We start from the raw sequence: 57,671 nt of genomic DNA, 5'->3' as shown, positions 1-57,671 counted from the left end.
ATCAGGAATTTCTTTCTGTTTAGAAATAGAATCCAACAGGTTGATTACCGCTTCCGGTCGATTATAGGTACAGATAATTAGACTGGTGTACATATATAGAAGGTCGATTAATTTTACCTGTACCTCTCACCTCTCTTCAGGAGGTTTTGAGCGTACATCATTGACAAATTAAACTGCTTTATTTTATAAGGCAATTTTAAGACCCGAAATAAAAATTTTCTTCTGGGCCGCTGCCATAAATAAAGAAAAAAATACCTGGACCTGTATTCTTCGATCTGATCCTTCTTAAATCTCTTGATAATTCCGTACATAATTGTAGGGCTGGGAACAGGTTTAATTAATCCGACAGGATTATCCAGTTCCCAGGCCTGTTTTTTCCTTTTCTTTCCCAAAATGGCAGACTGACTGGCCCAATGTCTGTAGCCTCCCGCTTTAGGCTTCAGATGAAGATTGACAGAAAAAGGATTATGTATCACAATACTTCCTTCTTCAAGAAGGGAAAAACCGAAATCGCTGTCTTCTCCATATCCCCCATCAAAATTTATATCGTTCCCTATGAGCTTGTACACCAGAGTTCTTTTAACACAGGAATTGGCATTACTAAAAGTCTGGGCCGCTCCGGCTTTCCACCGGGACAATCCCATTTCTTCAAGGGTCCTTTTCAGATCATTCAGATCCTGAGAGGAATTATCTGCCATAACGTCCAATCCGTTACAAGCATCAACCTTATAGGTGTGAAGGAGTCTTAAATGATTTTCCACAAAATCTTTAGGTATCCTGGTATCATCATCTGCAAAAATAATATAGTCCCCTGTACACTCCTCGATTGCTTCATTTCTTGCCCTACAACTTCCTTTCGTCTTTTGCCATAATACTCTTAAATCAAATGGATAGACTGCGGATTTATAAATACCTTCATTTCTTTCTCCCGGTGGCGTAGCATCCACTACTACCACTTCTTTGACAGGATAAGTCTGGAGAGCGTAATCCTTTAAAAGCTGAACGGTGTATTCCTGACGGAACATAGTGGGAATGATCACACTTACTCCGGGAGCATCTGGCACTTCTTTAAGCTCTCTTGGGGGAATGAGAGGGAAATCATTCTTCTGATAAGAGATGAAAACAGCTTTTCTGTATGCTTTCAACTCCTGAAGTGGACTTAAACTCCCTTTTTTCAGGAGCATGTTTATTGCGTGTTCCTTTTTAAAGTTCTTGAGGAAAAATAAATATCTGTCCGAAGCGGGAATGTTTACCTGCTGCCTGTCCTCAGGATAAAGATCGTTTATGTGCATAGGTACTCCCCCACAATACCTCAACATCCGGAATCCCAAATCCAAAGCTCTCATGATGTCAGATTCATAATCTTCCGGAAATCCTTTCATGATTTCCCATACCTTTTTCCTTACTACAAAAGCATAGGGATTGATCCTCCAGCAAACTGACTGATCAAGATGTTCAAAATCGTTAAGGAACCACCAGAAAACAGCTATCTGATATTTCAGTTCGGGAAAAATCCCTGTAAATCCCTGGTCAAGCGAACTGTGCCAAAGATCCCCTGGTCCTTCAGCAAGAGTTTCCAGTTTATCTAATGCAGGTTCGCCCAGATACCAAAGAATTTCACCTTTGGAGGTTTCGTATTCCTTAAATTTCTCTTCCGGTGACATATTTATAATATTCAATATTCTTTTTCGCTATTACCTCTGCAGAGAAATGTTTACATATTCTGTTTCTTGAGCTTTTTCCAATATTAAGTCTAAGCTTGGGATCGTTCAGCAATTTGAGAATTTTATCTGCAAATTGAGAATGATCTTTGGGGTCTACCATAAATCCGGTTTTCCCGCTGATCATAATCTCGCCGGCCCAGCCTATATTAGAAGTTACCAATGCTTTTTCCATCGCCATTGCCTCCAGCCAGGTCATGGGAAAAGCTTCAGCAAAACTAGGGAATACAACCACAGCGTGTGATTTAATAATACTACTTATTTTATCATAAGGCACTTCAGGAATGTGTTCGAATTGTGCATTAGCCTCTTCTGATAGCCTTTCCCTTATGATCTCTAAAGTCGAACGTTTTTCTAAAACATCCACAACATCCTTTCCTACCATTCTCAAATAAGTATCCGGTTGAACCTCAGTGATTTTATTGAAAATCTGAGCCAGTTCAAGAACCCCCTTTTTCCTGATCAGACTTCCAAAGTAAAGAATTGATTTCTCTTTTTCTTCATTTCTGCCGGGTACAAATTGATCAATATCCACTCCATTTGGAAGTATGGTAATTCCCTTCTCCAAACTAAAGATCTTCCTTGTTTTATCTGCCGTAAACTGACTAACAGAAAGAAGATGTTCGGCAGCTTTTAAGGCGGTTTTTTCTAACCAAAAATTTTTCCATTTTTGTTTACGGCTCTCGAGATCGCAAAAATAAGCATCACTGCCGTGCATCCTGATGACCAGAGGACAACGAAGTTTCATAAATGCAGTAATACCCGTCCAGTCAGGAGCCTCTATTAAATCAATCTTATTTTCCTTTATTTTCCTGTTCAGATATTTTTCAAGAAATTTCCTGTAAAGCAACCATCCAAAAAAAGGATAACTTTTTTGTTCTATTAAAATCAACTTCAGACCTTCATCTTCCAATTCTTTGCTTCTGTTTTGGCCGTAAATAAAAACACTAACCTCCACGCCTTCTTTTCTCAGGGAAGTCGCAAGTGTTTTAATACTGCTGCCAAGACCGGCAGATTTTCCTGTTTCGGGATGTGGGAATTCGGGAGTGAGGAATCCTATATGCATGGTAATAAACTTAAATGTTCCTTTACCATCTTTTTAAGATTATAGTCCTTTTCTATTTCCAGACTTACATCTCCTCTAATGGAAGCCTTGTGATTAAGTACTTCACTCAATAAATTTCTTAGAGCTGTAATATCTCCGGGAGGAAATAGAAATCCGTTTTTTCCGTTCCCGATTATTTCAATGTTTCCTCCTACCGGAGTGGTGATTACAGGCACGTTAGCGGCCAGACTTTCTAAAATTGAAAGGCTGAAACATTCCATATAAGTGGGCTGTAGCAGAAATGAATAATTCTGAAAAAGCTCCGGCAGTTTTGAAGAACTGCCTTGAAATTCTATTTGCTGCCCCAGTTCATATTCCATCACTTTATTTTTCAAAATTCTTTCCTGAGGGCCTTCTCCAAAAATGTCAATTTTTAGTAAGTTTCTATATTCTTGAGGAAGTAAGTTTACCGCCTCAATTAAATCCTGGATCCCTTTTGATTCTCTTAAATGTGAGGCCACAATAAATTTTCCCCGGTTTTCTTCTGTTCGCTTCTCATATACAGAAGTGTCAATCCCATTATAAACTACTGTGGTCTTCCTCTTAAGACCCTTCCCGTAATCCTTGAGAATATGATTTGCTGTGTATTCAGAAACTCCTACAAAACAGTCAATATACCCGGAATATAATCTGCCTTTGATTCTGTTCTTGATCCTTTTCTTCAAAGGAAAATCTTTTAGCGGTCGCGGATTATGATCCACGGCAATTATAAATGGTTTATTATTTTCTTTTAATTTTTTGAAAAAGGGCGTACATAGTGGCAGAAAATGAGTGACAATAGAATCAAACGGGTTGTTCTTCTTCAAATGATCTAAAACAAGATCCTCTAAAGTTTGTCCCTTTGCCGCCAGGACTAATTCAAAACCAGAGTAAAATTCAAATTTTTCTCCGGCAGAAAAAAACCAGATCAATTTATGCCCTTTTTGAAGAAACTCTTCGTTATAGGCTCTAAAAAATCTATCCATTCCACCTATGCGGTGTGGATCTAACCTGTAATTACATACTACTGCTATTTTTTTCTGTCTATTCAAATCGCTTTACTTCAGCAAGGGCCAGTGCAATTCTTCTACTCGTATCCTTTAAAGGTTCTCCAATCTGTAGATCAAGTAATTCTTTTCTGTTTCTACTATCTTGTTCTGGATTTTGTAAATAGTAGTTAATAGCCTCAAGAAGTTCCTCCTCATTTGTGGATATTTTGACCGCTCCGCTTTCTACCACTTTTTCATAATGTCCAAACTTTAGAAAACGTTGATCATTGTATAGCCCGTTTTCTTCATTTCCGAAAACCGGATTAATTACAGGTTTGTCAAAAATCATAAAATCCAAACTCATTGTAGAGCACATATTTATTCCCAAATCTGAATGTTCCAATATTGCTCTCAAATCCTTCAGGTCCTTTGCTGTAGGCACTCTCTGACTCCATGCCTCGGGATGATCTTCCCTCACATTCTTCCACAAAGGAAAATTCCACCTGATAAAAGGAAACTTCTCCTTTAAACCAACAAAACGATGCGGTTCCTCTGCAGGGGAAGTCCGAACTATAAAATTGACCTCTTCATCTAATTTTCCCTCCTCAATAAATGTAGCAATCGTCTTAATATATAATTCATCATTCTGGCTGGTTGAAATATCCCCACAACTATAGCAAATCGTTTTCTTAGACGGGTCCAAATCAAAATTATTATAGAACTGCTCTCCTGTAGTTTCCAACTTGGGGGTAACGTAGGGCTCAAATTGCGGGGTGCCAACGATCCTCACATCCTCTTCCTGCCTGGACGGATAAAAATAAAGTAGCTCCTTTTTCATTAACTTACTCCAGACCAAAAAGCTATCAAAATTGGCTGCCATACGACCTTTTGACGACAAGTTATCCCAACTAAAAATAAAGGATATGGTATTAATGTTTAGCTTTTTTGCAGTCACAAAAATTGGAAGAACGTATGGAGGTCTTTGATGAGTAAAAAATAGTATATCCGGCTTGTCAACTTTTAAATAATCCAGGCAAGCCCGAGTGACCGCATGATTCTTTAGTGTTTTCTGCTGCTTGTTTTCCAGATATTGAATAAAACTTTCGGAATGGAAGTAATGGGTTATCCTGTAAATAAAACGTGTCACTTTGCCTCTATTGGAGTTACTCTGCGATCTGTTTGCCTTTAGGTTATCTTTTATTCCAAAATAGTCAGCATGCAACTGCAAATGTGCTACTTCTTTAAATTTCCTCCAGAACCAGGATCTGAAGGATTCATTATAAACCAGCACTTCACGTATTTCGACCTTACTCTTGATTATTCCCTCATAAATTTCAACAGGCAACCCCGAATAGATCACCACTCTATCAAACTGTATCTCCGCCTCAACCAGGAAATCACTAAGAATAAAATTTCTAAAACCTACGCCGTCGGTAATGACAATTCCTAAAGTGCTTTTTTGAGCATCAGTTTCCTGAGTCATCTTTTAGTAGTTAATTGTTTTAGAAAAGCTCAATTCCACGCTCGTAAGAATATCTGCTATTCGTGATCCGGCATTTCCGTTACCATAGAGATCTGAAGAAGGATAATGCTTTTCTTCAATAACAGTTTTCATGGCTTCTAATATTTTCCCCTGTTGATATTCTACATCTAAAACATTTTCTGCCCGGCTTCTTCTATGCTGCCTGTTGCCAATGTTTACTACAGGAATTCCGAGATAGGAACATTCCCGAATACCTGCACTTGAATTTCCTACCAGCGCTTTAGAATTTTTTAGCAACCTTAAAAAATCTGTAGGCTCCATATTTTTGAAGAAATGTATATTTTGTGGCTTTTCCAATTCACGAAACGAGCGAATACCATTGGACGTTCCGTCTGATCCCGCATCTACGTTTGGCCAGAACCAGAAAGCAGGATAATTCAATTCTTTTACCGCTCTCAAGGTTTCGAGAATATGATTTTTTGCCATTTTATACTCGGTGGTAACGGGATGCTGCATCACTACAATGTAACCATCTTTCCAGTTAAGCTCCACTCCCACTCCTCCGTACTTTCGTATTGGATCGAAATTAAGTCCGGGATGTTCTGCTATCTCCTTTGCCAGGTCTATCGAAGGGCAACCTGTATTAATGACCTTATCAGGGTCTTCACCTAATCTGATCACCCGCTTCCTGGCATCTTCCGTACATACCAAATGTAGGTCTGCAAGTTTTGTGTTCGCGTGCCGCACCTTTTCATCAATGCTCCCGGTCACTTCCCCCCCCTGTAGATGTACCAGGGGAATGTTCTGGTATGCAGCCGCAATGGAAGTGGCAATGGTCTCAAATCTATCTGCGATCGTAATGACGGCATCGGGCTGCAGATTATAAAATACGTTAGTTAACTCCATCACACCAATTCCCGTGGTTTTGGCCATGGTGGTGGGGTTCTCCCCCTCAAGAACCATAAACACCTTGGCTGCAATGGAAAAACCATCCTTCTCTATAAAATCCACCGCATTCCCGTACCTGTCCAGAAGCGCCGAACCTGCGATTACCAATTGCAGCTCAAGATCAGGATGAGCCTGAATTGCTGTCAAAGCAGTTTTCACCCTGCTGTAGGAGGGTCGGGCAGTAACGACTACACAAATCTTTCTTTTGGGCATTTACTAATTTTTATACTAAGGACCAAAGTAAAAAAAATTGATGCTGGAATAGTCATTAGTATGAAGCTTTTTCAACTAAACCTCCACCTTACCAGATTATAACCGACGGCAAAATTAAATAGAGATAGAAAAGAAAACTTCGGTAAGGTACTTCACGATGATTAAAGTAAATGATCCTCCTTCAAAAAATCCCACTGGTTCAAGTCTTGTGTTAATTCACTTCCAATCACCTCTTCAAAGCGAGAGGCATCCACTCCATGACCTTTGGGTTTTTTAGCTTCTAAGTCCTCAAATTTCAACTTATATCCTTTCGAAAGCGATTTGTTTACCGCCAGGGATTTTTCGAAAATATTCTTTAAATCTGTAAAACCGGTATTGTCATTTTTGTTTACCGGGTGATCCAGGGCAATTCTAATATTTTGTACTGCGTTTACAAGGTATTTTATTTCTTCTATCTCCAGGGAAGAAGCCGCATCAGGACCAAAACTGCGTCGATCAAAAACCGCATGGAACTCCAAGATCTCTGCACCCAAAGCCGCCGCCGCGATACAAGCCTCTGTTTTCGCTGAATGATCTGAATAACCTACCGGTATTTTATACCGCTCTTTTAATTTTGCCAATACATTTAAGCCGTAATTTTCCGGTGTAGTGGGATATGAGGTTGTGCATTGTAATACCGTCACCTCAACTTTCCGCTTTTTTAAGAAATCCACTGCTGCGTCTAATTCCTGGAAAGAACTCATACCCGATGAAAGAATAACCGGTTTCCCGGTACGGGCTATTTTTTCCAGTAACAGGAAGTTTGTCACTTCCCCCGAACCGATTTTGTATCTCTGAACATCCAGTTCTTCCAGCAAGTCGACGGCCGCATTACTGAAAGGTGAAGCCAAAAATTCCACCCCTCTTTCCTTGCATCTAAATTTCAACAACTTCCACTCTTCCGGTGAGAATTCCATTCGTTTCCAATAGTCGAACCGTGTTTTATCCTGTTCTGAAAATTTTACTCTAAAGGGTTCGTGGATGCTGCTTTCGGCCTCTGCCAGATGTACCTGAAATTTCACAGCGTCTACCCCTGTCTGGGCCAGAGCGTCAATATAAGAAAACGCCATTCCGAGGCTACCTTCATGTGCCTGCCCTATTTCAGCGATCAACTGCATATTGTATTGTTAATAGTTTGGATTTTTTAATTTATTAAACCTGTCTAGAGTCTCTTTGGATACAGGGTCCCGATACCGAAAAACCGAAGGAAGCTCACGAAAATTTAAATGCATGGCTGTAAACCAGCCTTTTAAATATTTCTTATCCTTGAGCGCATATTTTTTAAAATTCATAAAATACAGCCTTCCGATTTTTATCCAGGCCAATGGAAAAGGATAATATACCCAATAAAAATAAGTAGTATTTTTTAACTGTTTCTCAAACCGGTAATAATTTGCTCCACTTCTTTTCCTTAAATCCCTATCCACCCGGTGATTTACCGAGATCCTGTAGGTGTACAGCAGGTCATAACCCAACTCCATAACCTCCAACGCTACACAAGCTTCCTCTCCATAAATATCGATCCATACGGGAAACCCCCTGGTCCGGTCATAAACCTCTTTTTTGATGGCGAAGCCACAACCCATGAAATCCTTAGTCGGATAATCTTTCTTTTCTGCCAACAGCTCCTTTGGGATCTGCTCGTCATATTGATATATACCCTTGATCTCCCTAAAGGCAATAATTCCCAAGTTCTCATTACTTTTAAAAAGAGAAAATGTTTTTTCAACGAAATCCTGTTGCAAAGGATGAGAATCATCATCGAATCCGAAAAGAATTTCCCCTGTAGCTTTTTTGTACAATAAATTTCTGGCTCTCGAAGCCCCTATGCCTTTTTTTGAAACCTGCCACCTGACCTGGGGAAACTCCTCCTGCAGCTCTTCAGAGCCATCGCTGGAGCCATCAAGAAAAACTAATATTTCATTATTGTCTTTCCCGGTACATTTTTCCAGGATCAGAAGGGTCCTACGAAGATCTTCCTTTCTGTTTTTTGAAACTATGAGAATTGAAGCTTTCAATATTCTTTAAGAATTTGATCCAGTTCCTTTTTCAGATAATCTTTGGAAAGGTAGACTTTTAAGTCCTCCCGGTACAGGTAGAAATTTTCAGGATCCTTTCTCCAGCTGTGGTACAACTTTTCTATAAGCCCTGCGATGCACTCCACGTCATTCAGCTCAGACCAATAAAGATAGTCGCTTCCCAGTAATCGCCTGGTTTCACTTTTCTTTGGCCCGAGCAACAGGATCTGTTTCCCGGCAGCTAGGCAGTGCGGAAATTTTCCAGGAAGGAACGGACTTTCAGCAGCTCTGGATTCCAGGATAATATTGACGGAAGCCTGATTCTGCATTTCCTGCACTTCAGTATACGCAACATATCCTTTACTAACATATAATTGCAGGATCTCTTCCTCATATTTTTTCAGCGTCTTAGAATGGCAGGAGGCATTCCCCAACAGTAAGAGCCGACTTTTTTTACGAGCTTCCGGATTTCCTGCGAGGAATTTTTGAAAAGCTTCTATTAGATAGAACGGTGGGCGTTGCTTCATCAGGTTGCCTGCATGTAAAAGGTTGAACATTTCCGGTTCGAAATACTCCGGAAGTTCAAGCTCTCTTTTCTCCGGGTCCCTCAGTTGGTGTGGGATCACCACGCCCTTTTCTTTGAAAGCGACATAATGCTTTTGCATCCATTCCTTCAAAAGCAGGCTGGGAAAGGCGGCCCAGCGACATTTCTCTGCTACCTCCCTAAAAAATTCCATTCGCTGTTTATAACCAGGTTCAGACCAGGTATAGGGCTCGGGATAAATATGAAAAGGATAAGGATCATGTACATAAGCCATCCATTTTTTATGCAGCCGCGGCACTTTCAGCAATGCGAAATGTGGTCTGAAACTGGTCCCTTTGCTGAGGGTCAGGACCAGATTAGGTTTAAAATCCTTCTCAGCTTCAATGGCTTCGGCTATACTTTTGGTATCATTAAAAAAAGTAAAAGAAAATCCAAAAACCGGCTCTAAATGTTTCGCCAGGTTGAGATGGAATCGGTGTTGTATCTTCCGCTGTGCCCGACTTAACAGGAAAAGGAGGTTGAACTTCTTTTCCTTTATCGCGACACACCTTATATCTGGCAGCTGAATTTCCTTTCGGGTGTAGTGATATACCAGTATCTCATATCCAGCATCCTTGAGGTTCAGGATCAACGCCACGTTGGCCTTTGAACCGCTGCTATCCTCCACGTCAATAGATTCAGCAACAACCAGTATTTTCTTTTGTTCAGATGCTTTCAAAGGCGTGACAGATTTGCTGTTAAGCGAAAATAAAGATTAAAAGTGAGATTTTGAGACGTTAAATAGGGCAGGTTAAACAGCCAAAAGTCCAATAATGCACCTTGAACATTAAACGGGGAACGTTGAACGTTCATAGGCCTCCAAGACATCAACGATCCTCTCTGCCGCCTTTCCATCTCCATAAGGATTATCCAGCTGATTTAGATCGGGAGAATTTTCAATTAACCTTACTGCCTCAGCAACTATCTTTGCAGTATCTGTTCCAACCAAAATGGAGAACCCGGCTTCCACCCCTTCCATTCGTTCAGACACTTCCCTGGTAACCAGGACCGGCTTTTTAAAGGCAGGTGCTTCTTCCTGTATCCCGCCGGAATCGGAAATTATAAAAGTAGATTCCTGCATCAACCACAGCATGGTAGGGTAAGCCACCGGATCTATCAAATGGATGTTGCTGTTTTTTTTAAGCAGGTCATACACAGGCTTCCTCACCTTTGGGTTTAAATGTACGGGGTATATGATCTCCACGTCCTCACGTTCTGCAAGTAACAGTAGCGCTCTACAAATATCCTCCAGGCCTTTTCCGAAAGATTCCCTCCTGTGACCGGTGACCAGGATCACTTTTTTTTGGGGATCAAGCTGACGTTTGACATTTCCCCCTTCTTCTTGTAAAGGAATTGCACTAATCTTTTGATGTCCCCACTGGAGGGCATCCACCACCGTATTCCCGGTTTGGTAGATCTGCTCCTCCGGGATCTGTTCTTTTAAAAGATTTGATTTTGACTTTTCTGTTGGTGCAAAGTGCAGGTCGGCAATCCTGGCGGTAAGCTGCCGGTTGATCTCCTCGGGAAAAGGAGCTTTTTTGTTGTAGGTCCTGAGCCCTGCCTCAACATGACCTACTTTTATCCCCCTGTGGAAGGCTGCCATGGCAATGATTGAGGAGGTGGTTGTGTCCCCGTGCACCAGAACCATTTCTGGATCCTCCTTATCAAACACCTTATCTATTGCAGAAAAGATCCTGCTGCTCAGCAAATTAAGAGATTGTTCCGGAAGCATAAGATCCAGATCATACTTGGGTTCCAATTCAAAAAAGATAAGCACCTGGTCCAGCATCTCCCGGTGCTGTGCAGTCACACAGATGTTATGAGAAATATCACGTTTTTTAAGCTCATGAGCAATAGGAGCCATTTTAATGGCTTCTGGACGGGTGCCAAAACAGAGGAGGATTTTCAAACTTACTTATTTAAAAGAATCTTTTTTGTCCGGTGGCCAATAACTATTAATGGATACAGCTCATACAAAATATAATATTTTAACTTCTCAAAGGAACTAACAGGTGCCTTTTTTAGAACATATTGAACTATGGATTTTTCTTTTAGAAAAATTCCCAATTGAACAAAATAGCGAATCAACCGGGGTGTCAATAATTTTTTTTCTGCCAAATTATCCACAACCATTTTTGTAGCGCCTACTTTTGATTCCCTTCGCACAGGATCATTTGCCCAAAACTCCCCGGTATTTGATCGCGGGTGTTTTCTTCCAAAAAACAGGACTTTATCCACTGTTACACCCTTAAAGCCATCACTGAGAATCCTTAAATAACACTCCCACTCTTCAGCATACATCAATTTCTCATTGAATTTATGCTCCTCAAAGCACTCCCTTCTCCACATTACCTGACAAGAATTCAAAGGGATGCGTCCTGTCACAAATTCCTCCAGCTGAGATTCTTCCAGACGCTCCGACACATAATTCCTATCCATATCAAATCGCACATTGAAGTTGCCTGTAAAGACTTCTCTTTCGTATCTGCAAAAATCAATATTTGCCTTAGAGAACTCAGAAACGCAAATTTCAAGGTTCATTGGATGTACAATATCATCATCATCAAAGAAGATCACATAATTACCTTGTGCCCTATTTAGGCCGTCATTTCTACATCCCGGCAAACCTTTTAAATGATCATTCCCTCTTCTGAAGTATTTAAAGCGAGAATCTAAATTTGAAAATGTTTTAACTACTGTCGCAGTATCATCGGTTGAACCGTCATCAATGATCAGGCATTCCCAATTTTTGTAAGTCTGCTGCTGAATACTTTCAAGAGTCTCAGCTATTAAGTGGGCCCGATTAAAAGTGGCTGTTATTATAGAAACTACAGAATCAATCATTAAAAGGTTTTAAACATTTCCATAAAATATTAATGCTGTTTCTTTTATCGTAGCTCAGTAATAACTTTGGCCGATTTGCACAAATAGATAAGAAAGTTTGATAAGTTTGATTTTCAGGATATAAATTAATGTTGGCCCTTGCTCTAATATCAAAATCCTCAACCATTCTTTTAAAGGACAGAAATTCAATTTTGGCTGAAAGAATATGCAATAAATTCTGAAGTTTATGATATTTACTTAATATTCTAGAAACATCTATTTGCTTATATTGATGGATTCGACAAAAAACATCTGCCAAATCATCACAATTATTTATTTCTAGAGAATGGAAAAAATCTGAATACACATTCTTTAACTTATCATTAAAAGCTCTATTCTCCGGAGAGTTAATTCTTTGCAGATTAGAGGACAAGCTTTTCTCATGACTTCTGAAATTATATAAATAATGATCTATATGATGAAATTTACTATGAACACTCGCCCTTAACCAAAAGTCATAATCTTCAACGCTGTGAAAATCTTCATTGTAACCATTGTTCCTTACAAAGACGTCTTTCCTGTATAGAAAAGAAGCACCAATAGAATTTCCAAACACCAAGGATGGGCTGGTGTTTAGATCAAATTTTTTTCTAAACTTCCCGCCTGCTTCAATAATGGTAAAATTACTGTAGACGATATCTGCACGTGAATCAACTAATTCCTTTAACAGAACTTCAACTGCTTTTTCTTCAAAAATATTGTCATGAGAGGTCCAGGTAAGAAATTCTCCTTTGGCAAGCAAATGACCAGCATTTAGACTGGCCGGCAGTTTAATATTCTGAGCATTAGTAATTAATTTAATCCTGCTGTCTTCTTTTCCGAATTTTTCGGCAATAGACAGAGTTTTATCTGAAGAGCCATCATTTACAATAATTAATTCAAGGTTTTTATGACTTTGGCGAAGACAACTCTTTATTGATTTGGCAAGGAATTGCTCCCCATTAAAAACCGGAAGTACAATTGAAACTAGAGGTGCAAAGCTTTCTGACTCAATTTCCATAAATCTTTCTCCACTTTACAGCTATAACTTCGGTAGAAAAATGTTCCTCTACAAAGGATCGAGCTTCAGTTCCCATACGTTTTCTTGCCTTTGTATCTAATAATTTGCTCAGGCTTTTACTCATGCAATCTAAATCAAATTCTGGACAAAGATAACCTGTTTGACCTTCTTTTATAGTGTATTTCACACCTCCGGAATCAAAGGCCAACACTGGCAAACCACAAGCTTGAGCCTCTAAGGTTGCCAAACCTTGTGTCTCTCTTCTACCTTGTTTCACAGGGACTCCTGTAAATATATAGATGTCACTTGCCTGTAGCAGGGCTTTTATTTCTTCCTGATTTTTCCTTCCTACCAGATCTACTACTTCCTCTAGCTGGAGATCTTTAATCATATTCGTTAAACTATTATGTTCTTCTCCTTCTCCCACTATTGTGAAATGGGCATTAATATTTCCATCTATTAATATTTTCACAAACTCTATTCCCAGCCTATGTCCCTTAATTGGATCGAGTCGTCCAACAGTTATTAATTTCAGTGGATTTTTTTTACTCGTAACGTCAATTGGCTGAAAGAAGTTGACATCAACTGGCACAGGTATAATTTTTATATTTTTTCTTCTACATCCCAACGTCTCAATTTTTTCGGCAAGATATGGGGTGTTAGCTACTATTAGATTATTCCCGCGGAACAAATGGTCGTAATATCCATTATTTTCAATAAAACCATTAATAGGAAAAAAAGCATCGTGACCATGAAAAGAAACTATTAATCTTCCTGATATTAGACCAACCCTTTTAATTAAATCTACAGGGTGCACATTGGTTCCATACTGAACATGTATAATATCAAAATGCTGGAATTGCTTATAGAAATCAAATTCATAAATCCAGGTCAGACTAAATTTGGACTTTAACCTAATATATTTCAACCATTTTCCCAGGTCTTTAAAATTCCTTAAAAGTATTTTTAAGGCTTTAAAGAGTCTTGGAATTTTGTTCTTTGGTATATCATATTTGTCAATGATGATTTTTTCATTAATCTTGTATTTCTCCAGCAATTTAGCGTGTGTGCTCTTTTCGAAATCCAAGAGGTCTTGAAGCAAAATGTTTACCTGATGACCTTCCTCTATAGCCAATATAATTTGAGAAAGCACAAAAGTTTCGGTTAAATGAGGAAATTGTTGTGTTTTAAAAAGAATTTGTGCCATAAATCAAAGCTAAGGAATAACCGAGTTCTGAAACAGACCTTTAAACTGAAATGATTCCTTTAAATTTGAGAACTGAATATACTTCAGGAAGTAAATATAGGAGAATCTTTTTTTTTACTAGTTAATGCATCTTAATTACATTCTCTTGGTTCATACGAACCCAAGGCAGGTTGAAAGGCTTATAAATCGCCTGGATGCCCCTTGGACTAAATTTATTGTGCACGTGGATCAAAGGGTGGATATAAACCCTTTTCTCAGTTTGCTGGAAAGTAAAGAAAATGTAGAGTTTATTAAAGCTCCTTACCGGGAAAAAGGAACATGGGGTGACATTGGTATTGTTAAGGCTACTATTAATGCCCTTGAATTAGCATATATCGGAAGAAGTAATGATTACTTTATCTTAATGAGCGGCCAAGACTATCCTCTTCAAAAACCGAAAGAAATTCAAAGTTTTTTTAAAACACACCGCGGTAAAAATTATATTACCTCTTATTCCCTGCCGTACCCTTCATGGGAAAAAGGTGGTATGCATCGAATTGAAAGGTATAAGATTAATAAATCAGAAAAAAGAGGTCACTTCCTTTTTCTGCCTTCTATTTTTGAAGAAGATTTCTACACAAAAAAAACAGCTGGACATATCAATTTCATGAGAAAGACCGGCAAAATTCGTGACATTGGAAAGATATTTATAAAAAGAAAGTTTCCTCAATACCTTAAACCATATGCAGGGAGTCAATGGTGGGCTTTGGAAGGCCGTACTGTAGAACATGTCTTACACTTTATTAAGGATAAACCGGAATATATTGAGTATCACAAATACAGTCTACTGCCAGATGAAATGTTCTTTCAAAGTATTATCCTGTCTGCGGAACAACAATTTTCAACGGAAATTTCTAAGACCTACGTCAATTGGGAACGTCCTTCAGGCCCTCTGCCTGTTACTTTTGGGGAGCATGATTTTATGGAATTGAAACGTGCTGCTGAGGAATATCTTTTTGCGAGAAAATTTGACGCCTCTAGAGACAGTGAAATTCTGGATTTAATTGACCAGCATTTGCTGCATTAATTCACTTCCCTTTAGCTTTTTTCAAGAAGAAATTTCCTTTTTTGAACAATCGACCTGTTATTCTGGCCAATTTAAAATAGGTTTTCGATTTTGTAGAAAAACGCTTCTCAACAATCTCGTCAACCCGTTTAATATGTTTGGATGATTTTTTCATCCTGGTTAACTCAAAACATAAATTCATCATTCCAAAGATCATTTCTTTCTCTGTTTGGAAATCAACCTTATCCGAAATGTCATTATATGTCAACCACCGGTTTTCCAGCATTTCAGCATTGAAATTTTCTGGCGTACGGGTAAGAGTATTCTGTATGGAATTATCGTGAATCCTTCTATAGGTAAGAATCTTATCTATGTAGAAACCTTTTTCGGTGACCAATAACATTTTACAAAAATAATTATAGTCTTGCCAGCTACTCATTCTTTCATTCCACTCAATTTTCTCTGCAACTGATCTGGATAGCATTACGTCATAGGTATACCAGTGAATTTTTGAGAGGATAAAATCTGAAGCTTTGATCCCATAATCTTTCTTTTCGTAGTAGTAGGGTTCATGCTGGTCATCGCCTTTAAAATTTCTGGTTTTTGCAATCACAAAATCAGAATTTGTGGCTTCAAGAGCTTGAGCTTTAACCTCCACGTGATCTGGAGTCATTAGATCATCACTATCAAACCAAACAATATAGTCACCACGGCTTTTGGCAAATCCATAATTGCGACAGGAATTTGCTCCTTTTAATAAATCTTGTGGGCGTGAAAATAATTTAATTCTGCTATCCTTCTGAGAATAGAACTGAATCAACTCTTTTGTACTATCTTGTGAATTGTCATCTACAACTATACATTCCCAATTACTCCAAGTCTGCTTGATTATGGAATCTAATGTTTCCCCCAGCAAATGGCTACGGTTCCGGGTTGGGATAATTATTGAGACCAAATTATTGGAATTTAGTTTCACAGATTTAAGAGTTCTTAGCGTAAACTAACTGAAAATATAGTTTTTCTAATTGATCTCCCAGTTTTTCAGAATCAAATTCACCTTTGACAAACTCACTACCTTTTTTCCCCATCTTAAGCCGTTTGTCTTCATCTATTATAAGCTCTTCGATTTTCGTTACGTATTTTTCAATATTTCCTTCTTCTACGACATATCCTGTCTCCCCATCAATTAAACCGAATTTCATTCCACCTGCAGTAGAAACAATTACCGGTAGTTCCATGGCTTGTGCCTCTTGAATAACCAGACCCTGGGTTTCAGCCCTTCCTGATTTATCATAAATCCCAGGTAGCACAAGTATGTCTGCACTTTCCATATGATTTCGAACTTCCTCCTGAGTAAGAGAACCAAGAAGATTTATCTTATTATTTAATTGTTTTGTTTTGATCAGCTTTTCAAGGCAAGGCCTCATCTCTCCCTCTCCAATGATTTCTAGGTAAACATTATTTATTCCACTTAGCAGAAGCTTATTAAATATCTTAATCATTAAATCAGGACCTTTTAATTCAATTAGTCTCCCTACAAAAAGAATTGTAAAATTTTCTGACTTTTCTTTGCCTTTAAATCTTCTAAATAGTCTGAAATCTAACCCTACTGGTAAGACAGTAATTTTGTTGGGGGGAAACAATTGTTTTAAAAGAGTAGCTGTGTAGGGGGTATTACAAATAAATTGATCTCCATACCGAATTAGTTTAGCATAACTAATTTTATATTTATCTACTAATTCGGGATGAATATCGTATCCATGAAAACTCGTAATTAGCTTTGTATTCTTTATTAAACCCAAAGATTTAAGTTCTGCTAAATAATTACCGTTATGCCCAAAATGAGCGTGAAAAACATCAAATTTTCCTTCCTTTAAAATCCACCAATACCTAATAAAATAGTTCAAATTCAATCCTTTTCTTCCAAATTTTCTGATATTGAAGAGGTTGAACAATTGTAATGGGTTTATATATCCAATATTTAAAAGGACATACTTAAGCAAAGTAAAATATTTTTCCGGGAGTGAAGCCTCTGGTTGACTGTAGTAATGGACCTTTTCAGGCAATTTATTTCTTTTAATACTTCCATGAAGCACTTGCTGATCACCATACCTTCTGGAAAAAATTTTAACGGTATGACCTTTATCTAATAAATCATTAATTTGATTAACTATAAAAGTTTCAGATACTTGAGGAAAGGAGTCTACTATTACCCCTATGCGAAGGTTTTTTTTCTTTTTAAGGTTCATGCTAAAACTCGTTTAACATATGAAATTTTAGCAATAGTTTAATTTTTCTTGATCTTCTTAAGTCTGTTATCGCTCTCTCGTATTTTTCTAACTTTTCGTAATCCTGTAAAAAAGCTGAGTATCCTTCCTGAAGAACCTGTCTTCTTTCCTCTTTTATTCTCTCCTTCATTTCTCCGGAAGAACTTATTCCAAATAAATCAAATCTGCTTAAACATTTGTTGACGTGGAGGTAAGAACAATTTTCCTTACAAACAGCATTTAAAAAGAATTTCCAATCTGAAACAATTTTGAAAGATTCATCAAAACCATCTGCTTTTTGAAGGAGAGATCTTTTAATAAACGTAGCAGGGTGAGGTAGTGACTGGTGCAAAAAATGCGAGAAAGCTAAAATATCGGGGTAAGTATGAACAAACCGACGCTCATGATCATACATTTCTAAATCGAAATAGACCAAATCTCTCCCATCTAAAAACTCTTTTGATGTTGTTAAAATCTCTTTGTCGACTAAAGTATCTCCACTGTTTAAAAATAGGAGATACTCCCCTGATGACTTTGATAATCCTTTATTCATAGCATCATAAATACCAGCATCAGGTTCACTGCACCAAAAATGAAGCTGATGCTTTTTTGATTCAATAAATTCTTTACTACCATCAGTAGATCCACCGTCTATAACGATGTATTCGAAGTCTTGCCAGGTTTGCTCTAGCACACTGCCTACAGTTTCAGAAAGTCCTCTATAGTTGTTCCTGTTAATAGTTATTATGCTTAATAAATTCTCTTTACTCATCTGTGACTTTTTCTATACCAGTTGCTTATAAACATCCAAAGTCTCCTTTCGACATTTACTCCAGGAAAAATCTTTTAACCTTTTATTTCCAGCCAAGACCAATTCTTCTTTTAGAGTGCAGTCATCTAGAATATCGGATAATTTCGCCCTTATTTCCTTTATATCCTTAGGGTTAAAAAAAACGGCAGCGTCTAAAGCAATCTCTTTTAAGGAGCCTCCATGGCTACTGAGAACTGGACAATTCATCGCAAAAGCCTCTAAAAGAGGAAAACCAAACCCTTCATAAAGTGAAGGAAAAACAAAGCATTCAGCATTTTTGTAGAGATAAGCGAGTTCATTATCATTAGTACAGTAATAGTGATGAACCTTTTCTGCCACTCCCAATTCTTTAATCCATTTCTTTTCAATATTATTAAAGTCTGGACCTGTACATACTAGCCTTAGGCCCTTGTTGTCTTTAATAATGGGAGTTACGGCAATTAAAAAAGTTAGGAAATTTTTGTATAGACTTCTGTTCCCGGTAAATAAGATATATCTTTCTTCTTTAAATTCCAGTTGAGGCTTAGAAACTTCTAAGGTGTCAAAACTTGTTCCATGATAAATCACTTGGATCTTACTTTCTGAAATACCAAAAATATCTATAAGATCAATTTTTGTTGTTTCGGAAATAGCAATAATTTTTTCTGCACGGTCACAAAGTCTGCGCTTATTAAAGGAATCAGGAGTAGATCCAAAATATTCAGGAAATCTCTCGTGGATCATATCATGCACTGTCAGAACAAAAGGTTTATCTATACTTTCTAAGAAATAATTGTCATAGTAAGTAGGATGAAAGACATCAAAGTTTCGATTCTTTATTTGCTCTAAATAAAAATTTTCTCTGCTTAAACCTATTGCTGCTTTTTTTTTATTAAAAGGATTGAACCTTGTTTTTAACCTTAGATAAAAATTTCTTTGAAGTGGTTCCTGCTTAAAAAAAGGCATTTGTTCTATGCTGGCATTATCATTTTGAAGCTCCCTAAAATAGCGACTTATGCCCCCAAATTTTTGTCCTTCAAACACCTGATTATCAATAAGAACCTTCATTTATGAACATCGAATTTATATTTTGAAACAGCAGCTTTCACCTTGTTAAAATTTTTATCTGTGGCGGCCAATATGTCCGTATAATAAAAAGTCCTGGTAGAGTTATTTCTGTCCATTACAGAAACGTATGAGTTTAAGTCCTTTACATTCGCGAAATTTGAATTTTCTAGGAGTAAATTTCCGAAATTATCAAAAATAAAAACATGCTTATATCCACCACTTCTCAATACTTCATAGAGATGATTATAACCATTCCTTTGCAATTCTGAATCTATTTGATTTTCCCAAAACAATATTGGCTCTGACTTCTTCAAGATTTCTTTTGCTGATAGTAGTACGTCATAATCATATCCATCGGTGTCAACCTTAAGCAGTTCAACAGAGGAAAATTTTAACAGCTTATCCAGAGTGGTAAATTGTGGTGACTTAGACTCATTATCTCCTTTTATACCTGCAGTTCCATTGGTATGAAAAAATTCTCCCTTTATGTTTCCAGTACCTATAAAAATTTTGTGACTTTCAATTCTGTCTTTTTTAAAAGGAGGTAATGTTTCAATATTCCTTCTTAAATATCCAAAGAATTTTTCGGAAGGTTCAATTGCTACAATTTTATTATTACAATTTTGCAGCATCGCTATCGTTGTATCACCCACATTAGCACCCACATCTACTACAACTCCACCCTCATTTAAAAAACCCACCAGGTGTGGAAGAAATCTGTCGTATAACCTATGCTTCTTTTGAAATATTGGTAATAGATGATCGGGAGGTAACAATAATTCATGGTTTCCAATACGATAAACTATATCGAGCTTTGAACGATCCTTTTTAAAGAATTTTTCAAAAAAGTTCATTTTTTTCTATTCTTGTATTATAAACAGGTAGTCCCTGTAAGATTTCTGTACGTGCCTTCAAATCTAGGTAATTTAACTTTCCATCCTTGTCTCGAGATTGCCTGAATTTGGCATCAACAAAACCGTTCTCTGCCGTCAAAGATTTGAGATCCTTAGCATATTTTCTTTTGACAAAATAGGCATTATTTCCAGCTGTGTTGCAACCAATAAAATCATATCCTTTTTCTGACGCTAAGTCACACAAGGAAAGAATAGAAGCACCAAAATACAAGTTACTATAATGAGCATTTGTCCAATTAAAATCTGCCTGATATGGAATCGTTATAGGTCTTTTATACCCAAACATGCTGTTATACTCCATAATTAAAATAACAGGATCAACGATATGTAGAGCTTTCATGACCCAGTAGTCATTCCCATCAAGGTCGATATGCAAAAGTCCCACCTCTCCTTCTAAACCTTGATCTTTAATTAGCTCATTGATGTTTTCCTTAGTTATAAAAGCATGGACGGCTGACAAATCATGCTTCCAATAAAAATCCTGGCGTTTTATTTTTTCAATATTTTTACGATCTCCGTCCATAACAACACCAGACCAGTTGTTGTTGATTAGGAGAAACCGGGTGTTAGATTCCATGTAGTCACTCACCCCAAATTCAATAAAGGTTCTATTCTTAATATCCAGGTATTTTACAAGATATGCAATAATCCCGTCATCACCCCACTGAGAAAAAACTTTGAATTCTGCATCATGAATATTAATAGCTTTATCTTTTGGCAAAGCAGCACTCCAGATTCTCCCGTTTTGGATTAAAACAAGTTCCTGTTCCTGTTTTAAAGCGTTATTAATTCGGTCTATTTCCAGCTTAATATAGTTCTTGAAAGAACTTCTGATTTTTTTAAACATAATCAAGTTTTTTTAACTCATCCGAAACTGCTTTTTCTATCATGGAAATTTGTTCAGCTGTCAGCTCATACTTATATGATCCCACTTCACCTTTTCTAAAAAACTGTCCTTTTCTATTCCTTTTATCAACTTGGTTGTCAAAGCCCCAATTATTTTCTTTTTGTTGCATAATTTGAAAATTATTACCCGCTACGACTCTTGCCAACATTTCTTCTGGCCGATTAATTCTGAGAAAATCCCCCATTCTTTTTAATTCATAATTGGTATTCTTAACTAAGTCTTCAAATTTAATATGTAGGATTTCCGCATCATAAGGATTTTTCATCCATTCCTGCGTGTGTTTCTTCCATTGAATTAGAAAACTTCTCTCAGGTTTTATCATATCTTCAAAAGGCACTTCAGCAAAAAAATTCTTTTTAAAAAAAAAGTAAGAAACCATTACGTCTCTAGGGTCTCTGGTCAAATAAATCACTCTACGGTATTTTTCGTCTGGTAAATGGTGAGTTTTGAAACAGGTAAAATCTAAAAATCTCTTGTACACTTTTTTGTAATGAACATCAGGAACCAATTCCTGAGTCAGTGAATCAGGCAGATACATTGTATCAATACCGAATAGAAGTCCACTAACGAGATTTTGAACCCAGGTATTTCCCGATTTAGGAAAGCCTGCAATAAATACGTCCTGAGCCCTAGTTTGATTAATTGGATAAAACTTGTTTTCCATCAAAATCCTTTCGGATTGTTGGTTTATTTTCTTCCTAAAATATTTCTTTGGATTCAATTTGGCCCACGATTTTTTCATTTTCATCTAAGTTTCCATGTAATCCTTGGAGCAACAACTCCCGGCCATTTCTCTACAAAATCAGACCCTCCTGAATTTTCTGCAAAAACCTCTATGACAGTTATATGAGTTGGTGGAACAATTACTTTAATACCAGGAATTCCAGCATTTATTACAATATTATACTTTTTCTCATTCAATAAATTGGAAGGAATAGTCAAAAACAATATTTGTTCTCCTACCTCAATACCCCTTTTAGTGAGTAGGTGAGAACTGGTCACAAACACATCTTCTGCATCAGTGGTTCTAATCGATAAATTAAATCGGGCACCCTGAAGTTTTACAAATGTCCTAAACATAATTTCGATATTTATTTCTTCGGATTGAGAAAAGGAAGTTCGAAGTCTATCCATTTTATCTTTAATAAGAACTTCAGTTAATTGAAGATTCTCATCTCCAATGTATTCCGAATGAAATTCTTTTTTCCCGCTACTAAATTTATCAATACCCCTATTCAGATAGAAATCTACACAATCTACAATTTCACCCCTTCGAACAATACCTCCATTTTCTAATACTACTGCCCGACTACACAAATTTTTAATACTTTTCATACTATGACTTACAAATAGTACAGTTCTTCCTTCCCCTTTAGAAAGATCCTGCATCTTACCAATTGCTTTTTTTTGAAACTCTGCATCCCCTACGGCCAGCACCTCATCTACCACGAGAACCTCGGGTTCCAGGTGAGCTGCCACCGCAAAACCCAATCGCACCGTCATTCCACTACTGTACCGTTTTACCGGAGTATCAATGTATTTTTCACAGCCTGAGAAGGCAATGATCTCATCAAGTTTTGTCCTTATCTCGGTTTTTGTCATTCCCAGGACTGCGCCATTCATAAAGATGTTCTCCCGTCCCGTAAGCTCCCCATGGAAACCGGTCCCTACTTCTAACAAAGAGGCTATTCTGCCCCTGGTTTTAATGCTACCGGTAGTGGGCGCAGTTACCCGGGACAACAATTTTAAAAGGGTAGATTTTCCTGCCCCGTTCTTACCAATGATCCCTAAAACCTCTCCTTGTTTCACCTCAAAATTAATATCTCTCAACGCCCAAACATAGTCTTCTGTGGCACCTGTACTGCGATCATTCACAGCACCCACCTTCAAGAAAGGATCCTCCTTTCCTCTTACCCTGTACCACCAGCGCTTGAAATCGTCGTTAAGGGTACTGCTGCCCACCAACCCCAGCCGGTATTGTTTAGAGATATTTTCTGCTTTTAAAATCGTACTCATCTGTTTATTCTTTCGCGATATTCTGCTCAGGCTCTAAAAAAATGTCTTCGACATTTCTTTCATACCTATATTTTATCATCTCCAGGTAGCAGTGATTTTGCCAATTTGTATTATCATTAGTTACATCATAATATTTGAGCAAGCGCGTTCCCTTTATTCTTTCCACCCACATTATACCATCTGCTTCCTTTAGCAGAGTGAACCTCTGTTCTACCTGTTTTTCATATGTTGCTAAATCCTCACCTTTCAAATCAAGGATAAGATAATTATAATTTTGAGTAAAAAGGACTGCAACTAGAAATCCCGCGACAAGCCCGGGTAAAATGACCGCCGGCACTTTGAACTTCATTTCATGTCGGGACAAATAGTTTGAAAAATTCACGATATTCAAAAACAGTAAGATGATAAAAATAAGATGAACCACGTTACCTATTCGACCACTGTTGACGGCTATATGCCCTGTGGCGTAAAGAGGGACAAAGAAAACCAACAGGAATGAAAGGTAAGAACCTAAAAACAAAAGTATAGGATTTAAGATAAAAACATTTTCTGTTCTTTTTTCTGCAGCCTTATAAAGAAAGAATAACATGCCCACGTAGAGGAGAACATAAGGAAATTCAAAAAGACTTTTAACAATAAATATTCCCGAAGATAAAAGAGAGCCTTTTAGGGAAAGAAGAATATCTCCCCCTTCAGGGTATTGATTTTGTCTCGCTCCTGTAGCCGGAGTGAAAACTACTATCAGAGCACTTATCCAGGAAACCAGATTCAGCATCAGGACCTTATAATTTATCTCATTACAAACCAGCATTTTATACAACAGAATAACTCCCAAAAGAAAATTTGTGACGAGAATAAACATTTCATTATTGCCATTAAGGAGGATTATAAGAAGGCCTGTAATTACATAATTCGAATTCAGTCCCTTAAAGTAACCTAGAAGCCTTGGGAGCAATAGTAAGAACAGAACAAAACTATATTGATATACGGTCACAGCGGCATACCAGTAAAAAAACTCATAGATATCCGGTATCTGGGAATTGACAAGAATTGCAAATAAAAGCGTAATGAAAATCTCTGTTGTTGTTGAAATATGAAAATGAAATAACCTTAAGATTTGCCTGATAAAATAGAATAATGCGCCCAAAAAAGCCCCCATAGAAAGAAAAAGGGTCCACCTGTAAACCTCTTTCTCATAAACAGGCAAATAACTTAGAAAGCCATTCGTATACCGGCCGCTATGGGTCAACCAATGCGCAATATTCTGGAAATAATATTCCATTCCTGTTACTGCCCTACAGTAATCATCCCCCGACATAAAGGTAAACTGCGTCAAATAAAGAAAAGGGGCAATGAAAACCAAAAACAACAGTATCGATGCAAAAATTATTACACTTTTTTTATACATTATGATACTTGAAAACCTTTATATTTCTGGCCAATTTTTAAAAGCTGGAATGGCACCCGGAGTACATCTCTAAATCTGATTTTGGTCTTTCCCTTTTCAATCCATACAGTTAATGGTACCTCGTAAACCATTTTTGTTACTTTTTCGCGGTCATGAGCCATTTGAAGCCTTGCAATCAATTCAATATCAAATAGCCATTTGCTGATAAACGGATCATTAAAAATCTCCCTTGCCAAGCCCACAGTCAATAATTTCGCCCCACACTGTGTATCATAAACAGGAATTTTCACAACCGTATTATTGACTACTGTAGCCATAACTCTTCCTAAGTAATGCCTTATCTGATTTCTTTCAATAGTAGCGCCAGCTCTTTTTATTCGTGAACCAAAAAGGATTTGATATTCATTTTCTTCACCCAATTGATTAAGAAATAAATTTAATTGACTTAATGGCGTAGCAAGATCAGCATCAAAATAGCCAACATGAGTGTATTGTGAATAACTGAGAATCCTCTGGACACCCTTTCTCACTGCTTCTGCTTTACCAGCGTTTCTCTCAAGCCTGATCACGTCCAGATTTTCCATTTCTTCACAAAGTGCCTTCAGAATCTTAAAAGTATTGTCTGTACTCCCGTCGTCGACAAAAAGAAAATCCACCTCAGGGAGTAGGGCTATTTCTGCTAGAAATAATTCGGGAGAGAATCTCTCCTCTTCGTTATAGCATGGAAGCACAATGGCTATTTTATTGGCATTAGAATTAGCTTCCAAATTTTCTCATAATTATTTAAACGGTATCTATGAAATTCTTTTCGGTCCTGTTAAAAACAATAAGGCCCAACAGAAAAAGGATAATAGAGAAAAGAAGAGTATAAAAAAATCCTCCCCATGTAAAATATCCAAAATCCAGGATCATAAATCTAAAACCTTCTATAATTTGGGTCAGCGGATTATAGCGTATTAACCAGGCTAGTTCCGGCAATTGTTGTGTAGCTTCATTTAAAGGATATGGCACAGCAGAAATATACATTAATAGGGAAGTACCAAAACCCACAAGTACTGTCAGGTCTCTATACTTTGTTGTCATGGCAGAAATTGTCATTCCTGCACCCAGGCCGAGCAAAGCCATCATAAGCAAGTATATTGGAAATAATAACAGGTGACTGTTAGGGCTTATTTCATATCCCTGGAAGATGTAATACAAATAAAATATAAGAAGGATCAGTAACTGGATTCCGAATTTGAACAGGTTAGAGATCACAGTTTTTAGTGGCATTATAGCCCTGGGGAAATATACTTTCCCAAAGATACCTGCATTGGCGGTAAAGGTATTTGATGTACCCGCAAGACATTGAGAAAAATAATTCCATGCAGTAATACCCGTCAAATTAAAGAGAAAGGAAGGGATGGTTCCTGTAGAAATACTGGCGATATTATTGAAAACAAGTGTAAAAATTACAGAGGTAAACAGTGGCTGAATAAAATACCATAACGGGCCCAGAATAGTTTGCTTATACACCGTTATGATATCCCTCTTCACAAAAAGGAAGAGCAGATCTTTATAGCGCCATATCTCCCTGAAATTCAAATCGATCAGCTTCCGCCTCGGGGTAATTTCGTAAAGCCAGGTTTCGTTGTTGTCTTTCAAATTAAATTGAAGTATAATTCTGTGGGTGAAAATACAAAAGAAGTTCATTAAACCGAAAGAGGATAGACTTCGAATTGAAACTTCCTCAAAAAAACTATATTTGAAGCAGGCAACCTCTCAACCTGGATGGAGAAGACAATAGAAAATATGAAGATCCTCGGACTCATCCCCGCCCGTGGCGGCAGTAAAGGTATACCCGGAAAGAACATCAAATTTCTCGGCAGGAAACCCTTAATTCAATATACTTTTGAAGCTGCAGAAAAGTCAAAGGTGTTGTTCAGGGTGTTCCTGAGTTCAGATGATTCAGAAATAATTGGAGTGGCTGAAAAAATAGGTCTGGAAGTGCCATTTTTGAGGCCTCTGGATTTGGCACAAGATGACACCTCAAGTCTTGCCGTCATTCAACACGCCCTGGAACATTTCTCTCAAAAAGGGGAAGAATTTGATGCGGTTTGTCTGCTGCAGCCTACCACTCCTTTCAGGAGAAAAGGATTGATCGACGAAGCTATAGAGAAATTTAACAGCGGCAATTTCGATTCTCTGATCTCGGTACGGGAGGTTCCGGCCGAGTTCAATCCACATTGGGTGTTCGAGGAAAAAGAAGGACAATTAAAGATCGCTACCGGGGAACCGGAGATCATCACAAGAAGGCAGGAGCTGCCAAAAGCCTATCACCGGGATGGAGCGATTTACCTTACCAAAACCGAAGTGCTCCTGGAGCAGAATTCGCTTTACGGAAAGAAAATTGGATTTATAGATACCACAGGAGATCCTTATGTAAATATTGATATGCAGGAGGATTGGGAGAAAGCCGAGCTTTTAGTGGAGAGTGGAAAGTGGAGAGAGGGAAGTTAGTTCGTTTACAGTTTACTGTTTACCGTTTGAGGAAAAGTCTCTAGTCGGGAGTCGGTAGTTTTTAGTTTGTTGTTTGTTGTTTTTGAATTTTCTGCTCCCGTTTTTGGACTCCCTTTAGGGTGAGGGGTAAAACCAAAAACGGTTGTGTATATTTCTTGTGGTTATCCCGAATACAACACTAAATTGGAATTTGGTGTTGTATTCGGTGCTTTTTTGAAGTGGAGAGTGGAAAGTGGGGAGAGGGAAGTTAGTTCGTTTACAGTTTACTGTTTACCGTTTGAGGAAAAGTCTCTAGTCGGGAGTCGGTAGTTTTTAGTTTGTTGTTTTTGAATTTTCTGCTCCCGTTTTTGGACTCCCTTTTGGGGGGAGGGGTAAAACCAAGAACGGTCTTTACGTAACATCATGTTTGTTATCTAATACTTTTAACCTTCCAAACTCCTAGCGTCTTCGACCTTCTCCTTCTCTACCTTTTTAGTGGAAAGAGGGAAGGGGAGAGAGGGAAGTTAGTTCGTTTACAGTTTACTGTTTACCGTTTGAGGAAAAGTCTCTAGTCGGGAGTCGGTAGTTTTTAGTTTGTTGTTTTTGAATTCTCTGCTCCCGTTTTTGGGCTCCCTTTAGGGTGAGGGGTAAAACCAAAAACGGTTGTGTATATTTCTTGTGGTCCCAAATACAACACTAAAATGGAATTTTGTGCTTGGAATTTGGTGCTTTTTTGAAGTGGAGAGTGGGAAGTGGAGAGAGGAAAGATAGTTTGTCTTTTTGGGTTTGTTGTTTTTAACGTTTCTGATCCCTTTTTGGACTCCCTTTAGGGTGAGGGATAAAACCAAAAACGGTTATTATAACTCCTGTGGTCTTCGCCCTTCTCCTTCTCTGCCCTCCCGGGCTTATAAGGAGGCTCAGACTGACAGGCAATCCGTTTTAATTATCAGATTTTCCGTTTACTGTTTTCCGTTTACCGTTTTTTGTTATTTATTGTTTTGGGAAAAACTGGAATTTGGTGCTTGTGTATTGGTGCTTTTAATAGCTTTGAAAACATTATACAATATTCATTATACACACTATACAATAAAAAATGTGCGGAATAGCAGGAATTATTAGCCCGAATTCTTCTGAACCAGAACTTCAAAAGATGCTTGAAGCACAGAAACATCGTGGACCCGATCACACCGGAAGCTACTTTGATCCAGGCTATGCAGCGCTCGGTCATAACCGCCTTTCCATAATAGATCTTTCTCCCCAAGCCAATGAACCTTTTGTAGATAATTCCGGAAGGTACTATCTCAGCTTTAACGGGGAGATCTATAATTATAAAGAACTGAAGGAGGAGCTTAAACCTTTTTACAGTTTCATAACTTCATCAGATACTGAAGTGCTACTGGCGGCGTATATCCACTGGGGCAAAGAATGCCTGCACAGGTTCAATGGGATGTTTGCCTTTGCCATATGGGACACACAGGAAAAGCAACTGTTTGCAGCCCGGGATCGGTTTGGGGTAAAACCCTTTTATTATTCTGAAGCTAATAACGGCTTCTATTTCAGTAGCGAAATAAAGGCCCTCAAAAAAGTCATTTTTGACACCCCTCCCAACCTGAAGGTTTGGGCCAATTATTTTAGTTTCGGTTCCTACGGATTGCCTCATGAAACGTTTTATGAGAAGATTTACCAGTTACCCGCTGGACATTTCCTGGAGTATTCCAAAGAAGATCTAAAGATCAGCAAATGGTATGACTTTGAAGCTGCCGTTAAAAAAGTTCCTCAAAATATGCCTTTTGAAGAGGTAAAAGCCCGGTATCTCGAACTGCTAAAGGACAGCATCAAATTACGTTTTCGCGCCGATGTGCCTGTTGCCTTTAACATCAGTGGCGGAGTAGACAGTTCGCTCCTGCTGGCCCTGGTGAATTTGTTTGAAGATAAGAAGCAGATCAATGCCTACACTTTTTACACAGGAGACGAGCGTTACGACGAGCTGCCATGGGTGGAACAGATGATCGCCACCACCCGAAACCCATTGCAAAAAATACTTTTTTCAGCTTCAGAAGTGGAGGAAACCGCGCGACATATCAGCAGCTTACAGGATGAACCCTTCGGTGGCATTCCGACCCTCGCCTACTCCGCCATTTTTAAACAGGCTCAAGCTGACGGAGTGAAGGTGCTACTGGACGGGCAGGGCATGGATGAACAGTGGGCAGGTTATGATTATTATCAGAATTCTGACAGCACGATCCAGGGAACAGGAGGAAGATCTCCTTTCCGCCCGAATGTTCTGCTGAAGGAATTCAAGAACCTTTCTGAAAAACCGAAATACCCCAGACCCTTCAATAATGATTTGCAAAATTTGCAGTACCGCGATCTATTTTACACAAAAATTCCGCGGGCCCTACGATTCAACGACCGCATCTCGATGGCTTACAGCACCGAATTACGGGAGCCATTCCTCGACTACCGCCTGGTAGAATTTGCTTTCGCTCAGCCGGAGGCATTCAAGATCAGTAACGGACAGGGGAAATACCTGCTCCGGGAATTACTCTCTGAAATGGCGCCAAAAGAATTGTCCTACGCTCCCAAACGCCCTCTCCAAACTCCGCAGCGGGAGTGGTTAGGTAATGAACTGAAGTTATTTGTAGAAGAGCAACTTCAGCAACTAAAATATTCCCCTGCCGCCGATTGGTTTGATCATAAGAAAATAGAAAAGGAATGGAAACAGTATTTAGCGGGAGATAATAGCAGTAGTTTTCATGTGTGGCAGTGGGTAAACATATCACTTCTTTTTCAGAAGTGAAATGTTTACAGTTTGTTGTTTGTGGTTTATGGTTAAAGAAAGATTAGCCTTTTTTAAATTTTATTCCTCTTATGTCTGACTTCCGGAGGTAAGCCATAAATGCACCAATCCGATTATTTGCCTGTGTACAATCAGCAGCCAGAATATCAAATTGTTCCTGGGAAATTAATTTCTTATCGTGAGCTCTGTAAAGTTGTGATTTAAGTTCAGTAGAAGATCCTTTTGAATAGCTGAGAAAATTAATAAATTCCTGATTCCCTCCTCTTCCAAAACCTTCAGCTATGTTGTCCATTATAGAACCAGAACTGCTTTCCATCTGATTCCTAAGAGAATAATTTTTACCTAAAGCCGTTTCCTGAAATAGTATCTCTACCTTTTGGCAAATTAAACGGGCAAGCTTCCAAACCTCCAAATCTTCAAACCTCTCCACTTTTCCCATTGTTACCCAGACTTACCATAAACAACAAACCAAAAACAACAAACATATTTTCTTGCGAACTTAATCCAGAAGTAGTTCCAAAGTTCCGTCTCCGAACTTTATTCGAAATTACGCATTACCTCCCTCCACTTCTTCTTCACTCTCTTTTTAAACGTGGATTGTTCCTGCCCATATCCCTTTCCGTACTGGCCATAACCGTAACCATAGCCATAACCATAACCGTAGCCGTAACCATAACCGTACTTGGCGCGGTGGATAAAGTGGTTGAGTACGAAGGAAATGTTCTTCACCTCACCTTTATTGTACTTTTCATTGATGACCTCCAGCATCCCGCGTTTTGTATAATCCTGGCGGATGAGATAAAGGGTGGCATCGGCAAATTTTATAAGATTGAGCGCATCTGCAACTACACCTACCGGCGGGGTATCCATGATAATATAGTCATAACGCTCCTTCAATTCGTTCATCAGGGTTTCCATCTGCTCATTCATAAGCAGCTCGGAAGGGTTTGGCGGAATGGGTCCCGCAGTGATAACATCGAGGTGCGGCACCATGCTTGGCTGAATAATGTTTTCGAGCGACTCCTGCCCTATTAAATAATTAACCACTCCAACGTCATTATTGATCTTGAAGTCGTCAAATATCTTTGGCTTACGCAAGTCAGCACCCAGTAATACAGTCTTCTTTTCACTGAGGGCAAAGACTGTGGCCAGGTTCATAGCGCAAAAGGTCTTTCCTTCCCCTGAAACTGAAGAGGTAATAAGTACCGTCTTAGAGCCGGTGACGCCTTGTTTTTTGTACATAAACTGGAGACTGGATCTTAAACCCCGGAAACCTTCGGCAATAGCCGATTTTGGCTTCTGGAACACCGCAAGATTTGTATCCATCCGGCTTTTCCCGATCATCCCAAGAATAGGGATAGGAGAAAGTCTGGTGACTTCCTGCGCGTTGTGCACGTTGGTATTCAGGAAAACGAGAAGGAAAACGAAGGTTAATGGAATCATTCCCCCTACCATTAAAGCCATTACATAATTCAACTGCGTGTTGGGACCTATTTGCCCGCCGCCGGTGTCTTTGGCAGTATCGATCACCATCACATCACTCACGTTGGCCGCTTTTATAAGTCCGGCTTCACTGCGCTTTTCCAGAAACAAGTTGTATGTTCTTTCACTAATGGAATATTTACGCTGGATCTTAAGCAGATCCTGTTCTTCCTGCGGTAGCTTCCTGATTTCCCCTTCGGCCATTGCAATGTCCCGGTTGATATCCCGAAGCTCAGTTCTTAGAAGACTCTGGGAGGAAGCCATATTCTCCAGCAAGACATCCTTTACTGCATTGATCTGCCGATCAATATCATTGAACACGGGAGAATTCTCCTGTAGGGAATATTCATATTTTCTCCTTTCTTCAGCCAAAGCAAGAATTCTTCCTACTCCACTCACAATACTTCCTTCAGCGATCCCGGCTACCGAAGGTGCAGGCACATCTGAATAATCACTTCGCGTCTGAAGGTAATCCTGCAGTGTTTCATAATATGCCAGCTGCCGTGCAATGTTCTCCTTCCGGACATCGAGTGCTGTAAGTTTAGAATTCAGCTGACTGCTTTCCGCGGAAATATCCAGGATGGAATTGGTATTTCTGAAGTTATTTAACTCATCTTCCACCACCTTTAGCTCCATGGCCTTTACGTTGAGGGAACTGTCTATAAACCTGATAGTCTTAGTAGCAAATAAGTTCTTGCGCTCCAGCATATTCTCGCTGAGCACCCTCACGGTGCCGTTGAGATAATCAACTATTTCGGCTTTGTTGTCCCCAGTAAGGGAAAGATTTAAAACTGAGGCTCCCTGGGACTGCGGACTTACTGAAACTCCTTTCCAGCGGCCCACAGTTCCGTCGAAATGCTTAAACTGCACGTAGAAAGGCTTGCCGATAACCGGAGGAATTTTTGTTGGCACCAGCTTTCCGCTGAAAAAAGGCAAATTGATAGGTTCCTCTAATTGGTATTCTCTTTCGAATTCTCCGTTTTCCACCACTACTGAGGAATATTCTTTTGTGCGGTAATTGAATACAGAAGTTGTACCGCCTGAAAAATTTGTCGAGAGAGTAAAAGTTTCGGGGTCTTTAAACCTGATAGTAAATGTCTTCCCCTGCGCCTGAAAAGCTGCCGTGTCTGCAACAACCGTAAAAGGGGTAAATCCATAAGCATTCACCCGTTGATACTCTCCATCCTGTTGATAGCCTATATAATACTGAAGCCGCTCCACTACCTCCTCATTATGCGAACGGGAGTTAAGAATGGTCATCGCAGTATTCACCTTATCTGAAGTTCCTCCCCAGTTAAAGGTGAGACTGGTATTACTGGTAAAAAAGGGATTTTGATCGTCTTTTATTGAGATAGAGTTCCCCAACCTGTAGACCGGGAGTTTCCTGACATTGTTATAATATGCAACCCCCACGCTTATAGCTATGGAGACCAGGATAAGCTGCCAGTAACTAAAGACTTTTAGAACGAATCCTTTAAAGTCAAAGGTCGATCCTACGTCGCTTATGTGATCATCTTCATGTGCCATACATCACCTGGTAATTAATAATATCGTTGACGTCAAGAACGCTAAAATCGTAGTTACAGTACGAAAAGCTTCCAATCCCGTAGTTCCCAATCCCAATGCTTTCTGCGGAAGTGGATTTACTATGATCAGATCATTAGGCTGAATGTAATAGTAAGGCGACCGTATCGCATCAATTGTGGTGAGGTCAATATGATGCCGCTTCTCCCCTCCCGGGTACTGTCTAACGATCACCACATCTGTCCTGTCTCCAAATTCACTAATATCTCCTGCATTGGCAATAGCTTCCATGATCGTCACCTGCTCCTTATAGATCACCTGACTCCCTGAACCTATTTCTCCAATCGTAGTATATCTTATCCCCGCCAGTTTCACAGTTACAAAAATATTAGCCTGCTCCTTAAAATAGTCTTCTAAAAGGGCTTTTTCAATCTTCTCCCTAACTTCCTCCACTGTATACCCAAGAACATTCACTTCTCCTAAGGTGGGAACGCGAATATTCCCATGTGCATCCACTAGAAAGCCATCGTAATAAAGCCTCTCCTCACCTGTAGCATTGGGATTTTCATCGCCTATAGGATTGAACATCCCAACTGCATCCTGGTCTATTGCTTTTACTCTGATGCTCAGCAGGTCATTCACCTGAATTCTGTACGGCTTTTGTATTCTTTCCACTGAAATTACACTATCTGTAGCCGTACCGTCTTCCTGTAGATACATCAACCTTTTGGTGGGGACACAGGAAGAAACAAAAATCAAAATATTAACAACAACAATTAATTGCCTGATACTCATTTGGGACTAATAGGTACAGACAAATATAACCTTTGAATGTTAATAATAAAATAATTGAAGTACTAGTTTGTTAAATGAAGTTAAATCCAAGGACGACTTTAGAAGTGGGAAGTACGAAATCAGATTTAAAAATTCGATAATGACCGGTTGTTGAAAAAGAATTTTGCAGGTTACCGGTTGCAGATTGCAGGTTGCAGGTTGCAGGTTGCAGGAAAATAAGATTGCGAGTTACGAGTTGCGGGTTATAATTTTGTCATTCCGACGAAGCCTGCCTGCCGGCAGGCAGGCAAGGAGGAATCTCATCCTGTTATTTTATTCTACTCAGCTGGGAGAATGTTGCCGGTTGCCGGTTACGACATCCCACCCCGTCCTACGGCCATCCCGAAACAATTTCGGGACAGGCTCCCTCCGGTGGAGGGGACTATTGAAAGAAAAACTGCCTATGAGATAAACCTGCTTGAAAAATGTTTTGACTCTTGATTCTTGTTTCTTGGCTCTCAAAGAAACTGCCAACTAAAGCCTGCGCACTGCCCACTGAATTAGTAACAGGCTCTACGTCTCCTTTCATTCAGTCCGGGACCACCAATTTTAAAGATAAGACTGACTATGACCTGATTAAGACGGGCATCATTGAACCAACCCCTGTTAGCTCCGCCTTGGTTACCCCCATATTCGCTATTTACAAAATCAATTTCCTGTCTTTCCGCGTCAGACAAGGAATGCTCATATCGCACATCCAATCCGAAACGCCCAATTTCTACTTTAGCTCCAACCTGTGCATTTATAGGCGTATTCTGGACTACGATAACATCTCGGAGTTCTTCATCAGGAATTTGGGCATCGAGAATATTGGAGTAAACAGGACCTGCATAAACATCCAGCGGACCCCAAATGTTATATCCCACCATTAAAGGAATGGTGAAGGTCTGAACATTAAATTCTGTGTTCGCCTCCCTTTTTGGAATCGCGAATTCCTGGGTAAGTGAACTATAGACTACTTCCGGTCGAATAAAGAACTTACCAAAATTTACCTGCCCGAAAATTCCTCCGTGAAAACCTATGGCTCCCTCACCTTCTGCAATTCCATCCCAATAGTTTAGGGTAGAGTTATTTCCCTGGATCTCTCCCCCCATGGAATAATTTATTCCGCCTTTGAGGCCATATTCGAAAGTAGTTTGGGAAAAACCGGTAGCAGTAGCAGCAAAAATGAATAGCAGGCCTAACAGATATTTTTTCATAAGATTTGGTTGTGCTTCAATTGGTATACAAATAAAAAGGAAATTTCTAAATACCTCCAATTAATTTGCTTTTATCTAACGGGGAAGATAGAAAATTATTTTGTTAAGCGAGAACTTAGGAGACTTAGTAGGCAGTGGGCAGTAGTTAGTAGGCAGTTTTCCGTAGTGATTAGTGGTCAGTGGTCAGAAATTCGTTTTTTCTGGAGTAAGCTATTGGCTTGTTGCTGTTGGACTGTAGTGTTGCAGGTTCCGAAGGGTTTCGGATTGCCTGTCTAGTTCAAGGTCTAAAGTTCAAGGTCATTTTCGTTGCGGGTTTCGGGTTGCGCTCCTACAAATCCCCACCCCGTCGTCCTGCGGCCATCCCCAAATAAATTCGGGACAGGCTCCCTCCGAGGGAGGGGACTCTTAAAATGAAAATCCTGGTTCCGAATAAATTTATTTAAAAAAATGTATTGGTTCCTGGTTCTCAAATGCTGCCACTCCTAACTGCGAACTGCTTATTGAAAGGAGTTATTTTATCAGACAAAATCTTGACTCTTGGTTCTTGGTTCTTGGTTCACTTTACAAAAATTTCTCCTCATAAACTCTCCTTATCCCTTCCTCCAAATTAATAGAGTGCTTCCAATCTAAACTATGAACAAGAGATACATCCAACAGTTTTCGTGGCGTACCATCGGGTTTGGAGGTATCCAAGGCGATATTGCCTGCATAGCCGGTGATGGATTTGATCATTTTCGCGAGTTCCTTTATTGAAATGTCTTCTCCTGTACCTATGTTGACACTGACATTCCCTCTATAGGTTTGCATGAGGTGCAGGCAAGCTTCAGCCAGATCATCAACATGTAAAAATTCCCTTTTTGGAGCTCCTGTACCCCATACTTCTACTGAGGGTTTATTTTCCTCTTTTGCTTCATGAAATTTTCGCAGCAATGCCGGCAGGACATGAGCTGTTTCAGGATCATAATTATCGTTGGGTCCGTAAAGATTGGTAGGCATTACCGATATAAAGTCACAGCCGTACTGCAGATTATAATTCTCGCACATTTTGAGTCCGGCGATCTTGGCTATGGCATAAGGTTCATTCGTAGTTTCCAACTTACCGCTGAGCAGGTATTCCTCTTTAATGGGCTGCGGGGACATCTTTGGATAAATACAGGAAGAAGCCAGAAAAAGCAACTTCTTGACACCATGGACATAGCTCTGATGGATCACATTGTTCTGGATCATGAGGTTTTCGTACAGGAACTGCCCTCTATAAGTATTATTCGCCATGATACCCCCTACTTTTGCAGCAGCCAGAAAAACATAATCGGGTCTTTCCTCTTCAAAAAAAGTTTTTACGGCCTGCTGTTTGGTAAGATCCAGCTGAGAAGAGGTGCGAAAAATAAGATTTTTGAAGCCCTCTTCCTGAAGCTTCCTCACCAATGCCGAACCCACCATTCCCGTATGCCCGGCTACATATATTTTTGAATTCTTTTCCACTTCAATAGTACTGCTTATTTAAGTTTCAGCTCATTAAGAAAAAACCATTGGCTGTTAGCCTTTAGCCGTTGGCTCAGAGGATCCACAGGTTTCAAACTGCAAACTTTTCTGAACACTGAAGACTGAGTACTCGTGATTTTAAAGTCTTGGCTCTAGTCTCTTGGCTCTGGAGTCTTTCTCACTCTCCCCTGTAGTCCAGCGTCCTATGCCCGCCTTCTCTCAGGTATTTTTCCCTGCGGAAAAGCTCTACATCGGCTGCCATCATTTCCTCTACCAGGTCTTGCAGACTGTGTTTTGGCTCCCACCCCAGTCTGTCTTTACATTTGGAAGCATCACCAATTAACAGATCCACCTCTGTTGGCCGATGATACTTTGGATCCACCTGAAGCACTGTCGTACCGGCAGGCACCTGAAAATCAGCATTAGCACATTTCACCACTTTTGCTTTCTCCTGCTCCCCTTCACCTGTGAATTGAAGTTCTATTCCGACACAATTGAAAGCCATTTGCACCAGCTCTCTTACTGAAGTAGTTTTTCCGGTGGCGATCACGTAGTCATCCGGCTTATCCTGCTGCAGCATCAACCACATGGCTTCCACATAATCTTTTGCGTGTCCCCAATCCCTTTGCGCATCCAGGTTTCCCAGGAAAAATTTCTCCTGCATCCCCATTGCTATTCGCGCCACGGCCCTGGTAATTTTTCGGGTTACAAAGGTCTCTCCCCGCAAAGGAGATTCGTGGTTGAACAGAATTCCGTTACAGGCGAACATATCATACGCTTCCCGATAATTTACTGTGATCCAGTAAGCGTAAAGTTTCGCCACTCCATAAGGACTACGCGGATAGAATGGAGTTTTCTCTGTCTGCGGTACTTGCTGGACCAAACCGTACAATTCTGAAGTTGAAGCCTGATAAATTTTTGTTTTTTCTGTCAATCCAAGCAACCTTACAGCTTCGAGAATTCGTAGAGTTCCGAGTCCGTCAACATTGGCCGTATACTCAGGTGTGTCAAAACTCACCTTCACATGGGACATGGCCCCGAGGTTGTAGATCTCATCGGGCTGTACCTCCTGAATGATCCGCGTGAGATTCATTGAATCAGTCAGATCCCCGTAATGCAGCTTAAACCGGATATCCTCCTCATGAGGATCCTGATACAGATGATCCACCCTTTCTGTATTAAAAAGACTGGACCTTCTCTTGATCCCGTGAACCACATATCCCTTTTCCAGGAGAAGTTCTGCTAAATAAGCCCCATCCTGCCCGGTGATGCCGGTGATTAAGGCTATTTTTTGTGAAGTTTTTGTTTCGATACTATTACAAAAGTTAATTAGCTAAAAACAAATATAAGGTTAAAAATGTTGCATGTTATAGGTTGCAGGTTTCGGACGAGTTGCGGGTTCCGGGGTTGCGAGTTGATCTTCTACAAATCCCCACCCCACCTGTGGCCATCTGAAAACTTCCCAATCTCTCTTAAAGACTAAAGTGAATATTTCAAAAGATCGTTTAGTTTGTTCGGGTCCTGCCGTTTGTCCCAAAATAGGTGAACTAATATTTTCTCTTGATCAAAACTGTAGAAAAAAGAAATATGAGAGGTGATATAACCGATTTTGTACTTTTCTTCATCATTCCACCATCTAAAGATTTCCGGATTAGTAGAAATTATGTTAAGTACTTTTTCAACTTTCAGAATAAAATCCTGCACAACTTTCCGGGGCCAATTTTCATTTAAATGTTGAAGATTATTATAATAGCTTTTTTCGGCAAGATGTGACCAGATAATTATCACAACCCATACTTTTCTTTAGACTCACGAAGGATATCCTCTGAAGGCCGTGTTTCTCCCTTTCTATGCTGCTCTGAGCTCTTTTTCAGTAATTCCAGGATTTTTTCATTCACGTCCTCTTTTTCAAACCATTGATTATTCAATAGAGATTTTATCTTTTTTCTTTCAGAAACTGATAAATTATTTAGTGATTCCGCCAGTTGTTCTAGTGATATTTTTACCGGTATAGCCATGACTTTTTTCTTATCCTCCGCACTAAGATATAACATCCGTTGGAATTCGGGAAAAGTAATTATCTTACTCTGTAGTAATTATTTAGACCTGTCAACTCAATATTGCAGACCTTTTTTTAAATAAATAACGCTCCGCTGGAGCTTATGTCTGTATTTTCTTTTTATCAAGAAATATTGCCCTCCTCCGGAGCTGATGTTGGCACCTCATCCTCTCCCCGACCCTCTCCAAAGGAGAGGGAGTGAATTATCAAATAGCTCCTCTCCCTTCGGGATGGGCGGGGTGTGGGATGAGCAGGAAATTCCCCACCCCGTCCTGCGGCCATCCCGCAACAAGTTCGGGACAGGCTCCCTCCGAAGGAAGGGACTCTTTTAAACAATGTTTCAGGTAAAAGAAATTTGGAATTTGGTGCTTGGTGCTTGGAATTTTCTCCTGCTAATTGTTCATTGTTAATTGATCATTGAAATACCTACTTTTGCCAAAAATAACTGCGTGAATTATTTATCTGTTGAAAATGTAGCTAAGGCTTACGGGGAACGGGAGCTGTTCTCGAATCTTTCTTTTGGGATCAATGAAGGAGATAAGGTTGGTTTTGTTGCCAAAAACGGAACCGGAAAGACTTCTTTACTCCACATCCTTTCCGGTGCCGATACTCCCGACGCGGGGAATGTCGTTTACCGCAAGGACATCACTGTTGCCTTTCTTCCGCAGGAACCGAACCTGGACCCGAAGCTGACGGTAGAACAAACCATCTTTGCTTCAGATAATGAGATCCTGAAAGTAATCGAGCGTTATGAAAGGGCGTTAGAAAATCCTGAAGATGCCGATGCTTATCAGAAGGCTTTTGAACAAATGGACGCGCACCAGGCCTGGGATTTCGAGACCACCTATAAGCAGATCCTCTTCAAACTGAAACTGGAAGACCTGCATGCAATGGTGGGCAGCCTTAGCGGCGGACAAAAGAAACGACTCGCTCTGGCTTCCATGATCCTGAATAAACCCGACCTCATCATTATGGATGAGCCTACCAACCACCTGGACCTTGACATGATCGAGTGGCTGGAGGAATTCTTCCGCAAGGAGAACTTTACCATTTTCATGGTAACTCACGACAGGTATTTCCTGGAGCGGGTGTGTAATGAGATCGTCGAGCTAGAAGACGGAAATCTCTACACCTACAAAGGAAATTACTCCTATTACCTCAGTAAAAAGGATGAACGTATTGCTTTAGAGCAGACAAATACAGATAAAGCCAAACAGCTTTTCAAGAAAGAACTAGACTGGATGCGCCGGCAACCAAAAGCACGGACCACCAAATCTAAATCCCGTATAGATGATTTTTTCGAAATAAAGGATCGTGCCTCCAAACGTAGGAATGACCATGAGGTACAGCTGGAGATCAATATGGAGCGACTAGGAAATAAGATCGTGGAGTTCCACAATGTTTCCAAAAGCTTTGGAGATCTGACCTTGCTCGATAAATTCGACTATAACTTTCAGCCGGGGGATCGCATTGGGATTATCGGAAAAAATGGAACCGGAAAATCCACCTTTTTGAACATCCTTACCGGTGGACTACAACCAGACTCAGGTAAGATCACTATTGGAGAGACCATTAAATTCGGTTATTATACTCAGCGCGGAATTGAAGTAAAAGAAGGTCAAAAGGTTATCGATGTGATCAGGGAGTTTGGGGATTATATTCCGCTGAAGAAGGGTCGGCAGATCTCCGCTCAGCAACTTTTAGAACGATTTCTTTTCGATCGTAAGAAGCAATATGATTTTGTGGAAAAATTGAGCGGAGGGGAAAAGAAAAGACTTTATTTATGTACGGTTCTCATCCAGAATCCGAACTTCCTTATCCTGGATGAGCCGACAAACGATCTCGACATTGTAACCCTGAACGTGCTTGAAAATTTCCTGCTTGACTTTCCCGGTTGTCTCGTAGTAGTATCTCACGACAGGTATTTCATGGATAAGATCGTCGACCACCTGTTCGTCTACAAAGGTGGGGCAGAGATCGAAGATTTCCCCGGAAACTACACCGATTACCGTGAATATGAAGCCAGTGCTGTTTCCGAACCTGCTGAAAAACCTGAAGCTTCAACCGACAAGAAGTCCTGGAAAAAAGAAAGCAACACCTCCGTCGGACTCACCTATAACGAGCAGAAGGAATACAACAAGCTGGAGAAGGAGATCCACAACCTGGAGAAGAAAAAAGAGGAAGTTCAGAAAAAGTTCCTACAGGAACTAAATCCGGAAGAAATTGAAAAAACTTCAAAGGAATTGAGCAGGATCGAGGCTGAGATCGAGCAAAAAACAGAGAGGTGGTTTGAGTTGGGCTCTAAAGTGGAATAAAACAGAACCCTTTCAGGTTTGAAGAACCCTCTCGCGTCGTTGGTAGAACCCTTTCAGGGTTTGGAACCCTGAAAGGGTTGATTGGAGGCGAATGTTACAGGATTAAATTATTAGCCAGATGAAAATTGAAATTTTAGAGCCTGGAAATTATTACCACATCTACAATCGAGGTAATAATGGTGAGAAAATCTTCTTTGAAGATGCTAATTACTCTTATTTCCTTCGACTTTATCAGAAATATATTTCTCCTGTCTCTAATACTCTCGCCTGGTGCCTCATGCGTAATCATTTTCATTTTCTGGTTTATTTAAAAGAAGAGGTTGAAATAAACAAATCTGACCTTAAATATTCTACACGATCTGAAGTTTCTAGTGTTGATCCTTCACGTCAATTCAGTCACCTATTTAACGCATATACTCAAGCGATTAACAAGAAATACCATAGAACGGGAAGTTTAATGGAGAAGCCTTTTGAGAGAAAAAAGATTGATTCCGAAGATTATCTGAGAAAATTGATCCTTTACATTCACAATAATCCTGTCCATCACAAAGTCACCTCAACAATTGAATCTTACCCGTGGACGTCTTACAGAGAATTCTTTACTAGAGAAGAAAACATGTTAGTAAAAAAGGAAGTGGTCAATCTGTTTGAAGATCTTGAAAATTTTAAATACTGTCATCAATATAGAACCAACAGCGAACCCTTTCAAGGTTTGGAACCCTGAAAGGGTTGAATAAACATGTACATCCTTCTCGCTTACATAAAGTTCCTCCTCCGCTCCACAAACCAACATGGGGTGCATTCGCCGTTTGTTTATAACCTGGTGACCAAATGCTTTTACGACAGAAATAAATATCCCTCTTATTCTATTCTGAAGCAATACCGAAGATCTTTACTGAAGGACAAGAGAAAAATTCGCATCACCGACTTTGGTGCCGGGAGCCGAATTTTCAAGTCAGATGAACGAGAGGTTTCAAAAATGGTAAAAAAGGCCGGCATTTCCCCAAATCGCGCCCGACTCCTTAATCGGCTGGTAAGTTATCTCGAAATAGATCAGGCTTTAGAACTGGGCACCCACCTTGGAATGGGAACTGCAGCAATGGCCGCAGGAAACAAGGTGAAGATAACAACAATTGAAGGCTGTCCTGAAACAGCTGCGATAGCAAGGGAGAAACTTGAAGAATTTGGGTTAAAAGATATTCAGCTGAAGGTTGGGAAATTTGAGAAATATTTAGAGGACAGTGGGCAGTGGACAGAGGAAACAAACCCCAAATTCCAAATTCCAAATTCCCAAAAAAAACAACCGAAAACCGGCAACTCCGAACTACGAACTACGAACTCCGAACTACGAACTACGAACTACGACCTCATCTACATCGACGGCAATCATCAAAAAGAAGCTACTTTAGAATATTTTGAGCAGTTGCTTCAGGCAGTTCACAACGACTCCGTCATGATCTTTGATGACATCCACTGGTCGGCAGGAATGGAGGAAACCTGGGAAGAAATAAAAGCACATCCGAAAGTAAGGGTGACAATAGACACTTTCCAATGGGGGCTGGTGTTTTTCAGAAGAGAACAGGAGAAGGAGCATTTTGTGATTCGGGTGTGATTCAGTAGGCAGTGCGCAGTAATTAGTAGGCAGTGGGTTTTAAAAAAGCTGGTGGCTAACTAGCTATTTGCCTTTAGCTTATATTTTTTGCGCTTCCTCCTCTAGTCGCGATAGCTATCGGGAGAGGCAAAGAAGCACAACAATGATCTGTTCATGCTTGAGTGCTTGTTCCAACTCTTACCTCTTAGTCCGGACTATATACCGACAATATGCCGCTCCGCCGGAGCTCTTGGTATCTTCCGTTATTTCATCTATAAATATTTCGCTCCTCCGGAGCTAGGGTTAAAGTCCCCTTTAGGGGATTTAGGGGTCAAAAAAATAAACCTGTTTTCTTCCGTCTTTGCGAAAGAGCCAGGACCGGCGATTGAAACAATCTCCTACTTCGAGAATTCTTCACGTCATTCTTTCCTCCATTTCCTATTTCTGCTACATTAAGGGATTGCCGCAGTCGGGTTGTCCCCTCCCTCGCAACGACAGTTCAAAAAAGGGATTGCAGGAATTCTATGTCATCTAAATCAGAATTTGGTGCTTGTTATTTGGTGCTTGTTATTTGGTGCTTAGAATTTAGTGCTTGTAATTAGAAGTTTTATTTCCTGTTAATTGATTATTGCTAATTGATAATTGAACAGATTGTAACAAACTCCCCTACCTTGCGTCTAACTCTATGAATTCAGATTTTTATGAGCAGCGTAATCAAGATCAGGCAAATTACCAGGGATTTTTACCTGGGACAGGAAGTGGTAAAAGTTTTAAAAGGGATAGATCTCGATATTGAAAAAGGAGAATATGTGGCCTTTATGGGACCATCGGGTTCGGGAAAATCAACTTTGATGAACATCCTGGGATGCCTTGACACCCCCACCTCGGGACAATATGTTCTCAACGGAAAGGATGTTAGTCAAATGAGTGACAATGAACTGGCCGAGATCCGAAACAAAGAAATAGGCTTTGTTTTTCAAACTTTCAATCTCTTGCCTCGTACTACTGCACTGGAAAATGTTGCCTTACCCATGATCTATGCCGGAGCCTCAAAGGCCCAGCGGAAAGAACGCGCAGAAAAAGTACTTGCCGATGTAGGCCTGGCCGACAGAATGGACCATAAACCAAATCAGCTTTCAGGAGGTCAAAGGCAAAGAGTTGCTGTTGGTAGAGCTTTAGTTAACAATCCATCCATCATTCTTGCTGATGAGCCTACGGGGAATTTGGACTCCAAAACTTCTGTAGAGATCATGAACCTCTTCGATGAAATTCATGCTTCAGGAAATACTGTGATCCTGGTAACCCACGAAGAGGATATTGCCCGACACGCCCACCGCATCATCCGCCTTCGCGACGGAATGGTGGAAAGTGACGAACGCACAAAATTGCTGTCGCATAGTGAGCAATAACCAATGGTCGGTGGTCAGAAGTGATTAGGGATTAGTGATTAGTAATAGAGATTTCACTGCAACACGAGAAGGAACCAGGGGATTCTACCGTTTGAATTTTATATTTTAGTTAATCCTAACGGAAAGATAAAAGTCAACAAATCCAACAGAACTCCTAACTCCTAACTCTTAACTCTTAACTTTAACTCCGAACTCATAGAAATGTCTTACCTCGACAGCGATACGCTACTTTATATAGTTCTCATTGTAGTCTTTTTAGCTTTTTTTCTTTGGAACAGGAATCAGTCGAAGAAGAACCGGGAAAATAAAAAGAACAGAAGCTTCAGGAACCGCTACAGTGAAAGAAAAAAGAAGAACAGATAAAATTTTAGTCTGTTTTTAACACAGCGCAACTTTCAGATTATCAGGATTTTTTGGTAAATTAACTACATCAAATTCTGGCACCATGATGGAATTTTTGACAAATGAGATCTTTTTATACCTGGCTCTTTTTTGTGTCGGTGTATCTTTTTTCTACTGGCTGCGAAGCATTAAAAGGCGAAAGAAAGAGTTGGAATGGCGCCGTTCCTTAAGCGATAAGATCAAGAAAAAATTCAAAAGGAATAAGCAGGAAAATACTCCGCAAGTCAACTTTGAGTGACCTTATCCTGTTGAGGCAATTTCAGATCTCTACAAATACTATTAAAAACATTCTGAAGAACACCTTTCAAAAATGACATTTTTGACACCTCATTGGGAAAGCGCTTCCCGTATGGTTTAATGTAAATAAGATTCATATTATTTGCTGATTAACTGCATTAATCAGTTGGCAGTGCGCAGTCATTAGTTGGCAGTTGGTTAGAATAAGCCACCCGGCGGGAATAAACAACAGACCCTCCTTTGCTAAAGCTTCGGAGGACAGGCAACAGGCAAACCAGTAGGCAGTGCACAGGGAATGGTCGGCAGTAAAATCAATAATAGTGAATCTTAAAAAAAGTATTTTAACATTAGACGGGCACCCGGTAACCGGCAACAATATTTTCAACCCGCATCTCGTAACCCGTAACTCGCAATGCGCAACCCGAATGACCTTCAACTTGAGACCTCCAACTTTTTTACCCGGAAATCACGACGTGAAAACACCAGAATTTTCCTATTTTAGGCACCCTCCCGCAGAGGAAATTAAAACGCTGAACATGAAGATTTACACGAAGACAGGAGACAAAGGCACAACCGCATTATTTGGCGGCACCAGAGTTCCTAAACATCATATACGCATTGAAAGCTACGGCACAGTCGACGAGCTTAATTCTAACCTCGGATTATTACGCGATCAAAAGGTGGATGAGCACACTCATAATATTATCATAAAGATCCAGGACCGGCTATTCACAATAGGCTCTACTTTAGCCACAGATCCTGAAAAAGCTGTTCTTAAAAGTGGAAAAAAGAGACTTGAGATCCCACAGATCTCGAAAAGTGATATCGAACTCCTGGAGCAGGAAATGGATGCGATGAACGAGAAATTACCGCCTATGACACATTTTGTGCTTCCGGGGGGGCATCAAGCCGTGTCAGTTTGTCACGTAGCCCGCTGTGTATGCCGTAGAGCCGAGCGTTTGGCTACGGCCCTGTATGAAATTGAACCCTTTGAAGAACAGGTTTTACAGTACCTCAACCGCCTAAGTGACTATCTTTTTGTGCTGGCACGAAAGTTGACTCATGACCTACAGGCAAAGGAAATCCAGTGGATCCCGCAAAAGGAATCCTGAGGAATTTTAGCCATCTTATCACCTAAAACCTTTAGTTTAAAGGGAATTACAGTGTAAGAAACACGTTCTTTAAATTAATGATAAAAACATGATTTTTTTCTTGACTATCTCGTCAAAAAAATTATTTTTGCAAAAATTTAAACCGATTAACCGATGTATTGGACATTAGAATTAGCATCCTATTTAAGTGATGCGCCATGGCCCGCCACAAAAGATGAGTTAATTGATTACGCCATCAGGACGGGTGCTCCCCTGGAGGTTGTTGAAAACCTGCAGGCAATTGAGGATGAAGGAGATTCCTATGATTCAATAGAGGAGATCTGGCCAGATTACCCTACAGATGAGGACTACCTCTGGAATGAAGATGAATATTAAACGCACACCACAATAACGCAGAAAAAAGTCTCAGATTTGAGGCTTTTTTTTTGCTTAACTTTGACATATTAAAATCCACAAAAACATATGAGTTTTTTAGATACCGTATTGAAAGTTTTTGTCGGCGACAAGTCTAAGAAGGACATTAAGGAGATTCAGCCTATAGTCAATAAGATCCTCGCTCTCGAAAAGGAATTTGAAGCTCTTTCTCTTGACGAGCTGCGAGCAAAAACCCTTTCTTTTAAGACCAGATTACACGAGGCCATTAAGGAAGTGAATGAGCAGATGGAGACTTTGAATGCTGAAGCCGATGCCTCTGAAGACATTACCCGAAAAGAAGATATCTACGCCGAAATAGACGCTTTAAAAGAAAAGTCCTACGAAATTTCTGAAGGTGTTTTAAATGAGATCCTGCCGGAAGCATTTGCTACCGTTAAGGAAACAGCCAAGCGTTTTAAAGAAAATACCGAATTAAAAGTGACGGCCTCAGCTTACGACCGTGAGCTTTCTGCCGAAAAAGATTACGTGACCCTCGATGGCGATCACGCGATCTGGAAGAACTCCTGGGATGCTGCAGGTAAACCTGTCACCTGGGATATGGTGCACTACGATGTACAGCTAATTGGTGGGGTTGCCATGCACCAGGGAAAAATTGCAGAGATGCAGACAGGGGAAGGTAAAACTCTTGTGGCTACGCTTCCCATGTACCTCAACGCCCTTACCGGCAATGGGGTCCACCTGGTTACTGTGAATGATTACCTGGCCAAGCGTGACAGCGCGTGGATGGCTCCGCTTTTCCAGTTCCATGGATTAAGTGTGGATTGTATAGATTACCACAGGCCGAATTCCGCAGCACGGAGAAAAGCCTATAATGCTGATATCACCTACGGAACCAACAACGAATTTGGATTTGATTACCTGCGGGATAACATGTCGCATTCACCCGATGATCTGGTTCAGCGTCCACACAACTACGCTATTGTAGATGAGGTGGATTCGGTACTTATCGATGATGCGAGAACACCTTTGATCATTTCGGGGCCCATTCCGAAGGGAGATGTACATGAATTTGACCAGCTGAAGCCCGCTATTGCCAACATCGTTGAGGTACAGAGAAAATATCTTACCGGGGTTCTTGCTGAAGCTAAAAAGCTTATTGCTTCAGGAAATACTGAAGAAGGCGGATTGCAATTACTGCGCGTTTACCGCGGACTTCCGAAGAATAAAGCTCTTATTAAATTTTTGAGTGAGGAAGGTATAAAAGCCCTTTTACAAAAGACCGAAAATAAATATATGGCCGATAACAACCGGGAAATGCCTACGGTTGATGCCGAATTATATTTTGTTATCGAGGAAAAAAACAACCAGATCGATCTTACCGATAAGGGAATTGAATTCCTTTCTGGGAAAGATGATCCTGATTTCTTTGTAATGCCCGAGATCGGGATGGAGATCGCCAAGATCGAAAAAGAAGGTCTTTCCAAAGAAGAAGAAGCTGAAAAGAAAGAAGAGCTTTTCCGTGATTACAGCGTGAAGAGTGAGCGTATCCACACTATGCGTCAGCTGTTGAAGGCGTACACCCTGTTCGAGAAAGATACCGAATATGTGGTGATGGATAACAAAGTGAAGATCGTTGATGAGCAAACCGGCCGTATCATGGAAGGACGTCGTTACAGTGACGGGCTCCACCAGGCGATCGAAGCTAAGGAAAATGTGAAGATCGAGGATGCCACGCAAACCTTTGCTACGGTGACGCTTCAGAACTACTTTAGGATGTACAGCAAACTTTCCGGGATGACCGGTACTGCTGTAACCGAAGCCGGGGAGTTCTGGGAGATCTACAAACTTGATGTGGTGGAAATTCCGACAAACCGTCCTATTGCCAGAAAAGATAAAGAAGACCTGGTCTACAAGACCAAGCGTGAGAAATATAATGCAGTGATCGAGCATGTGACCGAACTTTCCAGAGCGGGTAGACCTGTGCTTATAGGTACTACTTCCGTAGAAATTTCAGAATTGCTTAGCCGTATGCTTAAGCTGCGGAATGTGCCTCACAACGTACTTAATGCGAAACTGCACAAGAAAGAGGCCGACATTGTTGCCGAAGCAGGTAACTCGGGCGTTGTGACCATTGCCACCAACATGGCGGGTCGTGGTACAGATATTAAGCTGTCCAAAGAGGTAAAAGATGCGGGCGGTCTTGCCATTGTAGGTACCGAGCGTCACGATTCAAGACGTGTGGACAGGCAGCTTAGAGGTCGTGCAGGACGACAGGGAGATCCCGGTAGTTCCCAGTTCTACGTGTCTCTTGAAGATAACCTGATGCGTCTCTTTGGTTCAGAAAAGATCGCGAAACTAATGGACCGTATGGGTCTGGAAGAAGGAGAAGTGATCCAGCATTCCATGATCTCAAAATCCATTGAGCGCGCTCAGAAGAAAGTGGAAGAGAACAACTTTGGGGTTCGTAAGCGACTATTGGAATATGACGATGTGATGAATGCCCAGCGTGAGGTGGTTTATAAACGCCGCTACCACGCCTTGTTTGGGGATAGATTGAGAGTGGATATTGCCAATATGATCTATGATACTTCGGAAGGTATTGCGGAAACTAATAAGCTGGCGAGCGACTTCAAGAACTTTGAGTTCGAGTTGATCCGTTATTTCTCCATGAGTTCTCCTATTACTGAAGAGGAATTTGATAAAATGGACTTCCAGAAGATCGCGCAGGTGATCTATAAAGCTGCTTATGAGCATTATCGTGAGAAGATGAAGCACAATGCCGAGGCTGCCTATCCTGTGATCAAGCAGGTTTGGGAGGATAAAGGCAACAGCTTTGAAAGAATTGCTGTACCATTTACTGATGGAGTAAAGACACTTCAAGTGGTCACGAATCTTGAAAAAGCTTACGAGTCTGAAGGAAAACAGTTGATCACCGACTTTGAAAAGAATATTAGTTTGGCCATTATTGACGATGCGTGGAAAACCCACCTCAGAAAGATGGACGAATTAAAGCAGAGCGTTCAGCTTGCAGTACACGAGCAGAAAGATCCACTGTTGATCTACAAGTTCGAAGCTTTTGAACTCTTCAAGGTGATGCTTGACCAGGTAAATAAAGATGTAATTTCATTCCTGTTTAAGGGAGAACTTCCTGCTCCAAATCCGGCACAGATCCGGGAGGCGAGACAGACCAGGAAAAGAGAGGACATTGAGACTTCAAAAGAAGAGATCCCGAATATGGATGAGAGGGCTGCACAGAGCAGGGCCGCAGGCCAGACTCAGCAGCGTCGTCCACAGGTGACCGAAACCATTACCAGGGAACGCCCAAAAATAGGTCGTAATGATAAAGTCACGATCAAGAACGTAATGACCGGAGAGAACAAGAGCATGAAGTTCAAACAAGCCATTCCGCTACTCGACAAAGGAGATTGGGTGCTTGTTGATGAGTAGTGAAATGTGAACAGTTAATGGTTAGTAAAGCCCAATAACTAATAACTATTAACGAATAACTTTGAAAAAGCCTGAAAAGCAAAAATGTTTTTCAGGCTTTTTCTATTTAAAAGAAGTGACGTGTCATGCTGAATTTATTTCTGCATCTACTTAATTCAGTCAGGGTAAAGTAGCACCTGAAACTCCCGAAGCTTCAAGACAGGTTGACTTCCGCAACCTTCGTCATGCTGAATTTATTCATCTCATTAAATCGATCTTTCATAATAAAGAACCTGAAACAAGTTTAGGTTGACGACCCGGAAAAGATCCTTTTTTTCGTATTTTTAAACAACTAACCTTCATGACATGAGCAAATATCGCATCGAGATCAAATGGGCCATCATCTTTTCTGTCGCTATGATCCTTTGGATGGTGGGAGAGAAATTCTTTGGCCTACACGACGAGTACATTGCAGATCATGCTTTCTATACCAGCTTTTTTGCTATAGTAGCAATTGGAATTTACCTTCTGGCACTTTATGACAAGAGAAAAAATTTTCATAACGGCTTTATGAGCTGGCAGGAAGGATTTAAGTCAGGAGCAATATTGACTTTGGGGATCGTCATCCTCTCTCCTTTCGTACAGCTTCTTATAAGTGAAATAATCACTCCGGATTATTTCAGGAATATCACCGATTATTCAGTAGAAGCGGGAGAAATGAGTCGGGAGGAAGCAGAAACTTATTTCAGCACAAAAAATTACATCATGCAAAGTATGGTCTGGGCAGCAATAACAGGCTTGATCACGGCAGCCATTGCAGCTCTCATCCTTAGGCGGAAGGTGCCGAATCCACATCAGGTAAAAGGAACTACTCCCTACAGATAAGGACCGGAGGGATCCTCCAAAAATCTTCCGAAGAAAAGACATTTTTGACAGGACAGTGCTCTTGTTCTTAACCCTGAACCTAAACTTAGGGCGGAACTTTAGAAAAAGATCAGCTTCAAAAATGACATTTTGGGACCCCTATTTTAACAGGGCATTAGCAGCAAAGATAAGAGCTTGTTCTTACCTTAAAGAGACTAACCTTTAAGATATTCAGAAAATGAAAATTGAAGACAACCAAAAAAAGATCAAGCTGGCCGAAGACCAGGGCAAAGCATATTCTGCAGCCCTGGATTATATGAAAGAAATCGACAACCACGCCGAAAAAGAGGTAGATGATTATATAATTAGTCTGGCTTCTGAAGAGGCTGAAGGCACTTACCAGCTCGAAGGTGGAAAGCTGGAGTGGAAAACTCCAAAAGAAGGTTTTAATACACACCTGGAGGTTGTGGTAAGAGATAAAAAGGATAAGAGATTTATTCCGGGACTAAAGATCCGCGGAAAGGTACTGGATGAAAATGGAAAGCAGATCATTGAGACCGATTTTCCACTCCTGTGGCATCCTTTCCTACTCCACTACGGTGCTTTCTTTAAAATTCCGAAGGAAGGAAAATATAAAGTACAGCTAGAGATCCCGGCACCCGATTTTCACCGGCATGACGAGATCAAGGGGAAAAGATATGAAAAGGATGTGAGGGTGGAGATGGAGATCGAGATGGAAACCGGAAGAGAACCTCACGGACCCGAATAAACTTTTGCCAAAGCCAACCAAATGAAGGAAGCTAAACTTCATTCCCGCGAGAAGATCCTCTTTTTCAATAAAGATTATATTGTTGAATTCGTCTACGGTGGCATCGACGGTGCTATCACTACTTTCGCTGTTGTTGCGGGGGCCGAGGGTGCGAGCCTGGGGATCGAGGTGGTGATCATTTTAGGACTGGCCAATCTTATTGCCGACGGCTTTTCTATGAGCGTGGGCAATTTCTTTTCTACAAAAGCCGAAAGAGATACTTTTGAACGGCACAAACAAGTAGAATACTGGGAAATTGAGAATTTGCGGGAAAAGGAAGTTCAGGAAATCCGGGAAATTTATGCTGCTAAAGGCTTTAAGGGAGAATTGCTCGAACAAGTAGTGGAGGTGATTACCGCCGATAAAGATGTATGGGTGGATACTATGATGAAGGAAGAACTGGAAATGGTCAAAAGCGATAAAGCTCCCTGGAAAACCGCTGGAATGACCTTCTTCAGCTTTGTTATTGTAGGTTCGGTTCCCTTGCTTTCTTATGTTTTAACGGGAACAGGACCTTCCATTCAGCAGGACCTTTTTCTGTATTCCTGCATTTTGACGGGAGTGGCCCTTGCTATAGTGGGCAGCCTTAAAAGTATAGTTACAGAAAAGAATGTCATCATTGGCATTTTAGAGACCCTCCTGCTGGGAGGTTTGGCTGCTTTCCTGGCTTATTTTGTGGGAGATGTCCTCGAAAAAATGTTTGTAGCGCTGTAGGAAGATTCCATGTATCCATTTTCTTAACGGCACCTTTCATATTCTTAAATTTTACTGAATATTCTATTAAAAATCAGCGAATTAACAATAGGTTGGCAGATAGCAATCCGGTTCTGTAATTATCTTCGAATCATAAAGACACTAACTATGGAAGATCGTTACTCAAAATTTAAGAAGTTGAATTGGCTGCTTACAGAAAGTTTTGAAGCAGAACGTATTTATTATAATGCTGGCGAAGATGTACAGCAAGTTGAATTGAAGCGATTTTTCAATCACGAGACTGTAAACAGAAATCGCTTTAGCTATGAAATCTCTGAACAGCTGGTACAGGCAGGGGTGGAACCCGCCAAAGAATGGGTGCAGAAAGGAAACCTGGACCGCGACTGGAGGGAGGAGAGAAAAGCTTTAGTGAAGACCAGACCTCTAAAACTGCTGAAAAAATGCAGAAAAAAAGACGAGGAAAATCTGGCGCTTTACAACGAACTCCTCGAAGGAAAAGCTTTACCTAAGGAAATACTGAAAATTCTGAAAAAGCAAAAAGAAACTATTGAAAGCGCAATCCAGAAGTGCCTGAAATATGAATCGGGAGAGGAAGCTCTTGACCCTCACAACAGGCCGAGAGTTCGAAAGTTAAAGGCAATGTAGTCTCCGGACGATCTATATATGTGAGCCCCTTTTGGGGCTTTTTTTATTTTTACTTCCTTTGTCATTCAGAAGGAGCTGCGAGAGCGACTGAAGAATCTATAACGGAAAAGGCCATTGGCTAATAGCTTTTAGCCATTGGCCGTTGGTAGGGCATTGTCATTTAAAATTACTGTCATCTAATCTAATCTTATCCATTACTCCTTAAGCCTTAATCCTTCAAAGGTTGGCCTGGAAATTGTTTACCTTAGAGTATGCGAAGCACCTTCAAAAAAAGCTTTTTGGGATTCTTGATTGTTTTGGGAGCGATTATGCTCACTTACATCATCTTTAAGAACAATACAAAATCATTCAGTCCCGAAGATACTGTTGAGTTCAGCAGCGGAGATCTGGAACTGGAGATTTTTTATAACCGCCCCTATAAAAAAGACAGAGAGATCTTCGGCGGACTTGTTCCGTATAATGAAGTCTGGCGCACGGGTGCAAACGAAGCTACCACATTTTTCACCTCTAAAGATATTTTGGTTGATGGTTCCCCTCTCCCAGCCGGCACCTATACGCTCTGGACCATTCCGGGACCGGAGTCATGGAAGGTGATCTTCAATTCTGAAATGTACCCCTGGGGCATTACCGCCGACAAACTCCCCTCCCGGATTCCGGAGTACGATGTATTAACAATAGAGGTGCCGGTGAGAAAGCTGGAAAATCCAGTAGAACAATTCACAATTTACTTTGAAGAAAAACAAGGGCTTATCAACTTCAACCTGGTATGGGACCAAACTCTTATACAGGTGCCCGTTAAGGATCCGGAGAAGATCGAGAGGGTGAGGGCTTCTTAAAAGGCCTTTTGGGAGATGATTTTGAAATATAAAGTTATTAAATTTTGATTACCCAATATTTTACATCCCGTACCTACGGCACGGTTTGGGAATTTCTATTTGATTTTCTACCCATATATTGTCCCTGACGGGACAGTAATTGCGAAAACAAGGCAAATCGGAATTTGCTTAAATAGCATTTTTCGATTGATACATATAAGTATTGAAAAGATCCCTTAGGGACCTATGGGTAGTAGAAGATCCTGAAACCCTTGAGCGGGTCCGGGCATCTTAAAGGCGTTTGTGGGAGGTGTTTTAAAAATTTCATGTCTAATGCTTTCTCTTCTTCAGAATTAATTGTTTTTGATCTGTCGCCCCTAAGGGGCTGTAATTATCTGCTTCCTACTTAACAACCAATCTCGGGTCCCTACGGAACTAAACAATCTTTTCTTTTCTATTTCCCTTTTAACAGTCGCAATTTTAACCGTGAGGTATCTGCCACACTTCAAATGAATAGCCCCAGAGGGGCAAAAGCTCGGTAGGCGCAAAGCGCCGTAGCAACCAAAAAAAGTCCCGTAGGGACGACAGATCGTTCTGTTCTTTAATATCTTTAGGTAAATAGATTTATATGCCAAACACCTACACCCAAATTCATTTGCATTTCATTTTTGCAGTAAAATTCAGGCAAGGCCAAATTCAGCCTCATTGGAAAGAAAGGCTTTATCAATACATAACAGGCATCATCCGAAAGAACGGTCACAAATTACTAATTATCAATGGAATGCCAGATCATTTGCACCTTCTAGTAGGTTTTAGAACAGAACAATCTATTTCCAGCTTAATGCAGGATGTGAAAGCTAGTTCTTCAAAATGGATCAATGAGGAAAAATTGACGAAAGAGAAATTTGCATGGCAGGAGGGTTATGGCGCATTTTCGTATTCCAGATCTCAGGTTCCAAGGCTAATCAGGTATATCGAGAACCAGGAAGAGCATCACAGGAAAAAAACTTTTAAACAGGAATATATAACGATCTTGGAGGAGCTTGAAATACCTTATGATTCGAAATATATTTTCAATGACCTAAGCTGATCCTGTTTCTTGTGCTAAGATAACCTGTCGCCCCCTACGGGGCTTCAAACTCTAACGTTCCTCTGGAACTACCGGTCTTTGGTCCCTACGGGACCTTTATTATCTCATCCTGTTTTCCTGACGGAACTACCAACCTCTGATCCCTACGGGATCGTTGTCTTTCTAATGTTTCCTACCATCGACTTGTGATCCCTTACGGATCTAAGAAATCTTCAACAACAAATTTGGATCTGGACAATTATTGAGATAGAAATCCAATTCCTTTTTACTAGAAACTCCTGGATAATCTCCTTTGTTCCCCTGCAGGTCGAGGATGATCTGGAAATGTAGATGTGGAGCGTAATTTCCATTCTCTGATGCATCACCAAGAGCGGCGATCTGCTCGCCCTGCTTTACCTCCTGCCCTACTTGTAAATCTTTTATTGAGTCCCTTTGAAGATGACCATACAGGGTGTAAAATTTTCCGGCTTCAGATTCGTGCTCCAGGATAACTGTTGGTCCGTAGTCGCCAAAATTATTATTGTCTTTGAAGCTATGGATCTTTGCATCGAGAACTGCCAGCACAGCTGTTCCCGCAGGTGCCCAGACATCTATCCCAATATGCCTGTTCCTGATCAACTCCTCTTCTTCAGCTGAAGAAAAAAGTCCGCTACGCTTGTAGAGTCCGCGGTGTTCATTGTAGCCTCCCCAGGCAACTGTTCCGCCTTGCTTCCGAAGAAATTCATTAAGGTATTCCTGCATAGCTTCAGGAGAATCCAGCTGCGCCTGAGACAATTCAGTATTATTTACAGACAGATCAACATGTCGATATTGGTCAAAAGAAAAACCGGCATCGATCACAGGAGTAAATCCTGAGGTGAGGCCGGTTAAAATTTTATGGTTTGGCATTTAATTTTTTGCCAAAAATAGTTACTTCAACTTGACTTCGCTGAATTTAGCATGAATATTTATAGTTGCCCCGGCACCCTGACTGCCGTGAAAACCTTTCAGCTTTTGATTGTCATAGGAGTTGCTGGAAGTAAGCTTCAATCCTTTGGGATATTCAACTTCGCTGTTAGTCCCGTTATATGTAAAATTGAAAGCACTCTCCGGAAGGTCCAAAACGAGATCTGAATTTTCCAACGTGATATCCAGGTTCTTGAATCCGGGTGCTACTTTATCAATTCTCAATTCCCCAAAAGTTCCTGAAAGAATTCCAGTCTCACCCAACTCTTTGATATGAACATCACTGGCATTGCAATCGAGCTTCAAACTTTCAGCCTTTTCAATTTTGAGCTCCTGTACGTAAGCTGCATTCAAAACTCCGTACTTCCAGTTCTTGATGAGCACTGGACTATAAGCCACTTTCAAGCTCGTATTTTTTCCGCCGATCTCTGCCGCGCTGAACTTTGAGTGCGAAACCTCACCTCGCACATTATTAGTAGCACCAGCAAGTTTCACTTCCCCATGGCGAACATTCAATTTAAGCTGTCCATTCCTTGGCATTTTAATCTTCAATATTTTTTGAGCTGTAGTATGGTCTTTAAGAATGATCACCTTTTTTCCCGTTTTTGCCTCCTGTGCTTTTGCCTGTTTCTCTATATCGGCAGCCCAGGCTTCCATTTCCTTTCCAAAGGATTCACCCCATTTTTCCATGTCTCTTCCAAAGGATTCGCCCCAGACTTCCATCTTTTTTTCAAAATCTTCTCCCCAGGCTTCCATTTTCTTTTCATGGCTCTTCCACAAAGCCGAATCTTTTTCGAATTTTTGAGCCCATTCTTCCATGGCCTTTTCAAAATCTTTCCCAAAGTTCTTTTCGATTCTTTGTTCAAACTTCTGAATGTACTTGTCACCATCTTTCTGATACTGCTCATAATCGAAATGGATCTCTCCCATGTTCGCATAGAATTCCGGCGGAAGTGGATTTCCTGAAAGACTTTCCAGCATCGGACCAACCATTTCAGTAAGTGGACCAATCATTTCCGGAAGTTTTGCCAAGGGAGCCTGCAGTGAAGCCATGTTAAAGTCACCCGGTCCACCCGGTGTAGCCTGAGAAGTGATTTTCACTTCTGAAGCCGATGCATCCACGTCAAGTTTCCAGGATTCGATTGATTTTGTTTTGTTCTCCTCACCTCCTTCGAGATAAGCCGAAACCTGTACCTGGTTTTGATCCCAGTACTCAACATTCACCTGAGTGTGGCGGGCATCGATGTTAACAGTTACATCTTTGTTCGTCTTATAGGTCTTATTGTGTTTGCTCGTCTGCGCCAGTGCCGTTGTCGCACATAGCAGAGCAATGATCGCGGTTTTAAGCCTGATAGTTTTCATTTTCTTTGATTTTAGATCGATTGATATCTTTGATTTTATTCTTCAGTTTGTACAATAATTCCAGTCTAAGCTGCAGGTTGGAGATCAATGCTTCCACACTACTTTCTGAAAGTCCGGTCTCGTTGATCTCGGCATTCAGCCTTTTATACTCTTCATCCAGTCCTGCCAATTGCTTCATAAAAGAATCAACAAGAGCTTTGTTTGAGTCGTTTACCTCCAGTTTGGCAAGTTCAATATTTAAGCTGGCCAGGTAGAAATCTTCTATTTTCTTAAATTCCGGGGATTCATCGCTTAACTGGTATTCCTTTGTTACCGGAAGCTCTTCTGAGGCTTCAGCTTCCACCTCAACAGGAGCATCAGTAACCTGTGGTCCTGTGAACTCAGCCTCCCGGTTGAGGAAAAAGAATCCTACTCCCAGCACAATTATTAATACTGCAGCTATTTTGAGGAAGAAGAAATTCCTGTTGGAGCTACTCTCCTGCTCTTCCTGCGGAAAGGCTTTCTCCAGCCTCGCCTCAAATCTCTTTTGGTGTCCTTTTGGGGGTTTGGAAGGTAACGGTCTGTCTTCCTGCAACATCTTTCTAATATCCTGTGCCATGTCTTTTAACTTTAAGTTCTTCCTGTAATTTTTTCTTGCCGCGATGCACCAGAGTTCTTGAGGCAACCTGCGAGATATCTAATATTTCTGAAATTTCTTGGTGATCATAACCTTCCACCAGGTACAACATTAGCGGATATTTGTATTTCTCCGGAAGTTGCTCCATGGTATTCTTGACCTCTTCAAGCCCTATCCCGTCATCTATATTCCAGTTCTCCTCTTCTTCTACAGTCCCCAGGATCTGCTCATTCACTGCTACTGTTTCCAGTTTTCGGGCCTTGAGCTTATCGAGGCATTTGTTGATCACGATCCGTTTAAGCCAGGCTCCAAATGACACCTCTCCGGTGAACTGCGCCAGCTTCTCAAAGGCTTTGATGAAAGCCTCCTGCATGGCATCTTCAGCTTCAAACGGATCATTGATGAACCTCTGGGCCACATAGTACATGCCTTCGCAATACTTGTTGTAAAGCTTAAGCTGTGCCCTGCGGTCGTTCTGTTTGCAAGCCTCTATTAATTGATGTT

Annotated in this window: 54 protein-coding genes (2 of these 54 only partly in view); 18 read left to right on the top strand and 36 right to left on the bottom strand. The window is 40.4% G+C overall.

What is annotated here, in order from left to right; all coding sequences use genetic code 11:
- The 13 genes from ACXYMT_RS06755 to ACXYMT_RS06695 form a co-directional block, all read right to left on the bottom strand.
- Positions 1-93, bottom strand: the beginning of a protein-coding gene (locus ACXYMT_RS06755; RefSeq protein ID WP_459058321.1) for a glycosyltransferase family 2 protein. It extends 909 nt beyond the left edge of the window; 93 of the gene's 1,002 nt are visible here — the first part of the coding sequence; its start codon is at positions 91-93; its stop codon lies off the left edge, out of view.
- A 20-nt stretch (positions 94-113) separates the two neighbouring features.
- The gene (locus ACXYMT_RS06750; protein ID WP_459058320.1) at positions 114-1,664 is read right to left on the bottom strand and encodes a glycosyltransferase family 2 protein; all 1,551 of its coding nucleotides are present in this window, start codon (positions 1,662-1,664) and stop codon (positions 114-116) included.
- Positions 1,642-2,787, bottom strand: a complete 1,146-nt coding sequence (locus tag ACXYMT_RS06745; RefSeq protein ID WP_459058319.1) for a glycosyltransferase family 4 protein — start codon at positions 2,785-2,787, stop codon at positions 1,642-1,644. Before ACXYMT_RS06745 ends, ACXYMT_RS06750 begins: the two co-directional genes overlap by 23 nt.
- On the bottom strand, positions 2,778-3,857 hold the full coding sequence (locus tag ACXYMT_RS06740) for a glycosyltransferase family 4 protein (protein ID WP_459058318.1): 1,080 nt from the start codon (positions 3,855-3,857) through the stop codon (positions 2,778-2,780). The genes ACXYMT_RS06745 and ACXYMT_RS06740 overlap by 10 nt, the downstream gene beginning before the upstream one ends.
- Positions 3,850-5,277 (bottom strand): CDP-glycerol glycerophosphotransferase family protein, encoded by a 1,428-nt coding sequence (locus ACXYMT_RS06735; RefSeq protein WP_459058317.1) that lies wholly within the window; start codon positions 5,275-5,277, stop codon positions 3,850-3,852. Before ACXYMT_RS06735 ends, ACXYMT_RS06740 begins: the two co-directional genes overlap by 8 nt.
- Positions 5,278-5,280: 3 nt before the next feature.
- Positions 5,281-6,438 (bottom strand): UDP-N-acetylglucosamine 2-epimerase, encoded by a 1,158-nt coding sequence (gene neuC / locus ACXYMT_RS06730; protein ID WP_459058316.1) that lies wholly within the window; start codon positions 6,436-6,438, stop codon positions 5,281-5,283.
- A 161-nt stretch (positions 6,439-6,599) separates the two neighbouring features.
- Entirely contained in the window at positions 6,600-7,595 is a 996-nt protein-coding gene (locus ACXYMT_RS06725) for an N-acetylneuraminate synthase family protein (RefSeq protein WP_459058315.1), read from the bottom strand.
- Positions 7,596-7,604: 9 nt separating this feature from the next.
- Positions 7,605-8,495 carry a glycosyltransferase family 2 protein gene (locus ACXYMT_RS06720; protein WP_459058314.1) on the bottom strand — a complete coding sequence of 297 codons (891 nt, stop codon included), beginning with the start codon at positions 8,493-8,495 and terminating at the stop codon, positions 7,605-7,607.
- Positions 8,492-9,757, bottom strand: coding sequence for a glycosyltransferase family protein (locus ACXYMT_RS06715; RefSeq protein ID WP_459058313.1), 1,266 nt, complete (start codon positions 9,755-9,757; stop codon positions 8,492-8,494). Before ACXYMT_RS06715 ends, ACXYMT_RS06720 begins: the two co-directional genes overlap by 4 nt.
- Positions 9,758-9,865: 108 nt before the next feature.
- Entirely contained in the window at positions 9,866-10,987 is a 1,122-nt protein-coding gene (wecB, locus tag ACXYMT_RS06710; RefSeq protein ID WP_459058312.1) for a non-hydrolyzing UDP-N-acetylglucosamine 2-epimerase, read from the bottom strand.
- A gap of 2 nt (positions 10,988-10,989) precedes the next feature.
- Positions 10,990-11,922 carry a glycosyltransferase family 2 protein gene (locus ACXYMT_RS06705; RefSeq protein WP_459058311.1) on the bottom strand — a complete coding sequence of 311 codons (933 nt, stop codon included), beginning with the start codon at positions 11,920-11,922 and terminating at the stop codon, positions 10,990-10,992.
- A complete protein-coding gene (locus ACXYMT_RS06700) occupies positions 11,915-12,961 on the bottom strand; it encodes a glycosyltransferase family 2 protein (protein WP_459058310.1) in 1,047 nt (348 codons plus the stop codon). The genes ACXYMT_RS06705 and ACXYMT_RS06700 overlap by 8 nt, the downstream gene beginning before the upstream one ends.
- Positions 12,951-14,168 carry a glycosyltransferase gene (locus tag ACXYMT_RS06695; RefSeq protein ID WP_459058309.1) on the bottom strand — a complete coding sequence of 406 codons (1,218 nt, stop codon included), beginning with the start codon at positions 14,166-14,168 and terminating at the stop codon, positions 12,951-12,953. The genes ACXYMT_RS06700 and ACXYMT_RS06695 overlap by 11 nt, the downstream gene beginning before the upstream one ends.
- A 145-nt stretch (positions 14,169-14,313) precedes the next feature.
- On the opposite strand from ACXYMT_RS06695, the gene ACXYMT_RS06690 reads away from it, so the two are divergent.
- Entirely contained in the window at positions 14,314-15,234 is a 921-nt protein-coding gene (locus ACXYMT_RS06690; protein ID WP_459058308.1) for a beta-1,6-N-acetylglucosaminyltransferase, read from the top strand.
- Between the two features lies 1 nt (position 15,235).
- Here ACXYMT_RS06690 and ACXYMT_RS06685 read toward each other — a convergent pair whose 3' ends face one another.
- From ACXYMT_RS06685 to ACXYMT_RS06635, 11 genes are all read right to left on the bottom strand, one after another.
- Positions 15,236-16,168, bottom strand: a complete 933-nt coding sequence (locus ACXYMT_RS06685; protein ID WP_459058307.1) for a glycosyltransferase family 2 protein — start codon at positions 16,166-16,168, stop codon at positions 15,236-15,238.
- Positions 16,169-16,193: 25 nt separating this feature from the next.
- Positions 16,194-17,462: a glycosyltransferase gene (locus ACXYMT_RS06680; RefSeq protein ID WP_459058306.1), complete on the bottom strand. Its 1,269-nt coding sequence runs from the start codon at positions 17,460-17,462 to the stop codon at positions 16,194-16,196.
- Between the two features lies 1 nt (position 17,463).
- A complete protein-coding gene (locus ACXYMT_RS06675; protein ID WP_459058305.1) occupies positions 17,464-18,252 on the bottom strand; it encodes a glycosyltransferase family 2 protein in 789 nt (262 codons plus the stop codon).
- Between the two features lie 12 nt (positions 18,253-18,264).
- Positions 18,265-19,338 carry a glycosyltransferase family 4 protein gene (locus ACXYMT_RS06670; protein ID WP_459058304.1) on the bottom strand — a complete coding sequence of 358 codons (1,074 nt, stop codon included), beginning with the start codon at positions 19,336-19,338 and terminating at the stop codon, positions 18,265-18,267.
- Complete coding sequence (locus ACXYMT_RS06665) at positions 19,335-20,192, bottom strand: FkbM family methyltransferase (RefSeq protein WP_459058303.1); 858 nt, start codon at positions 20,190-20,192, stop codon at positions 19,335-19,337. Before ACXYMT_RS06665 ends, ACXYMT_RS06670 begins: the two co-directional genes overlap by 4 nt.
- Positions 20,179-21,099 (bottom strand): hypothetical protein, encoded by a 921-nt coding sequence (locus ACXYMT_RS06660; RefSeq protein WP_459058302.1) that lies wholly within the window; start codon positions 21,097-21,099, stop codon positions 20,179-20,181. Before ACXYMT_RS06660 ends, ACXYMT_RS06665 begins: the two co-directional genes overlap by 14 nt.
- Positions 21,092-21,901 (bottom strand): sulfotransferase domain-containing protein, encoded by an 810-nt coding sequence (locus ACXYMT_RS06655; RefSeq protein ID WP_459058301.1) that lies wholly within the window; start codon positions 21,899-21,901, stop codon positions 21,092-21,094. Before ACXYMT_RS06655 ends, ACXYMT_RS06660 begins: the two co-directional genes overlap by 8 nt.
- A gap of 2 nt (positions 21,902-21,903) precedes the next feature.
- Complete coding sequence (locus ACXYMT_RS06650; RefSeq protein ID WP_459058300.1) at positions 21,904-23,175, bottom strand: ABC transporter ATP-binding protein; 1,272 nt, start codon at positions 23,173-23,175, stop codon at positions 21,904-21,906.
- Positions 23,176-23,179: 4 nt separating this feature from the next.
- Positions 23,180-24,457, bottom strand: coding sequence for a hypothetical protein (locus ACXYMT_RS06645; protein ID WP_459058299.1), 1,278 nt, complete (start codon positions 24,455-24,457; stop codon positions 23,180-23,182).
- A 125-nt stretch (positions 24,458-24,582) separates the two neighbouring features.
- A complete protein-coding gene (locus ACXYMT_RS06640) occupies positions 24,583-25,350 on the bottom strand; it encodes a glycosyltransferase (protein ID WP_459058298.1) in 768 nt (255 codons plus the stop codon).
- Between the two features lie 16 nt (positions 25,351-25,366).
- A complete protein-coding gene (locus tag ACXYMT_RS06635) occupies positions 25,367-26,227 on the bottom strand; it encodes an ABC transporter permease (protein ID WP_459058297.1) in 861 nt (286 codons plus the stop codon).
- Positions 26,228-26,353: 126 nt separating this feature from the next.
- On the opposite strand from ACXYMT_RS06635, the gene ACXYMT_RS06630 reads away from it, so the two are divergent.
- Together ACXYMT_RS06630 and asnB are read left to right on the top strand one after the other, a co-directional pair.
- The gene (locus tag ACXYMT_RS06630) at positions 26,354-27,082 is read left to right on the top strand and encodes an acylneuraminate cytidylyltransferase family protein (protein ID WP_459058296.1); all 729 of its coding nucleotides are present in this window, start codon (positions 26,354-26,356) and stop codon (positions 27,080-27,082) included.
- 1,072 nt (positions 27,083-28,154) lie between these two features.
- Positions 28,155-29,861: an asparagine synthase (glutamine-hydrolyzing) gene (gene asnB, locus ACXYMT_RS06625; RefSeq protein WP_459058295.1), complete on the top strand. Its 1,707-nt coding sequence runs from the start codon at positions 28,155-28,157 to the stop codon at positions 29,859-29,861.
- A 43-nt stretch (positions 29,862-29,904) separates the two neighbouring features.
- On the opposite strand, the gene ACXYMT_RS06620 is transcribed toward asnB, so the two are convergent.
- The 8 genes from ACXYMT_RS06620 to ACXYMT_RS06585 all read right to left on the bottom strand — a co-directional run bounded on the left by ACXYMT_RS06620 (position 29,905) and on the right by ACXYMT_RS06585 (position 38,723).
- Positions 29,905-30,300, bottom strand: coding sequence for a four helix bundle protein (locus tag ACXYMT_RS06620; protein ID WP_459058294.1), 396 nt, complete (start codon positions 30,298-30,300; stop codon positions 29,905-29,907).
- A 98-nt stretch (positions 30,301-30,398) separates the two neighbouring features.
- A complete protein-coding gene (locus ACXYMT_RS06615; RefSeq protein WP_459058293.1) occupies positions 30,399-32,870 on the bottom strand; it encodes an exopolysaccharide transport family protein in 2,472 nt (823 codons plus the stop codon).
- 3 nt (positions 32,871-32,873) lie between these two features.
- A complete protein-coding gene (locus ACXYMT_RS06610; protein ID WP_459058292.1) occupies positions 32,874-33,662 on the bottom strand; it encodes a polysaccharide biosynthesis/export family protein in 789 nt (262 codons plus the stop codon).
- A 539-nt stretch (positions 33,663-34,201) separates the two neighbouring features.
- Complete coding sequence (locus tag ACXYMT_RS06605) at positions 34,202-34,900, bottom strand: outer membrane beta-barrel protein (protein WP_459058291.1); 699 nt, start codon at positions 34,898-34,900, stop codon at positions 34,202-34,204.
- A gap of 561 nt (positions 34,901-35,461) precedes the next feature.
- Positions 35,462-36,382, bottom strand: a complete 921-nt coding sequence (locus ACXYMT_RS06600) for a GDP-L-fucose synthase family protein (RefSeq protein WP_459058290.1) — start codon at positions 36,380-36,382, stop codon at positions 35,462-35,464.
- Positions 36,383-36,560: 178 nt separating this feature from the next.
- Entirely contained in the window at positions 36,561-37,694 is a 1,134-nt protein-coding gene (gene gmd, locus ACXYMT_RS06595; protein ID WP_459059154.1) for a GDP-mannose 4,6-dehydratase, read from the bottom strand.
- A 472-nt stretch (positions 37,695-38,166) separates the two neighbouring features.
- On the bottom strand, positions 38,167-38,400 hold the full coding sequence (locus ACXYMT_RS06590; RefSeq protein WP_459058289.1) for a hypothetical protein: 234 nt from the start codon (positions 38,398-38,400) through the stop codon (positions 38,167-38,169).
- A gap of 164 nt (positions 38,401-38,564) precedes the next feature.
- On the bottom strand, positions 38,565-38,723 hold the full coding sequence (locus tag ACXYMT_RS06585) for a hypothetical protein (RefSeq protein WP_459058288.1): 159 nt from the start codon (positions 38,721-38,723) through the stop codon (positions 38,565-38,567).
- Positions 38,724-38,890: 167 nt separating this feature from the next.
- On the opposite strand from ACXYMT_RS06585, the gene ACXYMT_RS06580 reads away from it, so the two are divergent.
- The 15 genes from ACXYMT_RS06580 to tnpA all read left to right on the top strand — a co-directional run bounded on the left by ACXYMT_RS06580 (position 38,891) and on the right by tnpA (position 54,244).
- Positions 38,891-40,756 (top strand): ABC-F family ATP-binding cassette domain-containing protein, encoded by a 1,866-nt coding sequence (locus ACXYMT_RS06580; protein ID WP_459058287.1) that lies wholly within the window; start codon positions 38,891-38,893, stop codon positions 40,754-40,756.
- A gap of 118 nt (positions 40,757-40,874) precedes the next feature.
- Positions 40,875-41,480: a transposase gene (locus ACXYMT_RS06575; RefSeq protein ID WP_459058286.1), complete on the top strand. Its 606-nt coding sequence runs from the start codon at positions 40,875-40,877 to the stop codon at positions 41,478-41,480.
- A gap of 15 nt (positions 41,481-41,495) precedes the next feature.
- Positions 41,496-42,368, top strand: coding sequence for an O-methyltransferase (locus ACXYMT_RS06570; RefSeq protein ID WP_459058285.1), 873 nt, complete (start codon positions 41,496-41,498; stop codon positions 42,366-42,368).
- Between the two features lie 680 nt (positions 42,369-43,048).
- The gene (locus ACXYMT_RS06565) at positions 43,049-43,756 is read left to right on the top strand and encodes an ABC transporter ATP-binding protein (RefSeq protein ID WP_459058284.1); all 708 of its coding nucleotides are present in this window, start codon (positions 43,049-43,051) and stop codon (positions 43,754-43,756) included.
- Between the two features lie 201 nt (positions 43,757-43,957).
- On the top strand, positions 43,958-44,119 hold the full coding sequence (locus tag ACXYMT_RS06560; protein WP_459058283.1) for a hypothetical protein: 162 nt from the start codon (positions 43,958-43,960) through the stop codon (positions 44,117-44,119).
- An 82-nt stretch (positions 44,120-44,201) separates the two neighbouring features.
- Complete coding sequence (locus tag ACXYMT_RS06555) at positions 44,202-44,396, top strand: hypothetical protein (protein ID WP_459058282.1); 195 nt, start codon at positions 44,202-44,204, stop codon at positions 44,394-44,396.
- Between the two features lie 535 nt (positions 44,397-44,931).
- Positions 44,932-45,507, top strand: a complete 576-nt coding sequence (locus ACXYMT_RS06550; RefSeq protein ID WP_459058281.1) for a cob(I)yrinic acid a,c-diamide adenosyltransferase — start codon at positions 44,932-44,934, stop codon at positions 45,505-45,507.
- Positions 45,508-45,660: 153 nt separating this feature from the next.
- Positions 45,661-45,882 (top strand): DUF2795 domain-containing protein, encoded by a 222-nt coding sequence (locus tag ACXYMT_RS06545; RefSeq protein ID WP_008272287.1) that lies wholly within the window; start codon positions 45,661-45,663, stop codon positions 45,880-45,882.
- A gap of 87 nt (positions 45,883-45,969) precedes the next feature.
- Positions 45,970-49,329 (top strand): preprotein translocase subunit SecA, encoded by a 3,360-nt coding sequence (gene secA / locus ACXYMT_RS06540; RefSeq protein WP_459058280.1) that lies wholly within the window; start codon positions 45,970-45,972, stop codon positions 49,327-49,329.
- Positions 49,330-49,674: 345 nt separating this feature from the next.
- Entirely contained in the window at positions 49,675-50,193 is a 519-nt protein-coding gene (locus tag ACXYMT_RS06535; protein ID WP_459058279.1) for a DUF4199 domain-containing protein, read from the top strand.
- A gap of 217 nt (positions 50,194-50,410) precedes the next feature.
- Positions 50,411-50,941: an iron transporter gene (locus tag ACXYMT_RS06530; protein WP_459058278.1), complete on the top strand. Its 531-nt coding sequence runs from the start codon at positions 50,411-50,413 to the stop codon at positions 50,939-50,941.
- Between the two features lie 21 nt (positions 50,942-50,962).
- Positions 50,963-51,694 (top strand): VIT1/CCC1 transporter family protein, encoded by a 732-nt coding sequence (locus ACXYMT_RS06525; protein ID WP_459058277.1) that lies wholly within the window; start codon positions 50,963-50,965, stop codon positions 51,692-51,694.
- A 147-nt stretch (positions 51,695-51,841) separates the two neighbouring features.
- Positions 51,842-52,339 (top strand): DUF2383 domain-containing protein, encoded by a 498-nt coding sequence (locus tag ACXYMT_RS06520; RefSeq protein WP_459058276.1) that lies wholly within the window; start codon positions 51,842-51,844, stop codon positions 52,337-52,339.
- Positions 52,340-52,617: 278 nt separating this feature from the next.
- Positions 52,618-53,175, top strand: coding sequence for a DUF2911 domain-containing protein (locus ACXYMT_RS06515; RefSeq protein WP_459058275.1), 558 nt, complete (start codon positions 52,618-52,620; stop codon positions 53,173-53,175).
- 607 nt (positions 53,176-53,782) lie between these two features.
- On the top strand, positions 53,783-54,244 hold the full coding sequence (gene tnpA / locus ACXYMT_RS06510) for an IS200/IS605 family transposase (RefSeq protein WP_459058274.1): 462 nt from the start codon (positions 53,783-53,785) through the stop codon (positions 54,242-54,244).
- A gap of 201 nt (positions 54,245-54,445) precedes the next feature.
- Here tnpA and ACXYMT_RS06505 read toward each other — a convergent pair whose 3' ends face one another.
- The 4 genes in view from ACXYMT_RS06505 to ACXYMT_RS06490 are tightly spaced (at most 21 nt apart) and all read right to left on the bottom strand, a layout consistent with a single transcriptional unit that may run on beyond the window.
- The gene (locus ACXYMT_RS06505; protein WP_459058273.1) at positions 54,446-55,132 is read right to left on the bottom strand and encodes a peptidoglycan DD-metalloendopeptidase family protein; all 687 of its coding nucleotides are present in this window, start codon (positions 55,130-55,132) and stop codon (positions 54,446-54,448) included.
- Between the two features lie 21 nt (positions 55,133-55,153).
- A complete protein-coding gene (locus ACXYMT_RS06500; RefSeq protein ID WP_459058272.1) occupies positions 55,154-56,551 on the bottom strand; it encodes a YggN family protein in 1,398 nt (465 codons plus the stop codon).
- Positions 56,532-57,149, bottom strand: coding sequence for a hypothetical protein (locus ACXYMT_RS06495; RefSeq protein WP_459058271.1), 618 nt, complete (start codon positions 57,147-57,149; stop codon positions 56,532-56,534). The genes ACXYMT_RS06500 and ACXYMT_RS06495 overlap by 20 nt, the downstream gene beginning before the upstream one ends.
- A protein-coding gene (locus ACXYMT_RS06490; RefSeq protein ID WP_459058269.1) for an RNA polymerase sigma factor crosses the window boundary here: on the bottom strand, positions 57,133-57,671 show its 3' portion. Its footprint extends 7 nt past the window's final position; the window shows 539 of its 546 coding nt (coding positions 8-546); its start codon lies beyond the right edge, outside the window; the stop codon is at positions 57,133-57,135. Before ACXYMT_RS06490 ends, ACXYMT_RS06495 begins: the two co-directional genes overlap by 17 nt.

The sequence above is a fragment of the Salinimicrobium sp. CAU 1759 genome (assembly GCF_054482715.1).
The sequence above is the reverse complement of the archived record's forward strand: the minus strand, read 5'-3'. Positions and strand labels throughout refer to the sequence as shown.

Excerpts from the sequence above, each read along its gene's own strand:
- asnB (WP_459058295.1), top strand. The coding sequence starts at position 28,155 with ATGTGCGGAATAGCAGGAATTATTAGCCCGAATTCTTCTGAACCAGAA.
- ACXYMT_RS06645 (WP_459058299.1), bottom strand. The coding sequence starts at position 24,457 with ATGGAATATTATTTCCAGAATATTGCGCATTGGTTGACCCATAGCGGC.
- ACXYMT_RS06660 (WP_459058302.1), bottom strand. The coding sequence starts at position 21,099 with ATGTTTAAAAAAATCAGAAGTTCTTTCAAGAACTATATTAAGCTGGAA.
- ACXYMT_RS06670 (WP_459058304.1), bottom strand. The coding sequence starts at position 19,338 with ATGAAGGTTCTTATTGATAATCAGGTGTTTGAAGGACAAAAATTTGGG.
- ACXYMT_RS06555 (WP_459058282.1), top strand. The coding sequence starts at position 44,202 with ATGATGGAATTTTTGACAAATGAGATCTTTTTATACCTGGCTCTTTTT.
- ACXYMT_RS06505 (WP_459058273.1), bottom strand. The coding sequence starts at position 55,132 with ATGCCAAACCATAAAATTTTAACCGGCCTCACCTCAGGATTTACTCCT.
- ACXYMT_RS06530 (WP_459058278.1), top strand. The coding sequence starts at position 50,411 with ATGAAAATTGAAGACAACCAAAAAAAGATCAAGCTGGCCGAAGACCAG.
- ACXYMT_RS06550 (WP_459058281.1), top strand. The coding sequence starts at position 44,932 with ATGAAGATTTACACGAAGACAGGAGACAAAGGCACAACCGCATTATTT.
- ACXYMT_RS06585 (WP_459058288.1), bottom strand. The coding sequence starts at position 38,723 with ATGGCCGCAGGACGGGGTGGGGAATTTCCTGCTCATCCCACACCCCGC.
- ACXYMT_RS06630 (WP_459058296.1), top strand. The coding sequence starts at position 26,354 with ATGGAGAAGACAATAGAAAATATGAAGATCCTCGGACTCATCCCCGCC.
- neuC (WP_459058316.1), bottom strand. The coding sequence starts at position 6,438 with ATGCCCAAAAGAAAGATTTGTGTAGTCGTTACTGCCCGACCCTCCTAC.
- ACXYMT_RS06680 (WP_459058306.1), bottom strand. The coding sequence starts at position 17,462 with ATGAACCTTAAAAAGAAAAAAAACCTTCGCATAGGGGTAATAGTAGAC.
- ACXYMT_RS06520 (WP_459058276.1), top strand. The coding sequence starts at position 51,842 with ATGGAAGATCGTTACTCAAAATTTAAGAAGTTGAATTGGCTGCTTACA.
- ACXYMT_RS06500 (WP_459058272.1), bottom strand. The coding sequence starts at position 56,551 with ATGAAAACTATCAGGCTTAAAACCGCGATCATTGCTCTGCTATGTGCG.
- ACXYMT_RS06535 (WP_459058279.1), top strand. The coding sequence starts at position 49,675 with ATGAGCAAATATCGCATCGAGATCAAATGGGCCATCATCTTTTCTGTC.
- ACXYMT_RS06590 (WP_459058289.1), bottom strand. The coding sequence starts at position 38,400 with ATGGCTATACCGGTAAAAATATCACTAGAACAACTGGCGGAATCACTA.
- ACXYMT_RS06575 (WP_459058286.1), top strand. The coding sequence starts at position 40,875 with ATGAAAATTGAAATTTTAGAGCCTGGAAATTATTACCACATCTACAAT.
- ACXYMT_RS06495 (WP_459058271.1), bottom strand. The coding sequence starts at position 57,149 with ATGGCACAGGATATTAGAAAGATGTTGCAGGAAGACAGACCGTTACCT.
- ACXYMT_RS06745 (WP_459058319.1), bottom strand. The coding sequence starts at position 2,787 with ATGCATATAGGATTCCTCACTCCCGAATTCCCACATCCCGAAACAGGA.
- ACXYMT_RS06605 (WP_459058291.1), bottom strand. The coding sequence starts at position 34,900 with ATGAAAAAATATCTGTTAGGCCTGCTATTCATTTTTGCTGCTACTGCT.
- ACXYMT_RS06750 (WP_459058320.1), bottom strand. The coding sequence starts at position 1,664 with ATGTCACCGGAAGAGAAATTTAAGGAATACGAAACCTCCAAAGGTGAA.
- secA (WP_459058280.1), top strand. The coding sequence starts at position 45,970 with ATGAGTTTTTTAGATACCGTATTGAAAGTTTTTGTCGGCGACAAGTCT.
- ACXYMT_RS06695 (WP_459058309.1), bottom strand. The coding sequence starts at position 14,168 with ATGGCACAAATTCTTTTTAAAACACAACAATTTCCTCATTTAACCGAA.
- ACXYMT_RS06675 (WP_459058305.1), bottom strand. The coding sequence starts at position 18,252 with ATGAGTAAAGAGAATTTATTAAGCATAATAACTATTAACAGGAACAAC.
- ACXYMT_RS06560 (WP_459058283.1), top strand. The coding sequence starts at position 43,958 with ATGTCTTACCTCGACAGCGATACGCTACTTTATATAGTTCTCATTGTA.
- ACXYMT_RS06665 (WP_459058303.1), bottom strand. The coding sequence starts at position 20,192 with ATGAACTTTTTTGAAAAATTCTTTAAAAAGGATCGTTCAAAGCTCGAT.
- ACXYMT_RS06700 (WP_459058310.1), bottom strand. The coding sequence starts at position 12,961 with ATGGAAATTGAGTCAGAAAGCTTTGCACCTCTAGTTTCAATTGTACTT.
- ACXYMT_RS06525 (WP_459058277.1), top strand. The coding sequence starts at position 50,963 with ATGAAGGAAGCTAAACTTCATTCCCGCGAGAAGATCCTCTTTTTCAAT.
- ACXYMT_RS06655 (WP_459058301.1), bottom strand. The coding sequence starts at position 21,901 with ATGAAAAAATCGTGGGCCAAATTGAATCCAAAGAAATATTTTAGGAAG.
- ACXYMT_RS06610 (WP_459058292.1), bottom strand. The coding sequence starts at position 33,662 with ATGAGTATCAGGCAATTAATTGTTGTTGTTAATATTTTGATTTTTGTT.
- ACXYMT_RS06545 (WP_008272287.1), top strand. The coding sequence starts at position 45,661 with ATGTATTGGACATTAGAATTAGCATCCTATTTAAGTGATGCGCCATGG.
- tnpA (WP_459058274.1), top strand. The coding sequence starts at position 53,783 with ATGCCAAACACCTACACCCAAATTCATTTGCATTTCATTTTTGCAGTA.
- ACXYMT_RS06620 (WP_459058294.1), bottom strand. The coding sequence starts at position 30,300 with ATGGGAAAAGTGGAGAGGTTTGAAGATTTGGAGGTTTGGAAGCTTGCC.
- ACXYMT_RS06650 (WP_459058300.1), bottom strand. The coding sequence starts at position 23,175 with ATGAGTACGATTTTAAAAGCAGAAAATATCTCTAAACAATACCGGCTG.
- ACXYMT_RS06565 (WP_459058284.1), top strand. The coding sequence starts at position 43,049 with ATGAGCAGCGTAATCAAGATCAGGCAAATTACCAGGGATTTTTACCTG.
- ACXYMT_RS06705 (WP_459058311.1), bottom strand. The coding sequence starts at position 11,922 with ATGATTGATTCTGTAGTTTCTATAATAACAGCCACTTTTAATCGGGCC.
- ACXYMT_RS06615 (WP_459058293.1), bottom strand. The coding sequence starts at position 32,870 with ATGGCACATGAAGATGATCACATAAGCGACGTAGGATCGACCTTTGAC.
- ACXYMT_RS06725 (WP_459058315.1), bottom strand. The coding sequence starts at position 7,595 with ATGCAGTTGATCGCTGAAATAGGGCAGGCACATGAAGGTAGCCTCGGA.
- ACXYMT_RS06570 (WP_459058285.1), top strand. The coding sequence starts at position 41,496 with ATGTACATCCTTCTCGCTTACATAAAGTTCCTCCTCCGCTCCACAAAC.
- ACXYMT_RS06735 (WP_459058317.1), bottom strand. The coding sequence starts at position 5,277 with ATGACTCAGGAAACTGATGCTCAAAAAAGCACTTTAGGAATTGTCATT.